The following is a 46,204-nucleotide window of genomic DNA, read 5'->3' on the forward strand; positions in this document are numbered from 1 at the left end:
CGTTGCGAGTGCGGCCGGCGAGGACCTCGGCGACCAGATCGCCCAGCTGCGCGAGCATCCGGTTGCCGGCGGCGGCGCGGAGGGCGGGGAGGAGGGTCGGTGTCATGAGCGTCCTTGGTCGAGCCGACGGCCAGCGGCCGGCTTTTGTCCGACATAACCTGCGTGTGTCCCGATCATGCCCGAAGATCGGCCGGGGCGCGACTCCGGCGATGGCAGGATGACCGCATGCCCGCGCCGACGCCCTCGCTGCACCACTCGGTGCTGGACGAGCTCGGTTCGCAGATCGTGCGCGGCGAGCTCGCGCCGGGCACCACCTTCAGCGCCGACGAGCGTGCGGAGCGGCGCGGGGTCTCCCGCTCGGTGATGCGGGAGGCCGTGCGCGTCCTCGAGACGCTCGGGCTCGTGACGTCCCGCCGCCGCGCGGGGACGCGGGTCCAGCCTCCGGAGTGCTGGAACGCCCTGGACACGCGTGTCGTCGCATGGGGACTGGACGGCCCGGACCGGCGGCGCCAGCTGCACCAGCTCAGCGAGCTCCGACTCGGGGTGGAGCCGCTCGCCGCCCGGCTCGCCGCGGCGAACGCGACCGAGGAGCAGCGGCGGGCGCTCACGGAGGCGGGCGACGCCCTCTCCACCCACTCCCGCGCAGCCGACCAGTCCGCCTACCTCGCCGCCGACACCGCCTTCCACCGCTCCCTCCTGGCCGCGTCCGGCAACCGGATGCTCGCGCAGCTGGGCGATCTGGTCGCCGAGGTCCTCGCCGGCCGCACTCGCAACGCGCTCATGCCGCGCGAGGCCGACTCCACCGCGGTGCGGCTGCACCGGGCGGTGGCCGCCGCCGTCGCCTCGGGCGACGCGGACGCTGCGGAGGCCGCGATGCGGGCGATCGTCGAGGAGTCGGACCGGGCGGTGCAGGAGAGCTGACGGGGTTGCACCCCCGCAGCGCCGCGCGCACAGTGGAGCGCATGGTCGAGGGATACACGTCCGCGCAGGTGCGGGCCGCCGAGGCTCCGCACCTGGCCCGGCGGGAGCCGCTGATGCAGCGCGCCGCCGACGGCCTCGCCCGCGAGCTGCGTCTCGTGCTCGCCAGGCGCTCCGACCGCTCCCGTCCGGGCTCGGTGCTCGTCCTGGTCGGTCCGGGCGACAACGGCGGTGACGCGCTCTACGCGGCCGCCGAGCTCTCCTCCTCCGGGACCGACGTCGTCCTCGTCCTCACGGCCGAGCGGGTGCACCGCCGGGGCCTCGCCGTGGCGCTCGACGAGGGCTGCGGGCAGGTGCCGGCCGACGACGCGCCCGGCCTCGCCGCGGCGGTGGCGCGGGCGGATGTCCTGGTCGACGGGATCCTCGGCATCGGAGCGACGGAGCCCGCGCTGCGGGGGCGGCCGCGCGTCGTCGTCGAGGCGGTGCTCGACGCGCTGGAGCGGCGGGCCGAGCGCCCGGTGGTCGTCGCGGTCGACCTGCCGAGCGGAATCCATCCCGACGACGGGTCGGTCCCCGATCCCACCGTGCTGCGCGCCGATGTGACGGTCGCCTTCGGCGCGATCAAGGCCGGTCTGCTGCTGCCTCCGGGCGACTCCTACGCGGGCCGTCTGCGCCTGGTCGACATCGGCCTCGGCCCGGACCTGGCCGGAGTGGAGCCCGCGGTCCGCGAGTGAGCGAACGGCTCAGGAGGGAGCGAGGAGGTGCGCCTTCTCGGGGTGCTGCTCGAACCACTGCCCGACGTACCAGCACATCGGCACGACGCTCCGCCCGCCGGCGGCCTCGATGTCGTCGACGGCGAAGGAGACCAGCTCCCCTGCGAGCCCGCGGCCGCGGAAGGGCGGAGTCGTGAAGGAGCGGACGAGGGAGACGCTGCCGGGCGCCTCGCGGTAGTCGAGAACGCCCACCAGGGCGCCGTCGAGGTGGAGCTCGTAGCGCGACGCGTCGTCCGCCCGGCGGAAGTCCTTGGCCATGCCTCCAGAGTAGGACGGCCCGGACGGATCAGGCCTCGTCGCCGAGCATCTCGCCGTCGACGTAGAGCCAGCGACCGTCCTCGCGCAGGAAGCGGCTGCGCTCGTGCACGAGGCCGGGGCCGGCGGGCGAGCGGTAGGAGGCGCGGAACTCGACCAGGCCCTCCTCGTCGCCCTCCCCGCCGAACGAGATGTCGACGATCTGGAGCCGGCGCCACTGGACGTCGGGATCGAGGTCGATGCGGCGCGGCCGGGTCGAGGGGTGCCAGCTCGCGAGCAGGTAGGGGGCGCTGCCGAGGACGTTCGCGCTGTAGCGGCTGCGCATCAGGCGCTCCGCCGTCGGCGAGGGCTCCTCGCCGAGGTGGGCGGGGCGGCAGCAGTCGGCGTAGTGGCGGCGGCTTCCGCAGGGGCAGGAGTCGGCGGGATGCATCCGGCCAGTGTGGCAGGCGATGCGGCGCCCCCGGCCCGGCGCGGCTCCGGCGAGCGCCGCGACTCCCCGGGCCGTCCAGGTGTGCATCCCCTCCACATCCGCTCCGCCGCCTTGAGGGTGCCGCCGGATCCCGGCAACGTGGCCCCCTCATCGACCACGGACGGAAGGAACGACCCGATGCTCACGCTCACCGACAACGCCAGCACCGTCGTCAAGACCATCACCGGGCAGACCGAGACCCCCGTCGAGGGAGGCCTGCGCATCAGCGGCACCGATCTCGACGCCCGCAACTTCGCTGTCGCGGTCGCCGCGGCCCCCGAGACGACGGACGCCGTCGTGGAGCAGGACGGCGCGCGCGTGTTCCTCGACGTCGCCGCCTCCGTCGCTCTCGGCGACAAGGTCCTCGACGCGCAGGTGGACGAGGGCGGCTCCGTCAGCTTCGGGATCGCTCCCCAGGACTGACCCCGTCGACATCGGAGGCCGCCCCCACCGCAGTGCGGGAGGGCGGCCTCCGTCGTCCCAGGATCAGGAGAGGATGTCGCGGGTGGTGAAGCGGACGATCGCGAGGGACCCGAACACGGCGACGTAGGCGAGCTGGAGCAGCGCGTTCTCGCCGAAGGAGCTCCACGCGATCGGGTCGCGCAGGAGGTCGGCGAAGTCGAACCACCGGTCGGTCAGCAGGAACGGGTGGAGGGCGTCCAGCTGCGAGAGCGAGCCGACGATCTGCGCCGCGATGGAGACGACGACGGTGGCCGCCATGGCGCCGACCGGCACATCGGTCAGCGTCGAGATGAAGAGGCCGATCGCCGAGAGCCCGACCAGCGAGAGCGCCGCGTACACGGCGATCGCCAGGGCCCGGCCGACCGCGTCGCCGAGCGGGACGGTGCTGCCGGAGAGCAGCGTCACCGGTCCCGCCGGGAAGAGCGCCAGGCCGATCAGGATCCCGACCACCATGACGGTGAGTGCTGCGGCGAGGCAGAAGGCGAGGGAGGCGGCGAACTTCACCGCGAGCAGCCGCACGCGGCCGACGGGGCTGACCAGCAGGTAGCGCAGCGTCCCGAGCGAGGCCTCGCCCGCGATCGCGTCGCCGGCGACGACCCCGACCGTGAGCGGGAGGAACAGCGGGACGGCGACCGTGATGGCCGCGAAGCCGGTGAAGAGGCCGTTGCCGGCGATCGCGCCCACGAAGGACGGCCCGCCTCCGTCGCCGCCCGAGAGCCGCACCGCGACGGCGAGCAGGATCGGGATGGCGGCCAGGGCCGCGAGCAGCGCCCACGTGCGGCGCCGGCGGAAGAGCAGGGCGAGCTCGGAGGCGAGCAGGGACCCGATCCCCGCGCGGCGGACGGTCGCGTCAGCGCTCGACATCGAAGCCCTCCCCGGTCAGCTCGACGAAGCGCTCCTCGAGCGAGGGGCGGCGGACGGCGAATCCGCGGACGCGGACGTCGGCCCGCACGAGGTCGGCGACCAGCGTCTCGGCCTCGAGCCCGGGCGGCAGTGCGGCGACGACCAGCGGCGGATCGGCGGGGTGAGGGCCCGGCGCGGTGCGCGGCTCCAGACCCCGGGTGTGCAGGGCCACGATCGCGCGCTCGCGGTCGGGCGTCAGCAGCTCGACCGAGGCGGCGTCCCCGCGCAGCTCGTCGAGCCCGCCCTGGGCGACGAGGCGCCCGGTGCGCATGACGGCGGCGTGGGTGCAGAGCTGCTCGATCTCGGCGAGGAGGTGGCTGGAGACGAGGACGGTCGTGCCGTCCTGGTTCAGTCCGCGCACGAGAGCGCGGACCTCGCGGGTGCCCTGCGGGTCGAGGCCGTTCGTGGGCTCGTCCAGCACGATCAGGTCGCGCGGCGAGAGCAGGGCGACCGCGATGCCGAGCCGCTGCTTCATGCCCAGGGAGTAGGAGCCGACCTTCTTGCGCGCCGCGGCCGAGAGACCGACGCGGGCGAGGGCCTCCTTCGCACGGGTGTCGCGGGTGCGGGACGAGGTGCCCGCCTCCGCGGCGTCGAAGCGCCGGAGGTTGGCCGCTCCGGAGAGGAACGGGTAGAAGCCCGGCCCCTCGACCAGCGCCCCCACCCGGGGCAGGACCTCGGCCGCGCGCCGGGGCATGGCCTGCCCGAGGACGGTGATGCTGCCCGCGGTCGGCGCGGCGAGGGCGAGCAGCATCCGGATCGTCGTGGTCTTGCCCGAGCCGTTCGGGCCGAGGAAACCGAAGACGGCGCCGCGGGGAACGGCGAGGTCGAGACCGGAGACCGCCTCCTGGCGCCCGAAGCGCTTGGTGAGGCCCCGCGTCTCGACTGCGAGCTCGCCCGCCGTCACCGAGCGGAGGCCGCGTCGCGGAGCGTCTCGGCCGGGACCGCGCCGGCGAGGACGCGTCCGTCGTCGGTGACGAGGACGGTCAGCAGGGCGGAGGAGAGGACGCGGCCGCCGTCGACCGGCGTGGTGACCGCGTCGAGCGAGGAGAGCGCGTCGGCGTCACCGGCGGGCAGCTCGACGACGCTCGTCCAGCCGGCGCCCGTGGTGACGACGTCCGAGTGCCCGGTGGTGTCCGCGGCGGGCGCGTCGGAGGCGTCCGCCGCGTCGTCGACCGGAGCGGCCTGCTCCGTCACCTCGGCGCCGGCCGGGGGCGTGAAGGAGAAGAGGGACGCGTCGGGCGTCGAGAAGTCGATGCTCGTGTACGCGACGCTGAACGCGGGCGCGGTGCCCCCGCGGGCGGTCACGGCCACTCCGAGCGGAAGGCCCGTCTCGCCGTCGACCGAGACGGTCACGGAGCCCACGAGGGTGCCGCCGTCGCGGGGCGTGAGCACGAGCTCGTACGCGTCGCGCCCGGCGACGCTGACGTCCGAGCCGACCGCGACCGTGGTCGTCGGGTCGATCGCGGCGAGCAGCTGCTCGGCGGCGGACGACGGCGTCACGACCTGATCGCCCGGCGAGGCCTCGGGGGCTCCGCCCGCGGGAGGCACGAGGTGGGTGGCGGTGTTCGCGCTCGAGTCGTAGATCCAGACTCCGTCGGTCGTCGAGGCGACGACGTCGCGCTCGGCGAGCCGGTCGAGCACCTGGAGGCGCGCGCCCTTCTCGGCGTCGACGTACACGCGCGCCTGGTGCGAGCCGGTGGCGAGCTCGACGAGGGAGTCGGCGGGGTCGGCGGACGCCGAGCCGGCGGAGCCGTCGAGCGCCGAGAGGTCGGGCAGGCCGAGGTCCGAGGTCTGCTGGATCTCGCCGGAGAACGCCGTGGCGTCGCTCTCGGCGACGAAGGCGAGGAGGTCGGCGGCGGACTTCTCGGGGAGATCCCCCGCGGCGCTCGCCGAGAGGGGGAGGGCGACGGCCGCGGCGACGACGACCGCGGGGACGACGGCGACGGGCGTCCAGCGCTTCCAGTCAATGCTCATGCCGGGAACGCTACGCCTCGAACCTCCGCGGCGGGCCCGGAACGTCCCGGTCCACAGCCTTCCGGAAGGGGGTGCGGGCGGAGACCGCGGCCGGGATGATCAGGGCATGGACCTCCCGTTCGCGCTCCCCCTCGCCCCGATGCTCGCCAAGGCCGTTCCGGCGGTGCCGGAGCAGACCGCCGTCGCGGGCGGATACTCCTACGAGCCGAAGTGGGACGGGTTCCGCGCGATCGTCTCGGTCGCCGGCGGGGAGTGCGAGATCGGGAGCCGCGGCTCCAAGCCGCTGACCCGGTACTTCCCCGAGCTCGTCGAGGCCTTCCTCCGGCTGCTCCCCGACGGCTGCGTGCTCGACGGCGAGATCGTCCTGGCGACCGGCGAGCCGGGAGCGCAGCGGCTCGACTGGGACCTGCTCTCGCAGCGCATCCATCCGGCCGCGAGCCGCGTGAGGATGCTGGCGGAGACCACCCCGGCGATGCTCGTCGCCTTCGACCTGCTCGCCGTGGACGGGCGCAGCATGCTCGAGGAGCCGTACTCGGCGCGGCGGGAGGCGCTCGCCGCGGTGATGGCCGGCGTCCCACATCCGCTGCACCTCGGCCGCGCCACCGACGACGAGGCCCTGGCGCGCGACTGGCTGGAGCGCTTCGAGGGCGCAGGACTGGACGGCGTCGTGGCGAAGCCCCTGGCCGCGCCCTACTCCCCCGGGAAGCGCGCCGTGCTCAAGGTCAAGCACCACCGCACGGCCGACGTGATCGCGATCGGGTACCGCGAGCACGCCTCCAAGCCGGGCGTGGGCTCGATCCTGCTCGGCCTGCACGGCGACGACGGAGAGGTCCGTCAGGTCGGCGGGGCCTCGGCCTTCAGCGACGAGCGACGCGTGCAGCTGCTGGAGGAGCTCGCACCCGCGGTCGAGCGCGACGCGGAGGGAGCACCGGTGCGCGGCGAGGGCGAGCGGAGCCGGTTCTCGAGCGGCCGCGACACCTCCTTCGTGCGCCTGCGTCCCGAGCTCGTGCTCGAGGTCCGCTACGACCAGCGCGAGGGCGACCGCTTCCGGCACACCGTGCAGTTCGAGCGCTGGCGCCCGGACCGCGACGCCGCCTCCTGCACCGTGGAGCAGCTGGAGCAGCCGACCGCGTACGACCTCGGCGACGTCCTCGGCTAGGCCTTCTTCGCGCGGCTGGGCTGCACGCGGGGCGGCTCGCCCGGCATCTTGGGGAAGTCGGGCGGGAACGGCAGCTCGCCGAGGCCGGCGGCGACATCGCGCTCCCACCAGCCGAGCAGGGCGTCGAGGCGGCCGGGGGCGTCGTGCATACGGGCCCACGGATCACCGCGCTCGGCGAGGCGCACCGGGACCGTGCGGATCGTGAAGGCCCGCGGGTCGACGCCGTCGAGCTCGTCCCAGTCCAGCGGAGTGGAGACGGGAGCGTGCGCGAGCGGCCGCGGGCTGTAGGCACCGGCGATCGTGCGGTCACGGTTGGCCTGGTTGAAGTCGACGAAGATCCGCTCGCCGCGCTCCTCCTTCCACCACGCCGTCGTGACCTGCTCGGGCATCCGCCGCTCCAGCTCGCGCGCCGCGGCGATCACCGCGTGGCGGACGTCGAGGAACTCGTGCTCGGCGACGATCGGCGCGAAGACGTGCAGGCCACGGTTGCCGGACGTCTTCACGAACGGGTCGAGGCCGGCCTCCCGCAGGACCTCCCGCAGCGCGTGCGCGGCGACGACCGCGTCGGCGACGTCGGTGCCGGGCTGCGGGTCGAGGTCGATCCGGAGCTGGTCGGGCAGGTCGGGCGCATCGGCGCGGGACGCCCACGGGTGGAAGACGACGGTGTTCATCTGCGCCGCCCAGACGGCGGCCGCGGGCTCGTCGATCACGAGCTGCGGATGCACGCGCCCGCTCGGGTACGTCACCGGGACGGACCGGACGTACTCGGGCGCGCCCTTGGGCGGGTTCTTCGAGAAGAACTGCTCGCCCTCGATCCCGGAGGAGAAGCGCTGCAGCGAGACGGGGCGGCCGCCGTTCGCCGCGACGAACGGCTCGCCGACGGCGATCAGGTACTCCGCGACCTCGCGCTTGGTGATGCCCGGCTCCGGGAAGAGCACTCGCTCAGGGCTCGAGATCCGCACCTCCCGGTCGCCGTGCGGTCCGGGGACGGTGAGGACGACGGCGTCGCTGCTGGGCATCTGCTGAGGCTAGCCCGCGGCGCCGCCCGGCGACAGGGGTCCGCCGGGGCGCCGCCGCAGCCGGATCGGGCCCTTCGCCCGCGAGGGGTCGACGACCTGTCCGCCCTGCACGATGTCGATCTCGCCCCGGTCGACCAGGCGGCGCGCGGCCCGGCGCACGGGCTCCATCAGCGGCCGCCACTCCTCGCCGCCGACCCGGCGCGCGACCTCGGACGGGCACGCCGTCGACGACGCCGCTCGCGCGAGCAGGACGGTGCGGATCTCCTCCTCGAGCCGCGCCTCCTCCGGTCCGACTCCGCGACGGCGGCAGGCGTCCGAGCAGTAGCGGACGTCCTCCCAGTCCCGTGCCCACTTCGCGCGCCACTCGATCTCGCGACCGCAGGAGGCGCAGGTCTTGCTCTCGGGATGCGCGGTGGACGTGCGCTGACGGTGGGCCATGCCCTCGAGTCTGCGCGCAGACCGCGGCCGCGGCGACGGGTTGCGCTGAGGGCGAGCGACGGGCGCGTGGAGGCCGGCGCCGACGACGGGCACCCGATCCGGCGTGATCGGGAACAGGGAGCGGCGGATCGGCGTTCCCCGAGGTGGCGGCGTCATACTCCGCAATGGGGCGGCCCTCCCCCGGCCGGTGCGCCAGTCTGGAGGGGCCGTGCTGCGGCGCGACGGCGGGCCACCACCCCGTGCCGCACCCTCGATCGATCAGGAGTCTCCGATGAGCCGCGAGAACCTCGCCACCACCCCGGACCGCGAGCCGGAGCACCGCGCCTTCGCCGGACTCTCCCCGGAGGACTTCAAGCTCGCGTTCCGCAACCACGCCGCCGGAGTCGCGCTGATCACCGCCGACCCGGGCACCGGCCCGGTCGCCCTGACCGCGACCTCCGTCTTCTCGGTGAGCGCCGAGCCGCCGCTGTTCGTCTTCTCGCTCTCGTCCGCCTCGTCCAGCTCTCCGGCCATCCAGGCGTCCGAGACGCTGGTCGTGCACCTGCTCGGGGCGGAGCAGCTCGACCTGGCGCGTCTGGGCTCGACCAGCGGCATCGACCGCTTCGCCGACACGTCGCTCTGGTCGCGGCTGCCCACGGGCGAGCCGTTCTTCCCGGGCGCCGCCGCCTGGATCCGCGGCACGGTGATCAACCGCATGGAGGCGGGATCGTCCACGATCGTCGCCGTGCACGCCCTCGAGGCCCACGTGCCCGAGGACTCCGAGACCACGGCGCCGCTCGTCTACCACAACCGCACCTGGCACCACCTCGGCGAGCACTCCCGCCTCAGCTGAGCTCCGCGGGCGCTCCGGAGCAGGCGGTTCAGGCCTCCGGGCCGGTCGCCACCGTCCGGCCCGGCGTGCTCGACCACTGCGACCAGGAGCCCGGGTAGAGCGCCGGTGCGAAGCCCGCGAGCGTGAGCGCGACGACGTCGACCGCGGCCGAGACGCCGCTGCCGCAGTACACGCCGACGGGGGCGTCCTCCCGCACGCCGAGCGCCCCGAATCCCGCGCGCAGGTCCGAGGCGGGCCGGAACCGCCCCTCGGAGTCGAGCGCCGCGGACGCCGGAGCGTTCCGAGCGCCGGGGATGTGGCCCGCCCGCGGGTCGATCGGCTCGACCTCGCCGCGGTACCGCTCAGGGGCGCGGGCGTCGAGCAGGACGCCCGCCGAGGGCAGCGCCGCCGCCTCGTCGATGTCCAGCACCGGGAGCCGACCGTAGGCCAGCTCGACGTCGCCCCGCTCGCGCGGGACGTCGCCCGTCTCGAGCTCCCGCCCCGAGCGGATCCAGCCGGCGAGCGACCCGTCGAGCAGGCGGACGTCCTCCACTCCCGTCGCCCGCAGCAGCCACCAGGCCCGCGCGGCCGGGACGCTCTGCGCGTCGTCGTACACGACGACGGACCGGCCTCGGCGGAGCCCCCAGCCGCACGCCGCCTCCTGCAGCACCTCGATCGGAGGCAGCGGGTGGCGCCCCTCCTCCGGCTCGCCGTGGGCGGCCAGCTCGTGATCGAGGTCGACGTGCACCGCGCCGGGCAGGTGGCCCGCGAGGTACTCCGGGCGGCCGTCGGGCCGGTCGAGGCGCCAGCGCACGTCGAGGACGAGCGGCGGCTCTGTGGAGGCCATGAGCTCGGCGAGCTCGTCGGGGGTGACCAGCAGGCTCTCGCGGCTGGAGGGGGTCGTCGGGGTCATGGCGTCCTTCCGATCCGCGTCGTCGGCGGAGTCCTGCCTCAGCATGCCGGGTCGCCCGGCGGCGCGGGAGCTCGGGCGGCAGCGGAGCATCAGTGCGCAAGGCGCCTTGTCGATGGTCGTCCGCCGCGGAGCCTCTCGCGCAGGCGGGCCGTCTTCGCCACTCGATACCCGCGAGCGTGGCCCGGAGGTCTGCAGGGGACCGCTCGGGCCTGAGAGAGGAGGGGGAGGCTCTCGTCGTCGGAGGACGGCCGAAGGCCCGCCCTCCGTCAGGGGCGGGGCGGGCCTTCGCACACGATCGGATGCGATTTCGGAGTGTCAGTACGGGTAGTCCTCGCAGGCGACACCGTTCGGAGGACGGTTCTCGTCGAGTCGGGCGAAGTCGCCGTACCACTGCGCCCAGTACTCCAGGAACGCCTGCGCCTCCTGCTGGCTGCTGAAGTCCCGGCAGTCCCGATCGGCGGGACGCGGGGGCGGATTGCCGCCGGGCGCCGGTGCCGGCGCTGGCGCCGGCGCCTGCGTGCTCGCCCAGAGCGCGCGGCCCTGCGGCGAGTAGATCACCAGGTTGCCGTCGTTCTGCATGACCATCCGGGAGCCCGGGCTGCCCGCCGTGCCGGACTGCCAGCGCGCTCCGCCGGAGCCCGCGTAGACCACGGCGTTGCCGTCGGACTGCATCTCGAGCCGGTTGCCGCCTCCGGATGTGCCGGCCGCCCAGCGGGCCGAGCCGCGCGAGTAGACGACGAGGTTGCCGTCGCCCTGCATGACCGCCTCGCTCCCTCCGTCGGAGGAGCGCAGCAGCTGTCCGGAGGTGAGCCGGCTCCCGGAGGAGAGGGTGTCCCGGACGGCGGGCGCGGGCGGCGCCGGAGGGGTGTCGCTCGCCCACAGCGCGCGGCCCGAGGCGGAGTAGACGACCAGGTTGCCGTCGTTCTGCATCTGCAGGCGGGATCCCGGGTTGCCCGCCGTACCCGAGGCCCAGAGGGGTCGGCCCGAGGCGGAGGTGACCACGGCGTTGCCGTCGGACTGCATCGAGAGCGTCTCGCCCTCGCCCTGGGTGCCGGCGCCCCAACGGACGTCCCCCCGCGAGTAGACCGCGAGATTGCCGTCGCCCTGCAGGGAGGCGCGGGACCGGCCGTCCGGCGAGGTGAGCTGCTGTCCCCGGCTGAGCCGCGAGCCGGAGGAGAGGACGTCGCGGATCTCGGGCGCGCGCGAGGTCGAGCTCGCCCAGAGCGGCCGTCCGGAGGCGGCGGTGATCACCAGGTTGCCGTCGTTCTGCATCCGCATCCGCGCGCCCGGGTTCCCGGGCGTTCCCGCCTGCCAGCGCACGCCGGACCCGGGGGCCGAGACCACCGCGTTCCCGTCGGTCTGCATCGCGAGGCGGTTGCCCGCTCCGGAGGTGACGGAGCTCCAGCGCGGCGATCCGTCCACGTAGACGACGAGATTGCCGTCGCTCTGCATCGCGGCGCGCGAGCGGCCGTCCGAGGCGGTCAGCTGCTGTCCCGGAGCGAGCTCGCGCCCGCTGTCGAGGACGTCGGCGATCGGCTCCGGCTCGGGCTCCTGCTCATCGGCCGAGGACCAGGCCGTGTCCCCGTTCGGGCGGACGAGCACGAGCTGCCCGTCGTCCTGGATGAGGGCGAGCGCGCCGGTCTCTCCCGCGGTCCCGGACGCCCAGACGGGCGTGCCGGAGCCGGTCACGACGACGAGGTTGCCGTCCTCCTGCATCCGCACCGTGGTCGCTCCGGAGCCCTGGGTCCTGGTGCTCCAGACGGGGCGGCGCCCGGCGTCGTAGATCACGGCGTTGCCGTCCGCCTGCATCTCGAAGCTCGCGGAGTCTCCGTTCGAGAAGATGCGCTCCCCCGCGTCGAGCGAGTCGCCGCCGAGGAGGGCGTTCGTGTAGGTCTGCGATCCGCGCGCCTCTGCGGGCGGAGTCTCCCCCGGGACGAAGGCGGTCGGAGTCTCGGCGACGGTCTGCGTCGCGAGGGCAGACGGCGCCAGAGCGGCGGAACCGCCCGCGGCGAGCAGGCAGGCGAGGGCCATCGCCGCGAGGCGATGAGGAGGTCGTGGCACGGAGAGCCCTTTCGGAGGCGGCGGCGGCGGAAGCCGGGGTCGAGCGGAGCCTGGCACGCGCTCGCCACGGCCGTCCATCCGGGCCGCGCGGAACTACTCAGCCGGAGCGGGCGATCCGCGCCGGCTGCGCGGGCGCCGCCTCCGGACCACGGAGCCTCCGGCCGGCTCGCACGCCCCGGTCGGGGTTGTCGGCGATCGACGCGGATCGACGGAGGACGTGCTCCCACGGCCGGAGCGCACCCCGCGCGTGCGGCCGGAGCGCACCCCGCGCGGGCGCCCCGGGAGGCGGCTCGGACCTCCCGCGGCACGGAGGAGGTCCCCGTTCCTCCTAAAATCGGAGGCATGTCGAAAGTGTTGAGCAGTCTGCCCGTGGGCGAGCGTGTCGGAATCGCATTCTCGGGAGGCCTCGACACATCCGTCGCCGTCGCCTGGATGCGCGAGAAGGGCGCGGTGCCCTGCACGTACACGGCCGACATCGGCCAGTACGACGAGCCCGACATCGAGAGCGTCCCGTCCCGCGCGGCCCAGTACGGCGCCGAGATCTCGCGCCTCGTCGACGCGAAGAGCGCGCTGGTCGAGGAGGGACTCGTCGCCCTGCAGTGCGGCGCCTTCCACATCCGCTCCGGCGGCAAGACGTACTTCAACACCACCCCCCTCGGCCGCGCCGTGACCGGCACCCTCCTCGTCCGCGCCATGCGCGAGGACGGCGTCGACATCTGGGGCGACGGCTCGACCTACAAGGGCAACGACATCGAGCGGTTCTACCGCTACGGCCTGCTCGCCAACCCCCGCCTGCGCATCTACAAGCCCTGGCTCGACGTGCAGTTCGTCAACGAGCTCGGCGGCCGCACCGAGATGTCGGAGTGGCTGGTCGCCCGCGGCTTCCCCTACCGCGACGCCACCGAGAAGGCCTACTCGACCGACGCCAACATCTGGGGCGCCACCCACGAGGCCAAGCGCCTCGAGGAGCTCTCCAGCGGCCTCGAGCTCGTCGAGCCGATCATGGGTGTCGCGTCGTGGCGCGACGAGGTCGAGATCGCCTCCGAGGTCGTCTCGGTGCGCTTCGAGGCCGGCCGCCCAGTCGCGCTGAACGGCGTCGAGTTCTCGGACGCCGTCGCGCTCGTGCTCGAGGCGAACGCGATCGGCGGACGCCACGGGCTCGGCGTCTCGGACCAGATCGAGAACCGGATCATCGAGGCCAAGAGCCGCGGCATCTACGAGGCCCCCGGCATGGCGCTGCTGCACATCGCCTACGAGCGCCTGCTGAACGCGATCCACAACGAGGACACCGTCGCCCAGTACCACTCGGAGGGCCGCCGTCTCGGCCGCCTGATGTACGAGGGCCGCTGGCTCGACCCGCAGTCGCTGATGCTGCGCGAGTCCATCCAGCGCTGGGTCGGCTCGGCCGTCTCCGGGGAGGTCACCCTGCGCCTGCGTCGCGGCGACGACTACACGATCCTGGACACGACCGGCCCCGCGCTGAGCTACCACCCCGACAAGCTCTCGATGGAGCGGGTCGGCGACGCCGCCTTCGGCCCCGAGGACCGCATCGGGCAGCTCACGATGCGCAACCTCGACATCGCCGACTCCCGCTCGCGGCTCGAGCAGTACGCGGCCGCCGGCCTCGTCGGCGGTCCGACCGCCGAGCTCGTCGGCGAGCTCGAGATCGGCGAGGCCGACGCGATCACCGAGGGCGGCGGGTCCGCAGCGGCCGATGCGCTCGGACGCGCCACCGACCTGGCCTCGGAGGGTGCGGCGTTCGACGCCGGTACCGACTGACCCCGCCCGCCCGACGCCCCCGCGCGCATCCGTCCCACCGGGACGCGAGGCGCACGGGGGCGTCGTGCCGTGCGGGCCGACCCGGCGCGCCGGGTGCGAGGGCGGGCTGGCGCGAGAGCGGTGCTCCGGCGTTCGTCGCGCCGGCCGTCAGGGCGCGGAGGACCGGACGAGCGCGAGCGCGGCGTCCACGGTGGCGAGCGACTGCGCCGGATCGACGCGGGCCAGCACGAGCGCGGCCACCAGGAGCGACACGAGGACGTCCGCCTGAGCCGACGCCCACGCCTGCGCGTCGGGCCAGCGGGCCAGCGCTCCGGCGCGCAGTGCGCCCAGCAGCTCGGCCCGGTAGTCGGCGATCACCTCGCGCACGGCGTCGTCGCGCGCGATCGGCGCGCCCGCGGCGTTGAGCAGCAGGCAGCCGCTCCTCGCGGAGAGCGTGCGGGAGTCGGCGAGCGCCGCCCGCAGCCCGGCGAAGTACTCCTCGAGCGCCGTCGGCGACGCCCCTCGCGGATCGACGAGCGGGGCGAGCCGGGGCCGCACCACCTCGTCGAGGTAGCTCTGCACGGCAGCGTCGAAGAGCCCGCGCTTGCTGCCGAAGGCGTGGTAGAGGCTGGAGCGGCGCAGTCCGGTCGCGGACTCCAGGTCCGGGAGCGACGCCTCCTCGAAGCCGCTCTCCCAGAAGACGGCGCGGGCGGCGCGGACGACCTGCTCGGTGTCGAAGCCCTGCGTGCGACCCACGGTGCTCCTCCTGAGGGGTGACAGCTGCGGCGCCGCACTGGCGCGGACCGCTCGCTCCAGTATATTGTGGACTGGTCGTTACACAATCGGTGCGGAGCCCTCCGCATCACGACCATCGCCTGGAGGCCCGCCGTGATCGTTCTCGGACTGGTGCTCGCCGCTCTCGCCGCGGCGCTGCACGTCTACATCTTCGTGCTCGAGTCGGTCCTCTGGACGACCTCGCGCGCCCGATCGACGTTCGGCACGACCGCCGGCGAGGCGGAGGCGACGAAGGAGATGGCCTACAACCAGGGCTTCTACAACCTCTTCCTCGCCGTCGTCACCGTGGCGGGCATCGTCGCCGTCGCGATCGGCGCCACCGCCGTCGGCGCGGCCCTCGTGTTCGCCGGCGCCGGATCGATGGTCGCCGCAGCACTCGTCCTGCTCCTCTCCGCTCCGACCAAGCGCCGCGCCGCGCTGACCCAGATGACCCCGGGTCTGCTCGCCCTGATCGCTCTCGCCGTCGGCCTCTCACTCTGATCCCCTCCGCTCCACCACCACGAAAGGTCCTATGAGCACCGTCACCAGCACCCAGATCCAGCTCGTCCGCCGCCCCGACGGCTGGCCCGTCGCCGAGGACTTCCGGACCGCGACCGTCGAGTACGGCGATCCGGCCGCGGGCGAGATCCGCGTCGAGAACGCCTTCCTCTCGGTCGACCCCTACATGCGCGGCCGCATGAACGACGTGAAGAGCTACACCCCGCCGTTCGCCCTCGGCGAGACCATGACCGGCGGTGCCGTCGGCCGGGTGACCGTCTCCGACGACCCCGCGTTCCCCGTCGGCAGCGCGGTCCTGCACCAGCTCGGCTGGCGCGACGTCGTGCAGGCCGAGTCGTCGCAGTTCCGCGTCGTCCCCGAGATCCCCGGAGTGCCGCTCTCGCTCCGCGTCGGCATCCTCGGGATGACCGGACTCACCGCGTACGTCGGGCTCACCGCCATCGCGGGCATGAAGGAGGGCGACACCGTCTTCGTCTCGGGCGCCGCGGGAGCCGTCGGCTCGGCCGCCGGTCAGATCGCGCGCCTCCTCGGAGCCGAGCGGGTCGTCGGATCCGCGGGCTCGGCCGAGAAGGTCGCCCTGCTGACCGAGAAGTACGGCTACGACGCCGCCTTCGACTACCACTCCGGCCCGGTCCGCGAGCAGCTGGCCGAGGCCGCGCCCGACGGGATCGACGTGTACTTCGACAACGTCGGCGGCGACCACCTCGAAGCGGCCCTCGACGCCTTCCGCGACGGCGGCCGCGCGGCGCTCTGCGGAGCGATCGCCGGCTACAACAGCACCGAGAAGACGCCCGGCCCCGACAACATGGCGAACATCATCACCCGCGGTCTCACGCTGCGCGGATTCACGCTGTCCGGCTACCTCGACCACGCGCCGGAGTTCAACCGGCTGATGGCCGGCTGGTTCGCCGACGGAGAGATCGCCTACGACGAGACCGTCGTCGACGGCATCGACCACGCCGTGGACGCGTTCCTCTCGATGATGCGCGGCGGCAACACCGGGAAGATGGTCGTCCGCGTCTAGCGCCGACCCCGGTGCGGCGGGCGCGAGGAGGGGCACCTCCGGACGCCCGCCGCATCCGTCCTCCGCCTCCCTGACCGGGACCTCCGAGAATGCTCGCGGATCCGCGGGGCCGATCGGTCCGGGCGGTGGCAGACTGCGGACATGAGCACGTTCTCGCACCGGACCGGCGCCTCCGCGCTGGCAGCAGCAGCACTCGTCCTCGTCCTCTCCGGCTGCGCGGGCAGCGGCGGAGCCCCGTCCGCGCGGACGCCGCTCCCGACGCCGACCGCGACCGCGACCTCTTCGCCGACTCCCGCTCCGACGCCGACTCCCACCGTGACCGTGACGGTCACGGCGACCCCCGAGCCCTCGTCGACCGGTTCTCCCGCCGCGGATCCGGCGGCGGCGCGCTGCACGGGCTCCGACCTGACGATGGAGTACCGCCCCGACCCCGACGCGTCGGGTGCCGGGAACAGCGCCTTCGACCTCGTGCTCACCAGCACCTCCTCCTCGGACTGCGCTCTCGCGGGCATCCCCGGCGTCTACGCGACCGACGCCGACGGGAACCGGATCAGCGCGGTCGCCGACGCGTCCGGCCCGAACCCCGATGCTCCCGTGATCCTCGTCCCCGGCGCCCGGGCGGACGTCCGGGTCGCCTGGCACTCCCCCGGCGCCTACGGCTGCGCGGTCGGGACCTCCGCGTTCCTCGTCGCCGAGGTCCTCGACGCCCCGGACGGCGCGGTCCGCGCCCCGGCCGAGCTCCAGGTGTGCACCGACGACACCGTGATGATGGACGCCTCCGCCTACGCGCTGCTCTGAGCCCTCCCCGAGCGCGCACGCCTCCCGAGCGGCCCGCTCACCGGGCGCGACCCCTTGACCGGGCGCGGCGCAGCCGGGACCCTCGCACTACACGTCCCCACCCCACCCCGGAGGTCACCATGAAGGTCGGCTCACTCGTTCTCCGTCTCGCCGTCGGCGGGCTCTTCGTCGGACACGGTCTGCAGAAGCTGCGGGGCTCGTTCGACGGCCCCGGCCTCGACGGCACCGAGCAGATGATGTCGAGCCTGGAGATGCACCCGGCCCGGCGCAACGCCGTCGCCGCAGCGGTGACCGAGACGGCCGGAGGCGCCGCTCTCGCCCTCGGCGCCGCGACTCCGCTCGCCGCCGCCGGACTCGTCGCCACGATGGTCACCGCCGTGCGCAAGGTGCACTGGAGCAACGGCCTGTGGAACGCGGGCGGCGGGTGGGAGTACAACGCCGTCCTCGTCGCGGCGACGGCCGCGATCGTCGCGGACGGCCCTGGCGCGCTCTCGTTCGACGCCCTGTTCGGCAAGCGCAAGTGGGGAGCCGGCTGGGCGCTGTTCGCCCTGATCGGCGGAGCGGCTGCGTCGACCGCCCTGATCGAGGCCGGGCGACGCGCCGCGCCGGTCGGAGCGGGCACCTCCGGCTCCGACGACGGCGGGTCGGACGACGACGGCGCCGACTCGACCGCCTCGTAGCCCCGCTCCGCCGCACTGTGCGGGCGCGGTAGCGTCGGAGGCGTGACCGAGACACGCGCCTCCGACCCCGACCGCTCCGAAATCGACGCGCTCGCCCTCTGGCTCGCCGCGGTCGAGCGCCTCGACGCTCAGGACGACCCGGACGGCGTCGTCGAGCGGATGCGCGTCCTCGCAGCCCGCTACCCGGGACACGACGGAGTCGCCGCTTTCGAGCTGGGAGGCGCCCTCGACAGCGCGGGACACGAGGCGGAGGCGGCGGTCGAGTACGAGCGCGCTCTCGCAGACGGTCTGGATGACGAGCGGCGGGCGCGGTTGACGATCCAGTACGCCTCGACACTCCGGAACCTCGGCCGCACCGACGAGGCGATCGACCTCCTCGCCGGCGCCGCTGCGCACCCCGCGGTGGGCTCCGCGCGGGAGGTGTTCCTCGCGCTCGCCCTGCACAGCGCCGGGCGCGTCGACGAGGCCCTGCGGATCGCGCTGGAGGCGCTGGCTCCGGGGCTCCCCCGGTACCAGCGCTCCGTCCGCGCCTACGCCGCCGCCCTCACCGACTCCGAGCAGTAGCGCGGGCGGCTCCTCCACACGGAGGCTCGGCGCGGCGAGCGCTGAGCCTCCATGGGCGCCGACTCAGTCCTCGAGCAGGATCGCGTCGATCTGACACATCGCCTGGCGGAGTCCCTCCTCCATGCCCATCTGGACCATCTGCTCGAGCTGCTCGACCGACTCGAAACGGCTGCTGAGGACCATCCGCGTGCGCCCCGGCCCGATCTCGTCGAGGGTGACCGTGGCCCGGGTGATCCCCAGCGCGTCGACCGGGTCGCCGCGCTCGTCGGCGAAGCCGTCCTCGAACTCGAACCGCGTCGGCTCCTCCACCCGGGTCACGCGCCACCAGCCGCGCGCCTGCTCGCCGTCCGGTCCCGTCATGACGTAGGCGCTCCGTCCGCCCTCGACCGGCTCGTGCCGCTCGAAGGTCGCCGGCCAGGTCGGCGGCCCCCACCAGCGCTCGAGGCGGCGCGGATCCGTCCAGAGGAGCCAGACGCGCTCGATCCCCGCGTCGAACTCGGCGGTCACGGTCAGGGTCAGTTCCTCGATGTCCTTCACGGACTGCAGCACGCTCATCGCACCTCTCCCTCCAGCAGATCCCGCGCGCCGGTCGGCTCGCGGGTGTCACTCCTCGTCGAGGAGGTCCGACATGCGGTCGATCCTCCCCGCCCACAGCTGCTCGTAGGCGTCGAGCAGGCGCGACGCCCGCCGCACTGCGGCGACCTCGCCCTGCACCAGCTGCTCCCGCCCGCTCCTCCGCTTGCGGACGAGTGCCGCCCGCTCGAGGACGGCCACGTGCTTCTGCACCGCCGCGAACGACATCTCGTAGCGCGCCGCGAGTGCGGAGACGGACTGCTCGCCGACCAGCACCCGGGCGACGATGTCGCGGCGGGTGCTGTCGGCCAGCGCCCGGAAGAGCAGGTCGATATCGGCGTCCATACGTACAACCATGTGGTTGCACATTAGGGCCGTCCCCTCCCCCGCGCAAGAGCATCCGTCTCCGGGGCGAGCGCACCGGCCGGCGCCCGACCTCAGGCGCTCGCGGCATCGAGGGCCTCGGCAGCGGCCGCGAGCACCCAGTCCGGCAGGGGGCGGGCCGCGAACAGCGAGGCGTAGAGCCGGGCCATCGAGTCGTCGGGGTCGAGCCGCAGCGCCTCGTCGAGGTGGAGCCCCGCGAGGCTCGAGACTCCCCTCGCCCACCAGCACCACGCGAGAACGGTGAGCACAGAGGAGCGCGCCTCCTCCGGCGCCAGCGCGGCGGCGCGGGCGAGGAGCCCGGTCGCCCGCGCCAGACGGCCGCGCTCCGGAGCACTCCCGCTGCCGAGCAGCAGGGCCGACAGCTCGAGGTCATGGTCGTCGTCCGTTCCGGCGCGGGCGTCGCGCACCGCGCCGGGCGGCACTCCCATTCCCGCCTGCGGGCTCCGCGCGATCTGCACGGTCACCCGGTCTCGGAGGGGCGGCGACTGCAGGGTCCGCACGATCAGTCCTTCGCGGCGGACGTCCCGCGGTCCGCTGAGCCAGCGCTCGACGAGCCGTTCCGTGTCGCCGACCAGGGGCGGCCGGCGAAGCACCTCCGCGACGAGCGCGCGATCCTCCTCGACGACCGGCGGCAGCACGGAGAGCGCGTCGATGTCCAGAGGCTCGTCGGCCACCGCTCGGGCGAGGACGCCGGTCTCGCTCCGCTCGATCTCGAGGAGCGGACGTGGCCTGCGGCACTCCTCGGCGTCCGTGTAGCGCCCCCACCCGTCGGCGGCGATGCAGGCTGCGGCGATGATGTCCAGGCGCGTGCGCTCCAGGCGCCGGAGCACCGCGCGGCCGAGGTCGAGATGCGGGATCCCCCGCTCCTCGGCGTAGCCCGCACGGGTGCAGACCACCACCAGCACACCGGTGGCCCGCGGCATCGTCTCCATCATGGCCGCGCAGCCGCCCGCCAGCGCCTCCGCCTCCATCCCGCGCAACGTCTCCGGGAGCGGGATCCGGAAGCCGCCTCCGGCGCGCGTGCCGAGGAACGGCACCACCACGACGGACTCCTCCGGACGGATGCCGATGATGGAGGGGACGGCCGCCAGGAGGTCCTGGATCGCGCTCGCCCGCAGGACTTCGGGATCGCGGCGGCGGGACGGAGGAGCAGGGGTTCGCTGTGTGGATGTCATGTCCGACACCCTGCTCGCGTCGCCGGCGGCGCGAGATCCCGCCGGCCCGGACCGGGGAGAACCGGAGCGGATCGGCGCCTGTGGAGGAGCGCCCGGGGCCGGCGGCTCAGCCGGCCGCGGGAGCCCGCAGCACCTTCGCCTTCGGCCGTCCCTTCGCGATCTCGTCGATCAGCTTGTCGAGGTACCGGATGCGCTGCATCAGCGGATCCTCGATCGTCTCGACCCGCACGCCGCAGATCACCCCCGTGATCGCCGAGGCCTGCGGAGGCAGGCGCGCCGCCGCGAAGAACTCCTCGAAGGTCGTCCTGCTCTCGAGGTGCCGGGCCAGCTCCTCGTCCGAGAAGCCGGTGAGCCAGCGGACCGCCTCGTCGACCTCCTCCCTCGTCCGGCCCTTGCGCTCCGCCTTCGCCACGTAGAGGGGGTGCACGTCGGCGAACGCCACGGAGAAGATCCTGCTCATGGCCGGGAAGCGTACTCGCGCGACGCCCGGCGCGGCAGAGGCGCCCGCCCCGCTATCCTCCCCAGTGGCCCTCGCGCCTCCACCTCGCAGCCCACAGAGAGAACCACCGTGAGCCTCCTCCGCACCAAGTCCGTCGAGCAGTCGATCGCCGACACCGATGAGCCCGAGTACAAGCTCAAGAAGTCGCTGACCGCGCTCGATCTCACGGTCTTCGGCGTCGGAGTCGTCATCGGCGCCGGCATCTTCACCCTCACCGGCCGCGCCGCCCACGACATCGCCGGACCGGCGATCGTCCTGAGCTTCGTCGTCGCCGCCTTCGCCTGCGCCCTCGCGGCCATGTGCTACGCCGAGTTCGCCTCCACGGTCCCAGTGTCGGGCTCCGCCTACACCTTCTCCTACGCCTCCCTCGGCGAGCTCTTCGCCTGGATCATCGGCTGGGACCTGATCCTCGAGCTGTTCCTCGGAGCGAGCGTGGTCGCGCAGGGGTGGAGCGCGTACCTCGGGTCGCTGCTGCAGCAGCTGGGAGTGACTCTCCCGCCGGCACTCACCTACGGCGGCGTGGTCGACGTGCCGGCGATCCTGCTCGTCCTCGTGCTCGGCGCGCTGATGACCTTCGGGATCAAGGAATCGCTGCGCGTCAACCTGGTGCTCGTCGCGATCAAGCTGTTCATCGTCCTGTTCGTCATCATCGCGGGCCTGCAGTTCGTGAACACCGCCAACTACACCCCGTTCGTCCCCGCCGCCGAGCCCTCGCAGTCCGCGTCCGGTCTGACCCAGCCGCTGCTCCAGTTCCTCTCGGGCATCGAGCCGGCCACGTTCGGGGTCGGCGGCATCATCGCCGGCGCCTCCCTGGTGTTCTTCGCCTACATCGGGTTCGACGTCGTCGCGACGACCGCGGAGGAAACCCGCCGCCCCCAGCGCGACCTGCCCATCGGCATCATCGCCTCGCTGATCATCTGCACGGTCCTGTACTGCGCCGTCGCCCTCGTCGTGACCGGCATGGTCCCCTACCGCGAGCTCGACCCGTCGGCCGCGCTCGCCAACGCGTTCGCCTACCACGGGCAGACCTGGATGGCGACGGTCATCTCGGCCGGCGCCGTCGCCGGTCTGACCACCGTCGTGCTGACGCTGCTGATCGGAGCGACGCGCATCATCTTCGCGATGGCGCGCGACGGACTCCTCCCCCGGCGCCTGGCCACCGTCCACCCGCGCCTGCGCACGCCGTGGTTCACCTCCGTGGTCGTGACGATCGTCGTCGCGCTGCTCGCCGGGCTCACTCCGATCGGCGTCCTCGAGGAGATGGTCAACATCGGAACGCTCTCGGCGTTCGTGCTGGTCTCGGTCGGCGTCGTGGTGCTGCGCCGCAAGCGGCCCGACCTGAAGCGCGGCTTCCGGGTCCCGCTGAACCCGTGGCTCCCGCTGCTCTCGGCCCTGATCTGCACCTACCTGATGCTCAACCTCTCGATCGAGACCTGGCTGCGCTTCCTGATCTGGCTGGCCGTGGGCTTCGCGATCTACTTCGCCTACTCGCGCAGCCACGCGAAGATCGGCACGCAGCCCTAGGGGGCCAGGCCCACCTTCGGCCTGGCCCAGGAGCGTCCGCGCGTGTCCTTGAGGATGTCGTACTCCACCTCGACGTGCGGCTCGATCGCGCTGTACTTGTCGTTCGGGGCGCCGATCACGAGCTGGAAGCCGAGACCGCGCCACGCACCGATCGCCCGCTTGGTGAAGTGAGCGTCGGCCTTGATCAGCGCCTCGTCCATGAAGACCGGCGCGTACCGGGGGCGGTCTGCTCCCGCGTCGCCGAGCTGATAGCGCAGCGCCGCTCCGACGATGAAGGCGATCAGCTCCTGCGACTCCCCGCCGGACTTCTCGCCGATGTGGTCGTACAGCGCCACGTGCGCTCGGGTGACGGCGTCCACGCGCTCGGCGCTGACCCGGACGTGGTTGCGGACGTCGACGAGGTCGCCGAAGTCGGGCGCGGTGCGCCGCAGCCGCTGGATGAGCCGGGACATCCGCCGGTAGACCTGCTCGCGCTCCTCCTCCGCGGACACGGCCTGGATCTGCGCGCGCACCTCGCGGAGCTCGCGGCGGAAGCGACGGCGCACCTCCGACTGGTTCTCGCGCGTCGTGATCTGCAGGCGGTGGCCGTCGTCGTAGAACGGCAGGTCCTGCATGATCACGTTGATCGGCTCGATCCGCTCGCGGATCTCGCGCAGCGAGCGGCCGAGCGTGGAGTCGAAGCTCGTGAGGTCGTTGCCGGAGAGCGTGAGCAGGCTGTCGCGCCACTCGGTCTCGAGCCGGTGCAGGCCGCTGGTCTCGAGGGCGTCGAGCAGCCGCTCGAAGTCGCCCGCGGACGCCTCGGGGTCCGCGAGCAGGTTGGGATTCGGCCAGCGGTCGAGGAAGCCGGCCATGATCCGGCCGGCGCTCTCGCGCTGCTGCTCGTGCGCCTCGGCCGCGGAGCGGCGGTCCTCCGCCAGTCGCTGCGCCGCCGTGGCGAGCGCTGCGTCGAAGCGGACCAGGACGTCCGAGGCGCTGCCGGACGCCGCGGCCTCGGTCAGCGTGAACCGGGCGTCCAGGAAGGCGCGCTGGTCGTCGTCGAGCTCGCGACCTGCGCGCTCCGCCGCATCGAGAACCGCCTGGCTCGCGTCGACGTCGTCGACCACGACGGCCCACTCCGCCTCGATCCGCTCGCGCTCCACACCGGCGCGCGCGATCTCCTGGCGGAGGCGCTCGAGGCGGCCGCGCAGCCCGTCGATCTGCTCCTGCAGGCCGGCGAGCTCGGGGTTCGCCTCCGCCGCCTCGGCGCCGACCGCCTCCCAGCGCTCCTGCTCGGCGAGCAGCGACTCGACGTCGACCGTCTCCCAGCTCACCAGCGCGAGGCGGGCGTGGCGCGTCATCCGGTCGTCGAGCGCATCGAGGGCCTCCTCCGCCGCCGACGCCGCCGAGACGGCCGCCGCGCTGCGGGCCCGGGCCGCCTCGACCAGGGCGCTCAGCTCGCGGAGTCGACGGGAGTTGGAGAAACCGAGGACGTTCGCGGCGCCGTGGCCGCCGTGCGCACCGCGCTGCCCCTGCGAGAGCTGACCGGTGAGGGTCAGGGCGAGCCGGTGGCGTCCGAGCTCCGCAGCGCTGTCGACGCACACGTAGCCGAAGCGGTCCTCGAGCCGGTCCTGCAGCCAGCCGGTGAAGGCGGTGGCGCGGTAGTCGAGGCGCCCGGGCAGCGTCTGCGGGTCGAGGCCCCGCACCTCCTCGAGCCCGGTCTCCACGCCCTCGTAGCGGAGCCGGACCGGGAGCCGGAGAGAGTCGATGCCGCGTCGGAAGCGGTCGAGGTGGGCGGAGTCGATCATCAGCGTCGTCGCGAAGCCGCCGAGGGCGAGCGTGAACGCCTCGCGCCAGGGCTCGAACTCGGAACGCACCTCGACCAGCTCGCCGACGAAGGGCAGGTCGTCGGCGGTGAGGCCGGCTGCCTCCGCGATCCGCTCGCGCGCCTCGTGCAGAGGCCGGGGGATGCTGTCCCGACGGTCCGAGGCCGAGCGCTGCTCCGCCTCGAGCTCGGCGAGCTCGCGCGCCGCGGCCTTCCGCTCGGCGACCGCGTCCGACCAGGCCGCACGGGTGCTGCGCTTGGCGTCGGCCGCGCTCGCCGCCCGGGCGAGCACCGCCTCGAACCGCTCGCGGGTGGTCTCCGGCTCGCCGAGAGCGTGCAGGTCCTCCTCGAGCCGGGCGCGGTTCTCGCGCGCCGCGCCCAGCCGCCGCTCCACCTCGCGGAGCTCGCGCTGGGCCGTCTCGAGGCGGTCGCCGCCGGAGGCCCGCAGCACCTCGGCGAGCCCGTCCCGCTCCGACTCCGCCGCCTCGGCGAGCGCCCGCTTCTCGCGGAGCACGGCGTCGACGGCGCGGGTGCGCTCGCGCAGCTCGGCCTCGACGTCGCGCAGCAGGCCGAGGCGCTGCTCAGCGCGCCACAGGGCCGCCGGCGACACCGGGGCATCGAACTCCCCGAGAGCGTCGATGAGGCGCACGCGCTCCGCGGACGCGGCGATGCGCAGGCGCAGGCCCCGCAACGGCTCGAGCGCGGCGACCTGCTGGCGCGCGGTGAGCATCCGCTGCCGGGTGCTCTCGAGCTCGTCGAAGTGGGCCACGACCGCGTCGGCGGAGGCCAGGGTCTCGGGCTCCTCGAGCACGAGGCGCTTGTAGAGGTCGTCGACGGTCGTGATCTGCTGGCCGGCCTGGATGCGGGCGAGCAGGCTCATCGCCTTCGATCCGGCTCCCGCCGCTCCGATGCCGAGCACCGCGTGCAGACGCGCCGAGAACTCGCGGTCGGTGCCGAGCGGATCCAGGCCCGCCGCGCGCAGCGACGCGTCGGAGAAGCGGTGCGCCGCCACCCGGTCGAGCGCGGCGAGGTCGACCGGGCCCTCGGCGCTCGCGCGGATCCGCACGGTCTCCTCGAGCACCCGGGAGCCGGCCGGGACGTACCAGGCGCGGACCGCGCTGAAGCGCGAGCCGTCGTGGTCGACCCAGGTCATCGCGACGGCGGTCCAGGTGTCGACTCCGTCGCCGCGCAGGACGCGCATGGTCGTGCCCTCGTCCGTGCGCGACTCGTCGAGCTTGCCGCGCGCGTAGGAGAGGATGTTGCGCTGGTCCTCGCCGCGCGGACGGCCCGTCACTCCGCCGTTCGAGGCGCCGTTGAACGGCGTGGTGTGCGGCATCATCAGGGCGATGTAGGCGTCCATCAGCGTGGACTTGCCGGAGCCGGAGCCGCCGCAGAGCAGCGTGGCCCCCGGCGAGAAGCGGACCCGGTGCGCGCCGTCGTAGCCGCCCCAGTTGACCAGCTGCAGGTCCTCGGCGAGCCACTGCTGACCGCGGGAGGCGGCGGGGATCAGGCCGAAGAGGGTGTCGAGCATCGTCATCGGGGGTCGTCCTCCGGGTCGGGGGTGTCGTCGTCGGGGGTGTCGTCCTCGGGGAGGTCGTCCTCGGGGAGGTCGTCCTCGGGGAGGTCGTCGTCGGGGGTGTCGTCGTCGGGGGTGTCGTCGTCGGGACCTTCGTCGTCGGGAAGGTCCGCGTCCGCCGGTTCCCGATCCACGGAGCCGGGCTCCTCGGCGAGCGCCGCTCCCCCGGCCGGAGACGCCTCCTCGCTTCTGCGCCCGCGCAGCCAGTCGCTCAGCTCCCGCAGCTTCGGCGCGCTCAGCACGATCTCCACGATCGGGCTGATCCGGTACCGCCCTGCGGACTCCTCGTCGACGATGCCGTCGCGGCCGAGCCGCTCCAGCGCCTTGCGGACCATGCGCTGCCGGCGGGCGGTGTCGCGCTCGGCGTCGGCGAAGTAGCTGAGCACCGTCTGCTCGACCTCCTCGACGTCCACGCGCGCCGACGCCTCGCCGGCCGCCGACTCCCGCTGATGGACCGTGCGCAGGTGCACCAGCACCAGCGTCTCGGCGCGGGTGTAGGGGAGGTCGCGCAGCAGCACCGGCATCTCCACCTCGTCGGAGCGCACCTGCTGCTTGTAGGCGACCCCGCGCTCGTGGTCGACGACGAGCCGCACGAACAGGTCGTTCAGCCGCGACTCGATCAGCTGCCGGTGCTCCTGGAGCACGGCCCACTGCTCGCGGTGGCGGTCGGCGAGGAGGAAGCGGCGCTGCAGCACGTGCACGAGCACCCGGCGCACCTCGGTGTCGAGGACGCCGCGGTCGCCGGGGAAGAGCTCGTCGGGGTCCTCCTCCATCGACACGGGCGCGATGAACGGATCGGCGGCGGTCCCGTCGGTCGCCAGGGTGTCACTCATCGTCGGTCTCCTCCTCGGTGCGGGCGGTCACGGATCCGAAGGCGAAGCGGCGCACGGTCCCGTCGGGTCGGCGCGTGCTCACGACGGAGTAGCCCTCGCGGTCGACGAGGCCCGTCCGGTGCGCGATCTCGAGCAGCCCGAGCAGGTCGACGGGCCGTCGCGTGTCCTCCGGAGCCGCGCTGAACGCGTCCGCCAGATCGAACTCGTCGCCGAGCTCCGCCACGTAGGCCTCCAGCTCCGCGTACCGGGGACCGCCCCAGGCCCGGCTGTCGTCGCCGACGAACTCGGCGTCGCCGTCGTCTCCGGCCAGGGGCGCAGGCCCGCCGGCCGGGCGCACGTCTCCGAGGGTCTGCCGCAGGTGGCCGATCCCGGCGACGGGCAGGTGCCGCAGCGGCGCGACCGGCGCGTCCGGCGAGATCCCGCCCGTCCACTCCTGGAGTCCCGCCATCACGTCGCGCAGCAGCTCGTCCACCTGGCGGTCGCGAGCCGGGTCGTGGGTGCGGACCTGGCCCGTGATGACGTGGGACGCGCGACGCTGCGCGGTCAGGACCTCCTGCACGCCCAGCTCCACCCGCCGGCCGATCGCGGCCAGCTCCCCGCGCTGGGCGGGGTCCATCAGGCGGGAGAACGGCTGCACGAGCACCGTGTGGAGCTGGTCGGCGAGCGCGTCGATGCGCTCGGGGTCGCCCAGGAGGCGGAGGGCTCCGGCGAACGCACGGCCCTCGCTGGTGGCCTGCATCACGTGCTGACCTCGCTCGAGGTACTCCCGCAGCACCTCGCCGGTCGGACGGACGTCGCGGCGCAGGTCCGCGACCACGTCGCGCTGCATCGCTTTGATCGACTCCGCCACCCGCGCGAAGTCGGCCGGCAGCTCGCGGGCGAGGTGCACCACGTTCTCGGCCTCCTCCAGGAGCTGCTCGTCGTCGGCGGGCTCGAGACCGGCGCCCTCCTCGAGGGCCGCGATCTCGGCGTCCAGGCGCGCCCGCTCCTCGCGGAGCCGCGAGAGCCGGGCCTCCGGGTCGGGATCGACGTCCGCGGCCAGCCGCTCGACCGCTTCCAGCAGGGTGCGCACCCGCGAGTTCGAGACGCGCGTGCGTCCGCCACCGGTGCGCCCGGTGATCTCGAGGGCGCTCACGGCATGGGCGCTCAGCCGGTAGACCTCGGCCTCGCCCTCGATCTGCGGCACGAGCCAGCCGACGCGGACCCAGTAGCGGCACACCTCGCGCGCCGTGCCGCTCGGCAGCGCGCGCTCGCCCTCGTCGTACCCGGCCGAGCGCAGCTCCTCGAGCAGCTCCCCCACCTCGGCGTGCGCGTCGGCGACGGCCACCGCCTGCCTGTCGACCGTGAACACGAGCGACAGGGCGGCGACGACGAACGGCGCGTAGCGGCCGTGGAGGAGATCGAGGGTCGGCGTCCGGAAGGCGCCGAGGGAGCGCAGGTAGGCGGCCTCGGCGCGGGAGTTCGACATCGCCCTCAAGGATAGGCGGCGGGCCGGCATCGCGCGGACGGGGCGCCAGGGCCCCCCGCTCGCGGACCCGACCTCCTCGGCCCGCCCCGATCCTGCGAGCGGCAGGACGACGGCAGCCGCTCCTCGCCGTTCCGCCGGGGTCGCGATCTGATCGACGCGAGATTCGCCCGACGCCGTCACCGGCCGACAGCCGCCACCCCGCCTGCCGAGCTCTGCGGGACCGGTCCGCACCTCCACAGAGAGAACCCCGTGACCGCGGAGGCGTGCTCCCCCGACTCCGTCGCCGCCGGCCCCCACTCCTGCAGCTCAATGCACCCGTCCGCCACTGCGGCCTTCCGCACCGACTCGGTCGGCGGCGCGGAGTTCTTCAGCACCAGCAGGTGGGTGCGCCCCGCCACGATCATCCGGGTGATGTCCTGCTCGGTGAAGACCCGCGCCTGGCCGGAGTAGCCGCCGTCGGTGAGCACGCTCGCGCCGGTCGCCGTGATGATCGGCGCCGAGATCGCCCAGGAGTCGGTGAGGAACAGGGGCGCCCCGTCCACCCCGCCGCCGGCGGCACGAGCGGCGGCGACCAGGCCGGTCTCGTCGGCGGTCATCGAGTCGTGCCCGCCGACCGCGTCCGGCGACGAGACCGCGAACGGAGCCGAGGTCTCGGCCCGCTGCGGGAAGCGCAGGCCGACGAGCGCGTCCCCGCCCGACCCGTCGAGGGACGCGTCGAGCACCTGCAGGCTGAACGCGACCGGCCCGGCCAGGATCACGACCGCTGCCGCGAGCGCGACGGGACGACGCCGGGCCGCTCCCCTACGGCGCCCGACCGCTCGCTCCACCGCACCGCCCCTCCGTCGCCGCGCCGCCACCGCGATCACGACGAGCCCTGCTCCGGCGAGCGCCGCGAACGGCAGGCCCAGCACCGCGGGCAGCTGCCCGCCCACGGCGAGCGCCGCGCTCCACGCCGTCTGCGCGACAAGGAGGAGCGGCAGCACCAGCCGCGCGACGACCCGGGTCGACGCGAGCAGCCGCACCGCTTCCGCCCAGCCCAGCGCCGCGAGGAGCGCCAGCTGCACTCCGATCGCCGCGACGTAGGCGGTGTGCGGCACCGTCGCCACCGAGAGCACCGCCGCCGCCGTCGCCAGCCACACCGCGGCCAGGACCAGGAGGGCGAACGGACCGCGGGTGCTCCCCCGCCGCGGCCACCAGCGCACCGCCCCCAGGATCAGCCCCGCGAGCGCCGCGGGGTACAGCCAGCCCACCTGGGTCGCGTACTGCGCGAGCAGAAGCTTCACCGGCGACGATCCCGCCGCTCCGCCCATCGCCGCGACGTGGGCGGACGCGACGACGGCGCCGGGCACCGCGCCCGAGATCAGCCGATCGAGCCCGTTGAATCCGAACACCATCGCGAACACGTCGTTCCCCGTCGACCCGTCGATGTACGGCCGGTCGCCCGCGGGCACCGCCTGGATCGCGACCGTCCACGCCACGGAGGCGCCCACCGCGACGGCCAGGAGCCCGCCCGCCCAGGCGAGGGCTCGGCGCCACCCGCGCACCCCGACGAGAGTCGCCACCACGAGCGCCGGCAGGACGAACCAGGCCTGCATCATCTTCGCCTGGAAGCCGATCCCGATGGACAGCCCGGTCATCAGCAGCGGCCACCACCGCTCCGTCAGCACCGCGCGCTGCCACCACACCAGCGCCACGGCGAGTGCCGCCGTGAGCAGCCCGTCCTCCATCGGGTGCCCGAACATCGACACGAAGATCGGCGTGCTCGCCGCCGCTGCCGCCGCGACCAGCCCGAGCCCCCGGCCGCCCCACCGGAGCCCGAGGACCGAGCACGCCGCGACCGTGATCAGCCCCTCGATCAGCTGCGGCAGCGCGATCGACGACGTCGACATGCCGAACAGCCGGATGCTCAGCGCCTGCGGCACCGCGAACCCCGCCAGCTTGTCCAGCGTCACCGTGGCAGCGGGATCGAAGGCTCCGAACGCCAGCGCGTGCCACGACTCCGACATCGACCGTGCCGCCGCCTCGTAGAAGACGGCGTCTCCGCCCCGGGCGAGATTCCAGCCGGTGAGGACCGTCGAACCGCACAGGATCGCGAGGAGGGTGAGCCGCGCCCACCGGGGTTCGAGCCACCAGCGGGCGAGCGGAGCGGAGTGGGTCACGTCCACCGACGCTAGGGAGCCGGCCTGCCGCCGCCCTTGCGGGCGGTCGGGGAGACGCCGTGCATGCCGCTCCAGCCTCTCAGTCCGGACGCCGCCGGCACGGCCGACGACCAGGAAGGGTGCCGCGCCGCCCCGGTGACCCTCCAGGGTGCGGACATGCCCCGCTCCATGGCCGACCTCTCCTTCCGCCGCGCCCAGTGGGAGCAGCGCTACTCACCGCACGTGGCTCCCGTGAACCGCTGGGTCGACGAGCTGCGGAACCCTTACGGACGCGGCTGGCTGCCCTACGTCGCTCCCCTGCACGGCGGAGTGGAGGCGCGCGTCCTCAGCGTCCTCCGCGATCCCGGCCCCGCCACCCAGGACGGCGTCGGAAGCGGCTTCCTCTGCACCGAGAACGACGACCCGACGGCCGAGCTCATGGCCGGGCTGATGGACGAGGTGGGCCTCGCCCCCGCCGACCTGCTGCCGTGGAACGCCTACCCCTGGTACATCGCAGCGGCGCCGAACGCCGAGCAGCTCGACGCCGGCGTCGAGACCGTCCTGCATCTGCTCGCGCTCGCCCCCGACGTCGAGGTTGTCCTCCTGCAGGGCGGCGACGCCGATCACGGCTAGCGGCGCCTCCTCAGGCGGCACCCGGCGATCGAGCGCGAGCGCGGCCTCACGGTGATCCGCACGTTCCACCCGTCCCGACAGGCACTCTGGGCACGGGATCCCGCCGAGCGGGAGGCGCGCTCCGCCCGACGTCGCGAGGCCTTCGCCGAGGTCGCCGCAGAGCTCCGGTGAGCGGTCCGCAGCGTCACGACGAGGCCTGGAAACGACGGAAGCCCTGACGACGACCAGTGGTCTCATCAGGGCTTTCCGTCGGGCTGACAGGATTTGAACCTGCGACCCCTTGACCCCCAGTCAAGTGCGCTACCAAGCTGCGCCACAGCCCGTGGCAGACCGGGCCGAGGCCCGGGCAACTCGACTACCTTAGCGGATGCCGACGCCGGAAGTGAAAACGAGCGGGCCCCGTAGACTCGCTGCGCGGAACGCGTCGGCACGGGTCGACGCGCCGTCGGCAGCTCGGGAGGCGTCAGCAGTGGATGCGCGGCAGAAGCGATCACAGGTGGCCCTGCACCGGGCCATCATCGAACTCGCGACCGGCCGCGACGTCGCCACCCTCACCGTCTCCGAGATCACGGATCTCGCCGGCGTGAACCGCTCCACCTTCTACGCCCACGCCTCCTCCGCCGCCGAGCTGCTCTGCGCCGCGCTGCGGGACGAGCTCGATGCGATCCGCGAGGGCTACCTGAAGCAGCTCCGCAGCGGCGCCGCGACCGACGCCAGCATCCGCGAGGGCACGGCGCGCGTCCTCGGCCACCTCGACGGCCACCGTGATCTGTACCTCCGCGCCTTCGACGCCCCCGGCGGGGACTCGGGGCTGCGCGCGATGCTCGCCGGCCACTTCCGCACCGCGGTCTCCGCGACCCTCGACACCGGCGTGCTGGACGTGCCCGCCGCCGACGCCCCGCCCGGGTTCCTCGAGGACGCGACGGCCTCGTACCTCGCGGCGGGCTCCGTCGGTCTGATGGAGCAGTGGCTCCGCCTCCCGGAGCCGCGCGACCCCGACAGCTACCTCGCGGCCTACCGCCGGCTCCTGCCGCCGTGGTGGCCGTTCGCCACCGGCGACTGACCGGCGTACTGCTTCGGAGTCCGCGCCGCGCGGTCACCCGTGAGTCGACTCGGCCAGGGGTCGGACGCCACGGTCGACCGTCACCGAGCTGTCGACGGCTCCGGGCGTCGCGGACGATCGGGTCCCGCCGGAGGGACCGACCTTTCGTGACCAGGCGATCGCTCCGGGGACGCGAACGGCCCGCAGGAGGATCTCCCACGGGCCGGTCACGGTGCGGCTGCGCTCAGCGCGCGCGCTTCTCGCGGACGCGCATGTTGACGTTCACCGGCGAACCCTGGAAGCCGTAGATCTCGCGCAGGCGGCGTGCGATGTAGCGGCGGTAGCCAGGGTCGAGGAACCCGGTCGTGAAGAGGACGAATGTCGGCGGGCGCGACGAGGCCTGCGTGCCGAAGAGCACGCGGGGCTGCTTGCCTCCGCGGAGGGGGTGCGGGTGCGCCGCGGTGAGCTCGGCGAGGAAGGCGTTGAACTTGCCCGTCGGGATGCGGGTGTCCCACGACTCCAGGGCGAGCTCGAGCGCCGGCACGAGCTTCTCGAGGTGGCGGCCGGTGCGGGCCGAGATGTTGACGCGGGGCGCCCACGCCACGTGGGCGAGGTCGGTCTCGATCTCGCGCTCGAGGTAGCGGCGGCGCTCGTCGTCGAGGAGGTCCCACTTGTTGAAGGCGAGCACGAGCGCCCGGCCCGACTCCAGCACCAGGTCGATGATGCGGACGTCCTGCTCCGAGATCGGCTGCGAGACGTCGAGGACGACGACGGCGACCTCGGCCTTCTCGAGCGCGGTCGAGGTGCGCAGCGACGCGTAGAAATCGGCGCCCTGCTGGAGGTGCACGCGGCGGCGGATGCCCGCGGTGTCGACGAAGCGCCAGACCTTGCCGGCGATCTCGACCTGCTCGTCGACCGGGTCGCGGGTGGTGCCGGCGAGCTCGTTGACGACGACCCGCTCCTCCCCCGCCGCCTTGTTGAGCAGGCTGGACTTGCCGACGTTCGGGCGGCCGAGGATCGCGACGCGGCGCGGTCCGCCGACCTCGCGCTTGGCGACGGCCGACTCCAGAGGGAGCTTCTCGAGCACCGCGTCGAGAAGGTCGGCGACGCCGCGGCCGTGGACGGCCGAGACGGGGCGGGGCTCGCCCAGGCCGAGCGACCACAGCGATGCGGCGTTCGGCTCCTGGCGGGCGTCGTCCACCTTGTTGGCGGCGAGGAAGACCGGCTTCTTCGTCTTGCGCAGCAGCTTCACGACGTGCTCGTCGGTCGCGGTCGCGCCCACGTTCGCGTCGACGACGAAGATGACGGCGTCGGCGAGGTCGATGGCGATCTCGGCCTGCATGGCGACGGAGGCGTCGATGCCGCGGGCGTCGGGCTCCCAGCCGCCGGTGTCGACGATGGTGAACGCCCTGTCGATCCACTCCGCCTTGTAGGACACGCGGTCGCGCGTGACGCCCGGGGTGTCCTCGACGACGGCCTCGCGGCGGCCGAGGATGCGGTTCACCAGCGCGGACTTGCCGACGTTGGGGCGGCCCACGATCGCCACGACCGGGAGGGCGGGGAGGTAGCGGACCTCGTCCGAGTCCTCCCCGGCGAACTCGAGGAGGTCGAGGTCCTCCTCGTCGAGGTCGTAGTCCTCGAGTCCGCTGCGGAGCGCCTGCGCGCGTGAGGAGGCGAGCTGCTCGTCGAGGTCGCCGAGGCGCTCGACGAGGTCGTCGTCTCCGAAGTTCAGCTCGTCGTCACCGACGTGCGTGTCCTGTGCCATGACCGGCCCTTGCTCTCGAAGTTCGGACCTCGGCGACGACCGCGTCGACGGTCTGCTCGAAGTCGAGATGAGTGGAGTCGAGAAGAGTGACTCCTTCTGCGGCGTTCATGAAGTCGACCACCTGCGAGTCGGCGCGGTCCCTCGACCGCAGCGCCTGACCCGTCGCCTCGGCGGATTCCGTGGTGACCTCGCGCGAACGCCTGGCCATTCTAGCCTCTTCGCTCGCCGTCAGCAGGATCCGGACCGGAGCGGTCGGTGCGACGACCGTCGTGATGTCGCGGCCCTCGACGATGATGCCCTCCCGGCGCGTCTCGCCGATGATCCTCCGGAACAGCACGGTGATCCTCCGACGGACCTCGGGGACCTTCGCCACGGCCGAGACGCGCGCGGTCACCCGGGGCTCGCGGATGGCGGCGGTCACCTCGGTCGGACCGACCCACACCGAGTACGACTCGGGGTCGGTGCCGATGGAGTAGTCGAAGCCGTCGAGCGCGTCGACGATCGCGTCCTGGTCCTCGAAGTCGAGGCCGCGGTCGAGCCCGTGCCAGGCGAGCGCGCGGTAGGCCGCTCCCGTGTCGAGGAACTCGTAGTCGAGGCGGCGGGCGGCAGCCCTCGACACGCTGGACTTGCCGCTGCCGGCCGGGCCGTCGATGGCGACCACGACAGCCTCGCCGAAGTCGCCCTGCTCGGCGGCCTCGGAGCGCGCCTCGCGCTCGGGAGCCGCGCCCCCGTCCTCCGGGATGCTCTGCTGTGCCCGGCGGGCGGGCGTCATCCTGTTCAGGCCGCCCTCCTGCCTGTTCTGCTCGGTGCTCATCCGGCGATCCTCCAGCCGCGTATGGTCAGTTCTTCGGTCAGCGGCGCGACCGCTTCGGGCACCACCGAGATCTCGGCGAGACCCACTCGGCGCCCCTGCGCGTGCTCGAGGCGCACGTCCTCGAGATTGACGCCCGCCTCGCCGATCTCCACCAGGAGCCGCGCGAGGGTTCCGGGAGAGTCGTCGACGAGGACGATCAGGGTCGAGAAGCGCTGGTCCTGGCCATGCTTGCCGGGCAGGCGCGCCACTCCGGCGTTGCCCGCGGCCAGGTGCTCGGCGAGCACGCGGCGCGAGCCGGGCGCCTCGAGGTCGCGAAGCGCGTCGGCGACCGCGGCGACGTCGTCGCGGAAGGCGTCGAGCACCGCGACGACGTGCTCGCGGTTCGCGGCCAGGATCTGCATCCAGAGCTCGGGGGCCGAGGCCGCCAGGCGCGAGACGTCGCGGACGCCCTGCCCGGCGAGGCGGAGCGCCGCGTTCGGGGCGTCGAGGAGGCGCTGGCCGAGCAGTGACGAGATCACCTGCGGGGCGTGCGAGACGAGGCCGACCGAGAGGTCGTGCTCCTCCGGGTCCATCTCGACGATGGTGCCGCCGAGGTCGAGAGCGAGGCCCTCCACCCGTGCGAGCGCGTCGGGCGCGGTCTCGCCGTCGCGGCAGATCACCCAGGGTCTGCCGACGAAGAGGTCTCCCCGCGCGGCGACCGGTCCGCCGCGCTCGCGGCCGGCCATCGGGTGCGAGCCGATGTAGCGGGCGAGGTCGACGCCGCGGGAGCGCAACTCGCGCAGCGGCTGGGTCTTGACGCTCGCCACGTCGGTGACGACGGCTCCGGGATGCGCCGCGAGCTCGCGCTCGACGACGCTCGCGGTGACGTCAGGGGGGACGCAGACGACGACGACGGAGGGCCGGTCGTCGGCGGAGGCGGCGCGGCCGGCCCCGTAGTCGATGGCGAGGGAGAGGCTCGCGGGCGAGGCGTCGTCGAGGACGACGTCGATCCCGCGGGAGGCGAGGCCGAGGCCGATGGAGGCGCCGAGCAGTCCGGAGCCGACCACCCGCACCGTCCCGGTCGTCCGCATCGCGGGCGGCGCGGGGTGCAGGAGCTCGTTCACCCCGACAGCCTAGCGATCGGCGCGGCGCTGCTTGTCGGCGCCGGACCGGCGCGGAGGACCGTCGCTCCGCCCGCCGCCGGCGGAGGAGCCGCCGCGATCGGACGACCGTCCCGCCGAGCCGCCGCGGTCGGAGGATCGCCCGGCCGAGCCGCGCTCCGCCGGGGCGCCGCGCTCGCCGCTGTCCGGCCGGGGCCGCCGCGCCCCCGCGCTCGCCTTCTTCGAGGGGACCGCGGGAGCGGCCGCCACTGCCTCGCCGCCCTGCCGCGCGATCGTCAGCAGCGCGCCCAGCTCCTCCCGGGTCAGGTCGCGCAGATCGCCCGAGCGCAGGGTGCCCAGGTGCAGCGGCCCGAACTGGCGGCGGACGAGCTCGATGACGGGGTGGCCGACCGCCGCCATCATCCGGCGGACGACCCGGTTGCGCCCGGAGTGCAGGGTGATCTCGACGAGCGAGGCGTTCGAGCGGCCCTCCGGCCGGCCGAGGAGACGCGCCTTGTCGGCGGCCACCGGTCCGTCGTCGAGCTCGATCCCGGAGGTCAGCGTCGCGATCGTCTGCGGGAGGACCTGCCCGTGCACCTTCGCGATGTAGGTCTTCGTCACTCCGAACGACGGGTGCGCGAGGACGTGGGCGAGCTCGCCGTCGTTGGTCAGCACCAGCAGGCCCGAGGTCTCGGCGTCGAGGCGCCCGACGTTGAACAGCCGCTCCTCGAAGTTCTTCGTGTAGAGGCTGAGGTCGGTGCGTCCGTTCTCGTCCGCCAGCGAGCTGACGACGCCGATCGGCTTGTTGAGCATCACGTAGCGGCGCGAGGTGTCCAGCTGCACCGCGACCCCGTCGACCTCGATCCGGTCGGTCGCCGGGTCGATGCGGCGGCCGAGCTCGTCCGCCACCTCGCCGTTGACGCGGATGCGCCGCGCCACGATCATCTCCTCGACCACTCGTCGGGAGGCGACCCCCGCTGCCGCGAGGACCTTCTGCAGTCGTTCGCCGTCGGGGCCGCTGTCAGGCGCGCTCATCGAATCCGTCTCTTCCGTCGCTCAGTAGGGGGGAGATCTTCGGCAGCTCGTCGAGCGAGGTGAGGCCGAGGTGCACGAGCAGCTGCTCGGTGGTGCCGTAGAGGACCGCGCCCGTCTCGGGGTCATGGCCGACCTCCGCGATGAGGCCGCGGCCGAGGAGGGTGCGCGCGACGGAGTCGACGTTGACCGCGCGGATCTGCGCGACCTGACCGCGCGAGACCGGCTGCTTGTAGGCGATCACGGCGAGCGTCTCGAGCGCCGCCTGCGAGAGCCGCGTCGGGTTCTGCGTCAGGACGAAGTCCTTGACCACCGGGTCGTACTCGCGGCGCACGTAGATCCGCCAGCCGGCACCGACCTCGCGCAGCTCGAAGCCCCGGCGGATCGCCCCGTCGGCGCCGTCGTAGTCGGCTACCAGGCGCTCGATCGACTGGCGGACCACGGCGATCGGCCTCGACAGCGCGGTCGCGAGGGAGGCGAGCGGCTGCGGCTCGTCCGCGACCATCAGGATCGCCTCGATCGCCCGGTCGATCTCGAAAGCGACGGTCCCGGGGCCGGCGTCAGGAGTCATAGTCGGCTCCGAGCGCGGCGAGGCTCGCATCGCTCCACTGCTCGGCGACCCAGCGCAGCGTGAGCTCGCCGAGCGGCTCCGGCTGGTCGAACGAGATCGCAGCGTGCCGGTAGAGCTCGAGCACGGCCAGGAAGCGCGCGACGATCACGCCCTTCTCGTCGGCGTCCGCGATCAGCTCGCCGAAGGTGGCCCTCCCGCGGGCGCGCAGCATCGCCACGACGTGGGCGGCCTGCTCCCGGATGCTGATCTGCGGGGCGTGCAGGTGGTCCAGGCCCACCGTCGGCAGCTCGCGCGGAGCGAGGGCGACGGTCGCGAGGGCGGCGAAGTCGGCGGGCGACAGGGTCCAGACTAGCTCCGGCTTCGCGGACCGGTACTCCTCCTCCAGAGGCACGTCCCGCACGTGGCGGGCGGCCTCGATCGCGATGCGCTCGGCCAACCACGACGACACCTGCTTGAAGGCCCGGTACTGCAGGAGCCGGGCGAACAGCAGGTCGCGCGCCTCCAGCAGCGCCGCGTCCTCCGCGTCCACGAGCTCGCCCTGGGGCAGGAGTCCGGCGATCTTCAGGTCGAGGAGCGTCGCGGCGACGACGAGGAACTCCGACGCGCGGTCCAGCCCCTCGAGCGAGTCGATCCCGTGCAGGTACGAGAGGAACTCGTCCGTCACGGCGCTCAGGGCGATCTCGGTGATGTCGACCTGCTGCTTCGCGATGAGGCTCAGCAGGAGGTCGAACGGACCCTCGAAGTTGGTCAGCGCGAGGTGGAACCCGGTGGGAGCGGTGCGCTCCTCGAGGAGGACCTCAGGCGACCGCGCCACGCGAGATCAGCTCCCTGGCGAGCTTGCGGTACGCCTTCGCGGCGTTGTGCTCGGGCGCGAACTGGGTGATCGGGACGCCGGACACGCTGGCGTCCGGGAACTTCACCGTGCGGCCGATCACCGTCTCGAGCACGCTGTCGCCGAAGGCGTCGACCACCCGGTCGAGCACCTCCCGCGAGTGCAGGGTGCGGGAGTCGTACATCGTGGGCAGGATGCCGTCGAGCTCGATCACCGGGTTGAGCCGGTCGCGGACCTTGTCGATCGTCTCGATCAGCAGGGCGACGCCGCGCAGCGCGAAGAACTCGCACTCGAGCGGGATGAGCACGCCGTGGCTCGCGGTGAGCGCGTTGACCGTGAGCAGGCCCAGCGAGGGCTGGCAGTCGATCAGGATGACGTCGTAGTCCGCGCTCACCTTGCGGAGCACGCGGGCGAGGATCTGCTCGCGCGCGACCTCGTTGACGAGGTGGACCTCGGCGGCGGAGAGGTCGATGTTGGCCGGGATGACGTCCAGGCCCGGCACGCGGGTCCTCCGGATCGCCTCGGCCGGGTCCTTCACGGTGCCGAGGAGCAGGTCGTAGATCGTGATGGCGTCGTAGGTGGTGACCCCGAGGCCGGCCGAGAGGGCGCCCTGCGGGTCGAAGTCGATGGCCAGCACACGGCGGCCGTACTCGGCGAGGGTCGCGCCCAGGTTGATGGTCGTCGTCGTCTTGCCGACGCCGCCCTTCTGGTTGCAGAGGGAGATGATCCGAGCGGGGCCGTGACCGGTGAGCTCCACCGGCAGCGGGAAGTCGCGCAGGGGGCGGCCGGTCGGGCCGAGCGTCGGGGCTTCGAGACCGGTGAGCTCGGCCTTGTCGTCCGTCTTGCGTGTCACCTGCGTCGTCCTCGCTTCCGTGGCGGCGTGCGCTCCCGCGCGGCCTCCGACGAGTGTACCGGCGCCCCGCTCCCCGGCCGCCGCGCCCCGCCGCGCGGGTCCGCGGCTCTAGCGCCGCGCTCGCGGGTGCGCGGACGTGTAGACGTCCCGAAGCGTGTCCGCGGTCACCAGCGTGTAGATCTGCGTCGTCGCCACCGAGGCGTGCCCGAGGAGCTCCTGCACCACGCGGACGTCGGCGCCGCCCGCGAGCAGGTGGGTCGCGAAGGAGTGCCGGAAGGTGTGCGGCGAGATCTCCCGGTCCAGCCCGGCCTTCTCGGCGACGGCGCGGATGACCAGCCAGGCGCTCTGCCGCGACAGGCGGCTCCCGCGGACCCCCAGGAAGAGCGCCGGCGTCGCGCGCCCCCTCCGCGAGAGCTCGGGCCGCGCACGCACGAGGTACTCGTCGACCGCCTCGCGGGCGAAGCGGCCGAGCGGCACCATCCGCTGCTTGGACCCCTTGCCCGTCAGCCGCACCACCTCCGCGGCGACCACGTCGTCGACGTTCAGGTCCACCGCCTCCGAGATGCGCGCGCCCGTCGCGTAGAGCAGCTCCAGCAGGGCCCGGTCCCGCAGGTCCGCGAGCTCCTCGCCGCGCGCCGCGTCGAGCAGTGCCGCCATCTGCTCGACCGTGACCGCCTTCGGCAGGGTCATCGGGATCTTCGGCGGCACCACGTCCCGGGCCACGTCGTCCGCGACGACCCCCTCCTCGAGGGCGAAGCGGTGCAGCCCTCGGACGCTCGAGAGGATCCGTGCGCGCGAGCTCGCCGCGAGCGGCCGCTCCGGGCGCGCGGCCAGCCAGGAGGAGAACTCCCCCACGTCGACGCGTCCGAGCTGCGCCAGATCGACGGTCCCGCGCTCCTCGAGCCAGCCGAGGTAGAGCTCCAGGTCGCGCCGGTAGGCCGCGAGCGTGTGCGCCGAGAGCCCGCGCTCCACGCTCGCCTGCCGGAGGTACGCCTCGGCGCAGGCGCGGGGGCTCACCCCCGGGGGTGGCGGACCAGCGGGTGGCGCGTCCACGGCGAAGACGCGTCGCCCAGCCCGTCCCAGTCGCGCGAGCGGAACGCGTGTGCCGCGAGCACCGCGATCGTCAGCGAGGGGTTCTGCACCCGGCGGGCGAGGACCGCCTCGACCGCCTCGTCCAGCGGCACCCACCGCAGCTCCATGTCGGCCTCCTCCGCCTCGCGGTCGAAGGCGGAGCCGGTGGACGAGAGCCCGCGGGCCAGGTAGATCCGGATGACCTCGTCGCTGCCGCCCGGCGAAGTGGCGAACTCCGAGAGCAGGTCCCAGCGCTCGGCCTGCAGGTCCGTCTCCTCGCCCAGCTCCCGCTGAGCGGCGACCAGCGGATCCTCGCCCTCCACGTCGAGCAGGCCGGCCGGGATCTCCCACTCGCGGGTGCGGACCGGGTGCCGGTACTGCTTGATCAGGGCGACGCGGTCCTCGTCGTCGAGGGCCAGCACCGCGACGGCTCCCGTGTGATCGAGGAACTCCCGGCGCAGCTCGCCGCCGCCGTAGCGGAACGTCTCCGCGCGGACGCCCCAGACCATTCCGTCGAAGACGCGCTCACTGGTCAGGACCTCCGGCTTGACGAGCTCGTCCGACAGCGGCTCACTCATCGGCGCCCGCCTCCGATGCCGGGAAGAGGCGCGAGGCCTCCTGGCGCTCGAGGGCGGCGGTCACGAGGCCGCGGAAGAGCGGGTGCGCGGCGTTCGGGCGCGAGCGGAGCTCCGGGTGCGCCTGCGTGCCCACGTAGTAGGGGTGCTTCTCGCGGGGCAGCTCGACGTACTCCACGAGGTGGCCGTCGGGCGAGAGGCCCGAGAACCAGAGCCCCGCCTCGGCGATCCGGTCGCGGTAGCGGTTGTTGACCTCGTAGCGGTGACGGTGGCGCTCGGCAGCCTCAGGTGCGCCGTACACCTCGGCGACGATCGAGCCCTCGGCGAGCTCGGCCGTGTAGAGGCCGAGGCGCATCGTGCCGCCCATGTCCCCGGACGCGAGGATCTCGACCTGCTCGGCCATCGTCGCGATGACGGGGAACTCCGTCTCCGGATCGAACTCCGACGACGAGGCCCCCTCGAGGCCGGCCTCGTTGCGGGCGTACTCGATGACCATGCACTGCAGGCCGAGGCAGAGCCCGAGCGTCGGGATCCCGTTCTCCCGCGCGAAGCGCAGCGCGCCGAGCTTGCCCTCGATGCCGCGGATGCCGAAGCCGCCGGGCACGCAGATGCCGTCGAGCTCGGAGAGCGCCTTGGCCGCAGCCTCGGGGTCCTCGAGCCCGTCGGAGGCGATCCAGCGGATGGCGACCTTCGTCTGCTGCGCGAAGCCCCCGGCTCGCAGAGCCTCCGTCACGGAGAGGTAGGCGTCGGGCAGGTCGATGTACTTCCCGACCAGACCGATGGTGACCTCGTGCTTGGGCTCGTGCACGGCCTCGAGCAGTCGCGACCAGCCGTCCCAGACGACCTCGCCGGCCGGGAGGCCCAGCTGGTCGATGATGTAGGCGTCGAGGCCCTGCTCGTTGAGCATCTGCGGGATCTCGTAGATCGACGCGACGTCCTTGGCGTTGACTACGGCCTGCTCGTCGACGTCGCACATCAGCGCGATCTTGCGCTTGTTCGACTCCGAGACGGGCCGGTCGCTCCGCAGCACCAGGGCGTCCGGCTGGATGCCGATCGAGCGCAGCGCCGCGACGGAGTGCTGGGTGGGCTTGGTCTTCTGCTCGCCGGAGGCGCCCATGAAGGGCACCAGCGAGACGTGCACGAAGAAGACGTTGCGGCGGCCGAGCTCGTGGCGGACCTGGCGGGCCGACTCGATGAACGGCTGGCTCTCGATGTCGCCGACGGTGCCGCCGATCTCGGTGATGATGACGTCCGGCTGCGGGTCGTCCTCCGACTGGAGGCGCATGCGCCGCTTGATCTCGTCCGTGATGTGCGGGATGACCTGGACCGTGTCGCCGAGGTACTCGCCGGCGCGCTCGCGCGCGATGACCCTCGAGTAGATCTGGCCGGTCGTGACGTTCGCGGCCTGGTTCAGGTTGATGTCGAGGAAGCGCTCGTAGTGGCCGATGTCGAGGTCGGTCTCTGCGCCGTCGTCGGTCACGAAGACCTCGCCGTGCTGGAACGGGTTCATCGTCCCCGGGTCCACGTTGAGGTACGGGTCGAGCTTCTGCATGACGACGCGCAGCCCGCGCGCGGTCAGCAGGTTGCCCAGGCTCGCGGCCGTGAGTCCCTTGCCGAGCGAGGAGACGACACCGCCGGTGACGAAGATGTGCTTCGTGATCTTCGAGGGGGCGTCCTGCCCGGCCGTCGAAGCGTTCCGGGTCGAGGACCCGGAGGAGCCCTCGGGATCCGAGGGAGAAGAAGAGGAAAGGCCCGCGTTCGTAAAGTCCACCACGGGGTTCCACCGTAACAGCAGAACGGCGGCGGCGGACCGCCCGGGACGGATCGATGTCGTCCCGGGCCGCTCGCTATCAGCCCCGCCGGCTCGATTCGAGGAGCTCCCGCGCATGAGCGAGAGCATTGGCCGAGTCGGTGAGCCCCGAGAGCAGGCGCGCCATCTCGGACACCCGCTCCTCGGAGTCGAGCTGCGTCACGGCGCTCGAGGTCACCGCGCCGTCCGAGCCCTTCTCGACGCGGAGGTGGTTCGTGGCGAATGCGGCGACCTGCGCCAGGTGGGTCACCACGATGACCTGCGACGTCTCGGCGAGCCGCGCGAGCCGTCGGCCGATCTCGATCGCCGCTGCTCCGCCGACCCCTGCGTCGACCTCGTCGAAGACGAACGTCGGCACGGGGTCGTTGGCGGCGACCACGACCTCGATCGCGAGCATCACCCGCGAGAGCTCGCCGCCCGAGGCTCCGCGGGCGAGGGGCCGGGGTGCGGCCCCGGTGTGCGGCTGGAGCAGCATCTCGACGGAGTCGCGCCCGTGAACGCTCGGCTCCCCCGCGGCCGTCACCTTCACGTGCAGGCGCGCATCCGCCATGGCCAGCGCGGTGAGCTCGTCGCTGACCCGCTCCCCCAGCTCGGCGGCCGCCGCAGTCCGCAGCTCGGTCAGCCGGGTCGCGAGGCGGTCGACGAGGTCCGCGTCGGCCGCGGTGTCGGCCTCGAGAGCCGCGATCCTCTCGTCGTCGCCGTCGAGCTCGAGCAGGCGGAGTCCGGAGGAGTCCACCAGGTCGAGCACGTCGTCCAGCGTCGGTCCGTAGGTGCGGGCGAGCAGAGACAGCTCCGCCCGCCGGTTCTCGATCAGCTCCAGGTCGTGCGCGCCGTCGAGGTCGAGCTCCGCCAGGTACGAGGAGAGCCCGCCGGCGGCGTCGACGAGGAGCACCGCCGCCTCGCCGAGCGTCTGGACCGTCGGCTGCAGCGCGGCGTCGTGCTCGGCCGCCCGCTCCAGCACGCGCCGCGCCGTCTCGAGGAGCCCGAGCGCGTCCCGCCCGTCCAGCTCCTCGGACGAGATCGCCTCGCGGGCCTCGCCGGCGGCGAGCCGCAGCTGCTCGATGCTCCCGAGCCGGGCGGACTGCACCGCGAGCTCGACGTCCTCCCCGCGCTGGGGGGCGACCACCTCGATCTCGGCGAGGGCGGAGCGGAGCCGTTCGGCTTCGCGAGCGCGCGTCTCCCGGGCCTCGGTGAGCGAGTCGAGCTCCTCCCGGTTGGCCCGCCAGCGCTCGAAGGCGCTCGCGTAGTCGCGGAGGGCGTCGGCGAGACCGGGTCCGCCGAACCGGTCGAGCGCCTCGCGCTGCGCCGCGGCGGAGCGGAGGCGGATCTGGTCCGACTGCCCGTGCACGACGACCAGCTGATCGGCGAGCTCGCTCAGCACGCTGACCGGTGCGCTCCGGCCGCCGACGACGGCTCGCCCGCGTCCCTCCGCCGAGACCGAGCGCGCGAGGAGCAGCTCCGGGCCGTCGAGATCGCCGCCGGCGTCGTGGACGCGCTCGGCGACCGGGCCCTGCTCGGGGACCAGCCAGCGCCCCGACACCCAGGCCTGCTTCGCTCCCGAGCGCACCGCGGACGCGTCCGAGCGCGCGCCCAGCACGAGGCCGAGCGCCGTGACCACCATCGTCTTGCCGGCGCCGGTCTCGCCGGTGACCGCGGTGAAGCCCGGTCCGAGCGGGAGCGTCGCCTCGGCGATCACTCCGAGGTCGCGGATCTGCAGCTCTTCGAGCATCGGGCCTTACTCCGTCTCCGCCGACCCCCGCCATCCGCGGATGGGGAGACCGAACTTGTGCACGAGTCGATCGGTGAAGGGGGCGTCGTGCAGGCGTGCGAAGCGCACGGGCACGGGCGAGCGCCGGTAGACGACGCGCGCTCCCGGCGGCAGCTCGTAGGCGCGCCGGCCGTCGGCCCAGAGGACGCCGACGCCGTCGGTCCTCTCCTTGACCTCGACGGCGAGGCTCGACGACGGGCCCACGACGAGGGGCCGCGCGAAGAGCGCATGGGCACTGAGCGGAACGAGGAGCATCGCCTCGACGGTCGGCCACACGACGGGGCCGCCCCCGGAGAAGGCGTAAGCGGTGGAACCGGTCGGAGTGGACACGACGATGCCGTCGCAGCCGAAGCTCGACAGCGGACGTCCGTCGACGCCCACCATGACCTCGAGCATCCGCTCGCGACTGCCCTTCTCGACAGTGGCCTCGTTGAGCGCCCAGGTCTCGTAGACGACGGCCTCGTCGATCTTGACGCGCACCTGCAGGGTCATCCGCTCCTCGACCGCGTAGTCGCCGTCGAGCGCACGGGCGACGGCGTCGTCGAGATCGTCCCGCTCGCTCTCGGCGAGGAACCCGACGTGGCCGAGGTTCACGCCGAGCAGAGGGGCCGTCCCGGACCGGACGATCTCCGCCGCGCGGAGGATGGTCCCGTCCCCGCCGAGCACGAACACGAGCTCGATGGACTCGAGCGGCACGTCGGACCCGAGCACGGCGACGTCGCTCAGATCCGGAGCGACCGCGACGATGTCGCCCTTGTCGTCGGCGCAGAGGACGGGGTGGGCGCCGGAGTTCCGGAGACGCTCGACGACGAGGACCGCCGCATCGAGGGAGTCCGTCCGTCCGGTGTGGGCGACGACGAGGATGTTGCGCTCGTCACGAGGGGACTGCATCGAGGGTGTGTCCTTCTGGTCGGTCGACAGCGGCGGACACGATCGCGTCACCCGGTGGTGAGCGCGGTGACCGCGTCCCTCCATTCTGTCGGAATCGTTCCGCGGTCGCGGTGGAGGTGCGCCAGATACTCGCGATTCCCAGCGCCCCCCGGGAGTGGCGACTCGGCCAGCCCGACGACGCCGAGCCCCAGGTCCCACGCCGACCACAGGACGTCCGAGAGGGCCTCGCGACGCAGCTCCGGATCCCGGACGATCCCCTCCCGCACCCCCAAGCGGCCGACCTCGAACTGCGGCTTCACCAGCACCACGAAGTCGGCGAGCGGATCCACGGAGGCGGCGACGGGAGGCAGAACCATCCGCAGGGAGATGAAGGACACGTCGGACACGACCAGGTCCGGGACGATCTCCGTCCTGGCGGCTTCGGCGAGCCGGGCGGCGGTGAGATCCCGCGCATTGAACCCCTCCACCACGTGGACGCGATCGTCGGACCGGATCCGCGGAGCGAGCTGGGCGTGCCCGACGTCGAGCGCGATCACCGAGACGGCGCCGCGCTCGAGCAGGACCTGCGAGAACCCCCCCGTCGACGCCCCGACGTCGAGAGCGTTCCGGCCGGCGACTCGCACCGTCGCGAAGGTGTCGAGGGCGGCGAGCAGCTTGTGGGCGGCCCGGCTGACGTAGTGGTCGAGGCCGGCGACCGCGACGTCCTGATCGTCGCGGACGCGGGTCGAGGGCTTCAGTGCAGGGACGCCGTCCACCGTCACCAGACCGTCGGCGATCATCCGAGCGGCATGGGTGCGGGACCGGGCGATGCCCCGTTCGGCGAGAGCCGAGTCGAGTCGCGAGTCTTCGGTCATCGGTCGCGGTCCGCGTTCTCGAGTCGGATGCGCAGCTGCTCCTGCAGCTGGACGTATCCGGCTGCCCTCTCGTTGAGCGGAGTCTGCTCGATCCGGAGGAGCTCGTCTGACAGGACGTGTTCCTCTTCGGGGTCGAAGCCGTTCTGGAGCGGCCTCGATTCCGGAGAGGGCGTCGGGTCGTGCTGAGTCATCGCTGCTCCTCGTTCCGGAGTCGGGCGACGACGGTCATCGTCGCTCCAGCCGGCCTGTTCCTCCTCGAACAGAGACCGACCGGTTAAACAGCGATGGCCACCCATTTCTGGGTGGCCATCGTGAATGGTGTCCGGCGGTGTCCTACTCTCCCACAGGGTCCCCCCTGCAGTACCATCGGC

45 protein-coding genes, 1 tRNA gene and 1 pseudogene are annotated in these 46,204 nt (G+C 73.5%); 14 read left to right on the plus strand and 33 right to left on the minus strand.

Annotation, left to right across the window (positions count from 1 at the left end):
- Nucleotides 1-225: 225 nt before the first annotated feature.
- Nucleotides 226-921, plus strand: a complete 696-nt coding sequence (locus C5C59_RS07665) for a FadR/GntR family transcriptional regulator (RefSeq protein WP_104225394.1) — start codon at nt 226-228, stop codon at nt 919-921.
- Nucleotides 922-962: 41 nt separating this feature from the next.
- Nucleotides 963-1,652 carry an NAD(P)H-hydrate epimerase gene (locus C5C59_RS07670; RefSeq protein WP_104238595.1) on the plus strand — a complete coding sequence of 230 codons (690 nt, stop codon included), beginning with the start codon at nt 963-965 and terminating at the stop codon, nt 1,650-1,652.
- A gap of 9 nt (nt 1,653-1,661) precedes the next feature.
- Here the strand turns inward: C5C59_RS07670 and C5C59_RS07675 are convergent, their stop codons facing one another.
- Nucleotides 1,662-1,949: a GNAT family N-acetyltransferase gene (locus C5C59_RS07675; RefSeq protein WP_104222554.1), complete on the minus strand. Its 288-nt coding sequence runs from the start codon at nt 1,947-1,949 to the stop codon at nt 1,662-1,664.
- Between the two features lie 28 nt (nt 1,950-1,977).
- On the minus strand, nt 1,978-2,376 hold the full coding sequence (locus C5C59_RS07680; RefSeq protein WP_104233402.1) for a YchJ family protein: 399 nt from the start codon (nt 2,374-2,376) through the stop codon (nt 1,978-1,980).
- Nucleotides 2,377-2,553: 177 nt separating this feature from the next.
- On the opposite strand from C5C59_RS07680, the gene C5C59_RS07685 reads away from it, so the two are divergent.
- The gene (locus C5C59_RS07685; protein ID WP_104222553.1) at nt 2,554-2,838 is read left to right on the plus strand and encodes a hypothetical protein; all 285 of its coding nucleotides are present in this window, start codon (nt 2,554-2,556) and stop codon (nt 2,836-2,838) included.
- A 63-nt stretch (nt 2,839-2,901) separates the two neighbouring features.
- On the opposite strand, the gene C5C59_RS07690 is transcribed toward C5C59_RS07685, so the two are convergent.
- From C5C59_RS07690 to C5C59_RS07700, 3 genes are read right to left on the minus strand one after another with little or no spacing between them, the layout of a single operon-like run.
- Entirely contained in the window at nt 2,902-3,741 is an 840-nt protein-coding gene (locus tag C5C59_RS07690) for an ABC transporter permease (RefSeq protein WP_104238594.1), read from the minus strand.
- Entirely contained in the window at nt 3,728-4,684 is a 957-nt protein-coding gene (locus C5C59_RS07695) for an ABC transporter ATP-binding protein (RefSeq protein WP_104238593.1), read from the minus strand. Before C5C59_RS07695 ends, C5C59_RS07690 begins: the two co-directional genes overlap by 14 nt.
- A complete protein-coding gene (locus C5C59_RS07700) occupies nt 4,681-5,754 on the minus strand; it encodes a DUF2092 domain-containing protein (RefSeq protein ID WP_104238592.1) in 1,074 nt (357 codons plus the stop codon). The genes C5C59_RS07695 and C5C59_RS07700 overlap by 4 nt, the downstream gene beginning before the upstream one ends.
- A 106-nt stretch (nt 5,755-5,860) precedes the next feature.
- Between C5C59_RS07700 and C5C59_RS07705 the strand changes: the two genes are divergently transcribed.
- Nucleotides 5,861-6,913 (plus strand): ATP-dependent DNA ligase, encoded by a 1,053-nt coding sequence (locus C5C59_RS07705; RefSeq protein WP_104238591.1) that lies wholly within the window; start codon nt 5,861-5,863, stop codon nt 6,911-6,913.
- Here the strand turns inward: C5C59_RS07705 and ligD are convergent.
- Nucleotides 6,910-7,932 (minus strand): non-homologous end-joining DNA ligase, encoded by a 1,023-nt coding sequence (ligD, locus tag C5C59_RS07710; RefSeq protein WP_181067935.1) that lies wholly within the window; start codon nt 7,930-7,932, stop codon nt 6,910-6,912. The genes C5C59_RS07705 and ligD overlap by 4 nt on opposite strands.
- 9 nt (nt 7,933-7,941) lie before the next feature.
- Complete coding sequence (locus tag C5C59_RS07715) at nt 7,942-8,370, minus strand: DUF2256 and DUF3253 domain-containing protein (RefSeq protein WP_104233370.1); 429 nt, start codon at nt 8,368-8,370, stop codon at nt 7,942-7,944.
- 271 nt (nt 8,371-8,641) lie between these two features.
- On the opposite strand from C5C59_RS07715, the gene C5C59_RS07720 reads away from it, so the two are divergent.
- Nucleotides 8,642-9,202 carry a flavin reductase family protein gene (locus C5C59_RS07720; RefSeq protein WP_104222547.1) on the plus strand — a complete coding sequence of 187 codons (561 nt, stop codon included), beginning with the start codon at nt 8,642-8,644 and terminating at the stop codon, nt 9,200-9,202.
- A gap of 28 nt (nt 9,203-9,230) precedes the next feature.
- On the opposite strand, the gene C5C59_RS07725 is transcribed toward C5C59_RS07720, so the two are convergent.
- Nucleotides 9,231-10,094, minus strand: coding sequence for a sulfurtransferase (locus C5C59_RS07725; RefSeq protein WP_104238599.1), 864 nt, complete (start codon nt 10,092-10,094; stop codon nt 9,231-9,233).
- 315 nt (nt 10,095-10,409) lie between these two features.
- Nucleotides 10,410-12,125 (minus strand): hypothetical protein, encoded by a 1,716-nt coding sequence (locus C5C59_RS07730; RefSeq protein WP_181134858.1) that lies wholly within the window; start codon nt 12,123-12,125, stop codon nt 10,410-10,412.
- A 372-nt stretch (nt 12,126-12,497) separates the two neighbouring features.
- Here C5C59_RS07730 and argG point away from each other — a divergent pair, with 372 nt between their 5' ends.
- The gene (gene argG / locus C5C59_RS07735; protein ID WP_104222545.1) at nt 12,498-13,934 is read left to right on the plus strand and encodes an argininosuccinate synthase; all 1,437 of its coding nucleotides are present in this window, start codon (nt 12,498-12,500) and stop codon (nt 13,932-13,934) included.
- Between the two features lie 147 nt (nt 13,935-14,081).
- Here argG and C5C59_RS07740 read toward each other — a convergent pair whose 3' ends face one another.
- Nucleotides 14,082-14,669, minus strand: coding sequence for a TetR/AcrR family transcriptional regulator (locus tag C5C59_RS07740; protein WP_104238589.1), 588 nt, complete (start codon nt 14,667-14,669; stop codon nt 14,082-14,084).
- Between the two features lie 132 nt (nt 14,670-14,801).
- On the opposite strand from C5C59_RS07740, the gene C5C59_RS07745 reads away from it, so the two are divergent.
- The 5 genes from C5C59_RS07745 (at nt 14,802) to C5C59_RS07765 (ending at nt 18,272) form a co-directional block, all read left to right on the plus strand.
- Nucleotides 14,802-15,188, plus strand: a complete 387-nt coding sequence (locus tag C5C59_RS07745) for a DUF1304 domain-containing protein (protein ID WP_104238588.1) — start codon at nt 14,802-14,804, stop codon at nt 15,186-15,188.
- Between the two features lie 31 nt (nt 15,189-15,219).
- Nucleotides 15,220-16,230, plus strand: coding sequence for an NADP-dependent oxidoreductase (locus tag C5C59_RS07750; RefSeq protein ID WP_104238587.1), 1,011 nt, complete (start codon nt 15,220-15,222; stop codon nt 16,228-16,230).
- Between the two features lie 141 nt (nt 16,231-16,371).
- Nucleotides 16,372-17,028, plus strand: coding sequence for a DUF4232 domain-containing protein (locus tag C5C59_RS07755; RefSeq protein WP_104238586.1), 657 nt, complete (start codon nt 16,372-16,374; stop codon nt 17,026-17,028).
- Between the two features lie 119 nt (nt 17,029-17,147).
- Nucleotides 17,148-17,708, plus strand: a complete 561-nt coding sequence (locus C5C59_RS07760; RefSeq protein ID WP_104238585.1) for a DoxX family protein — start codon at nt 17,148-17,150, stop codon at nt 17,706-17,708.
- Between the two features lie 42 nt (nt 17,709-17,750).
- Nucleotides 17,751-18,272 (plus strand): tetratricopeptide repeat protein, encoded by a 522-nt coding sequence (locus C5C59_RS07765; protein WP_258062647.1) that lies wholly within the window; start codon nt 17,751-17,753, stop codon nt 18,270-18,272.
- Nucleotides 18,273-18,335: 63 nt separating this feature from the next.
- Here the strand turns inward: C5C59_RS07765 and C5C59_RS07770 are convergent, their stop codons facing one another.
- The 4 genes from C5C59_RS07770 to C5C59_RS07785 form a co-directional block, all read right to left on the minus strand.
- The gene (locus C5C59_RS07770) at nt 18,336-18,827 is read right to left on the minus strand and encodes an SRPBCC domain-containing protein (protein ID WP_104238584.1); all 492 of its coding nucleotides are present in this window, start codon (nt 18,825-18,827) and stop codon (nt 18,336-18,338) included.
- A gap of 48 nt (nt 18,828-18,875) precedes the next feature.
- Nucleotides 18,876-19,190: an ArsR/SmtB family transcription factor gene (locus C5C59_RS07775; RefSeq protein ID WP_374953892.1), complete on the minus strand. Its 315-nt coding sequence runs from the start codon at nt 19,188-19,190 to the stop codon at nt 18,876-18,878.
- A 92-nt stretch (nt 19,191-19,282) separates the two neighbouring features.
- A complete protein-coding gene (locus C5C59_RS07780) occupies nt 19,283-20,404 on the minus strand; it encodes a DUF4192 family protein (protein WP_104251254.1) in 1,122 nt (373 codons plus the stop codon).
- A 106-nt stretch (nt 20,405-20,510) separates the two neighbouring features.
- A complete protein-coding gene (locus C5C59_RS07785; RefSeq protein WP_104238582.1) occupies nt 20,511-20,864 on the minus strand; it encodes a DUF2200 domain-containing protein in 354 nt (117 codons plus the stop codon).
- Nucleotides 20,865-20,972: 108 nt separating this feature from the next.
- On the opposite strand from C5C59_RS07785, the gene C5C59_RS07790 reads away from it, so the two are divergent.
- A complete protein-coding gene (locus tag C5C59_RS07790; protein ID WP_104225409.1) occupies nt 20,973-22,427 on the plus strand; it encodes an amino acid permease in 1,455 nt (484 codons plus the stop codon).
- Here the strand turns inward: C5C59_RS07790 and C5C59_RS07795 are convergent.
- The 4 genes from C5C59_RS07795 to C5C59_RS07810 all read right to left on the minus strand — a co-directional run bounded on the left by C5C59_RS07795 (nt 22,424) and on the right by C5C59_RS07810 (nt 30,264).
- Entirely contained in the window at nt 22,424-25,765 is a 3,342-nt protein-coding gene (locus C5C59_RS07795; RefSeq protein ID WP_104238581.1) for an ATP-binding protein, read from the minus strand. The two genes, C5C59_RS07790 and C5C59_RS07795, sit on opposite strands and share 4 nt — an antisense overlap.
- Nucleotides 25,762-26,637, minus strand: coding sequence for a DUF4194 domain-containing protein (locus C5C59_RS07800; protein WP_104238580.1), 876 nt, complete (start codon nt 26,635-26,637; stop codon nt 25,762-25,764). The genes C5C59_RS07795 and C5C59_RS07800 overlap by 4 nt, the downstream gene beginning before the upstream one ends.
- Nucleotides 26,630-28,105 carry a DUF3375 domain-containing protein gene (locus tag C5C59_RS07805; RefSeq protein WP_104238579.1) on the minus strand — a complete coding sequence of 492 codons (1,476 nt, stop codon included), beginning with the start codon at nt 28,103-28,105 and terminating at the stop codon, nt 26,630-26,632. The genes C5C59_RS07800 and C5C59_RS07805 overlap by 8 nt, the downstream gene beginning before the upstream one ends.
- A gap of 176 nt (nt 28,106-28,281) precedes the next feature.
- Nucleotides 28,282-30,264 (minus strand): glycosyltransferase family 39 protein, encoded by a 1,983-nt coding sequence (locus C5C59_RS07810; protein WP_104238578.1) that lies wholly within the window; start codon nt 30,262-30,264, stop codon nt 28,282-28,284.
- 63 nt (nt 30,265-30,327) lie between these two features.
- Here C5C59_RS07810 and C5C59_RS07815 point away from each other — a divergent pair, with 63 nt between their 5' ends.
- A complete protein-coding gene (locus tag C5C59_RS07815; protein ID WP_219812450.1) occupies nt 30,328-30,876 on the plus strand; it encodes a uracil-DNA glycosylase in 549 nt (182 codons plus the stop codon).
- Between the two features lie 249 nt (nt 30,877-31,125).
- On the opposite strand, the gene C5C59_RS07820 is transcribed toward C5C59_RS07815, so the two are convergent.
- A tRNA-Pro gene (locus C5C59_RS07820) sits at nt 31,126-31,199 on the minus strand.
- 173 nt (nt 31,200-31,372) lie between these two features.
- Between C5C59_RS07820 and C5C59_RS07825 the strand changes: the two genes are divergently transcribed.
- Nucleotides 31,373-31,939 (plus strand): TetR/AcrR family transcriptional regulator, encoded by a 567-nt coding sequence (locus tag C5C59_RS07825; RefSeq protein WP_104238577.1) that lies wholly within the window; start codon nt 31,373-31,375, stop codon nt 31,937-31,939.
- Between the two features lie 223 nt (nt 31,940-32,162).
- Here the strand turns inward: C5C59_RS07825 and der are convergent, their stop codons facing one another.
- The 14 genes and pseudogenes from der to C5C59_RS07895 all read right to left on the minus strand — a co-directional run bounded on the left by der (nt 32,163) and on the right by C5C59_RS07895 (nt 46,024).
- Nucleotides 32,163-33,683: a ribosome biogenesis GTPase Der gene (der, locus tag C5C59_RS07830; RefSeq protein WP_104222506.1), complete on the minus strand. Its 1,521-nt coding sequence runs from the start codon at nt 33,681-33,683 to the stop codon at nt 32,163-32,165.
- Nucleotides 33,658-34,497, minus strand: coding sequence for a (d)CMP kinase (gene cmk, locus C5C59_RS07835; protein ID WP_258062648.1), 840 nt, complete (start codon nt 34,495-34,497; stop codon nt 33,658-33,660). Before cmk ends, der begins: the two co-directional genes overlap by 26 nt.
- Nucleotides 34,494-35,567 carry a prephenate dehydrogenase gene (locus C5C59_RS07840; protein WP_104222605.1) on the minus strand — a complete coding sequence of 358 codons (1,074 nt, stop codon included), beginning with the start codon at nt 35,565-35,567 and terminating at the stop codon, nt 34,494-34,496. The genes cmk and C5C59_RS07840 overlap by 4 nt, the downstream gene beginning before the upstream one ends.
- 273 nt (nt 35,568-35,840) lie before the next feature.
- Nucleotides 35,841-36,611, minus strand: a pseudogene (locus C5C59_RS07845) (pseudouridine synthase); the annotation flags it as partial.
- On the minus strand, nt 36,598-37,179 hold the full coding sequence (scpB, locus tag C5C59_RS07850; RefSeq protein ID WP_104238575.1) for an SMC-Scp complex subunit ScpB: 582 nt from the start codon (nt 37,177-37,179) through the stop codon (nt 36,598-36,600). The gene scpB and the pseudogene C5C59_RS07845, both read right to left, overlap by 14 nt.
- The gene (locus C5C59_RS07855; protein WP_104238574.1) at nt 37,169-37,993 is read right to left on the minus strand and encodes a ScpA family protein; all 825 of its coding nucleotides are present in this window, start codon (nt 37,991-37,993) and stop codon (nt 37,169-37,171) included. Before C5C59_RS07855 ends, scpB begins: the two co-directional genes overlap by 11 nt.
- Complete coding sequence (locus C5C59_RS07860; protein WP_104222502.1) at nt 37,977-38,864, minus strand: ParA family protein; 888 nt, start codon at nt 38,862-38,864, stop codon at nt 37,977-37,979. The genes C5C59_RS07855 and C5C59_RS07860 overlap by 17 nt, the downstream gene beginning before the upstream one ends.
- Nucleotides 38,865-38,972: 108 nt before the next feature.
- Nucleotides 38,973-39,881 (minus strand): site-specific tyrosine recombinase XerD, encoded by a 909-nt coding sequence (gene xerD / locus C5C59_RS07865; protein ID WP_104238573.1) that lies wholly within the window; start codon nt 39,879-39,881, stop codon nt 38,973-38,975.
- Nucleotides 39,878-40,513, minus strand: a complete 636-nt coding sequence (locus tag C5C59_RS07870; RefSeq protein WP_104238572.1) for an NUDIX hydrolase — start codon at nt 40,511-40,513, stop codon at nt 39,878-39,880. The genes xerD and C5C59_RS07870 overlap by 4 nt, the downstream gene beginning before the upstream one ends.
- Complete coding sequence (locus C5C59_RS07875) at nt 40,506-42,170, minus strand: CTP synthase (RefSeq protein WP_104222604.1); 1,665 nt, start codon at nt 42,168-42,170, stop codon at nt 40,506-40,508. Before C5C59_RS07875 ends, C5C59_RS07870 begins: the two co-directional genes overlap by 8 nt.
- Before the next feature lie 190 nt (nt 42,171-42,360).
- Complete coding sequence (gene recN / locus C5C59_RS07880; RefSeq protein ID WP_104238571.1) at nt 42,361-44,049, minus strand: DNA repair protein RecN; 1,689 nt, start codon at nt 44,047-44,049, stop codon at nt 42,361-42,363.
- 6 nt (nt 44,050-44,055) lie between these two features.
- The gene (locus C5C59_RS07885) at nt 44,056-44,979 is read right to left on the minus strand and encodes an NAD kinase (RefSeq protein WP_104222498.1); all 924 of its coding nucleotides are present in this window, start codon (nt 44,977-44,979) and stop codon (nt 44,056-44,058) included.
- Nucleotides 44,980-45,026: 47 nt separating this feature from the next.
- Nucleotides 45,027-45,833: a TlyA family RNA methyltransferase gene (locus tag C5C59_RS07890; RefSeq protein ID WP_104238570.1), complete on the minus strand. Its 807-nt coding sequence runs from the start codon at nt 45,831-45,833 to the stop codon at nt 45,027-45,029.
- Nucleotides 45,830-46,024 carry a hypothetical protein gene (locus C5C59_RS07895; RefSeq protein ID WP_104238569.1) on the minus strand — a complete coding sequence of 65 codons (195 nt, stop codon included), beginning with the start codon at nt 46,022-46,024 and terminating at the stop codon, nt 45,830-45,832. Before C5C59_RS07895 ends, C5C59_RS07890 begins: the two co-directional genes overlap by 4 nt.
- Nucleotides 46,025-46,204: the final 180 nt, after the last annotated feature.

This window comes from Rathayibacter sp. AY1F4 (genome assembly GCF_002931775.1).
Taxonomy (GTDB): Bacteria; Actinomycetota; Actinomycetes; order Actinomycetales; family Microbacteriaceae; genus Rathayibacter.

What these genes read in the sequence shown, in the direction of transcription:
- C5C59_RS07885 (WP_104222498.1), bottom strand. Translation starts at nt 44,979, where the DNA reads ATGCAGTCCCCTCGTGACGAGCGCAACATCCTCGTCGTCGCCCACACC.
- C5C59_RS07870 (WP_104238572.1), bottom strand. Translation starts at nt 40,513, where the DNA reads ATGAGTGAGCCGCTGTCGGACGAGCTCGTCAAGCCGGAGGTCCTGACC.
- C5C59_RS07715 (WP_104233370.1), bottom strand. Translation starts at nt 8,370, where the DNA reads ATGGCCCACCGTCAGCGCACGTCCACCGCGCATCCCGAGAGCAAGACC.
- C5C59_RS07685 (WP_104222553.1), top strand. Translation starts at nt 2,554, where the DNA reads ATGCTCACGCTCACCGACAACGCCAGCACCGTCGTCAAGACCATCACC.
- cmk (WP_258062648.1), bottom strand. Translation starts at nt 34,497, where the DNA reads ATGAGCACCGAGCAGAACAGGCAGGAGGGCGGCCTGAACAGGATGACG.
- C5C59_RS07780 (WP_104251254.1), bottom strand. Translation starts at nt 20,404, where the DNA reads ATGACATCCACACAGCGAACCCCTGCTCCTCCGTCCCGCCGCCGCGAT.
- C5C59_RS07775 (WP_374953892.1), bottom strand. Translation starts at nt 19,190, where the DNA reads ATGGACGCCGATATCGACCTGCTCTTCCGGGCGCTGGCCGACAGCACC.
- C5C59_RS07760 (WP_104238585.1), top strand. Translation starts at nt 17,148, where the DNA reads ATGAAGGTCGGCTCACTCGTTCTCCGTCTCGCCGTCGGCGGGCTCTTC.
- C5C59_RS07700 (WP_104238592.1), bottom strand. Translation starts at nt 5,754, where the DNA reads ATGAGCATTGACTGGAAGCGCTGGACGCCCGTCGCCGTCGTCCCCGCG.
- C5C59_RS07690 (WP_104238594.1), bottom strand. Translation starts at nt 3,741, where the DNA reads ATGTCGAGCGCTGACGCGACCGTCCGCCGCGCGGGGATCGGGTCCCTG.
- C5C59_RS07730 (WP_181134858.1), bottom strand. Translation starts at nt 12,125, where the DNA reads ATGGCCCTCGCCTGCCTGCTCGCCGCGGGCGGTTCCGCCGCTCTGGCG.
- C5C59_RS07770 (WP_104238584.1), bottom strand. Translation starts at nt 18,827, where the DNA reads ATGAGCGTGCTGCAGTCCGTGAAGGACATCGAGGAACTGACCCTGACC.
- C5C59_RS07755 (WP_104238586.1), top strand. Translation starts at nt 16,372, where the DNA reads ATGAGCACGTTCTCGCACCGGACCGGCGCCTCCGCGCTGGCAGCAGCA.
- C5C59_RS07705 (WP_104238591.1), top strand. Translation starts at nt 5,861, where the DNA reads ATGGACCTCCCGTTCGCGCTCCCCCTCGCCCCGATGCTCGCCAAGGCC.
- C5C59_RS07795 (WP_104238581.1), bottom strand. Translation starts at nt 25,765, where the DNA reads ATGACGATGCTCGACACCCTCTTCGGCCTGATCCCCGCCGCCTCCCGC.
- C5C59_RS07785 (WP_104238582.1), bottom strand. Translation starts at nt 20,864, where the DNA reads ATGAGCAGGATCTTCTCCGTGGCGTTCGCCGACGTGCACCCCCTCTAC.
- C5C59_RS07890 (WP_104238570.1), bottom strand. Translation starts at nt 45,833, where the DNA reads ATGACCGAAGACTCGCGACTCGACTCGGCTCTCGCCGAACGGGGCATC.
- C5C59_RS07720 (WP_104222547.1), top strand. Translation starts at nt 8,642, where the DNA reads ATGAGCCGCGAGAACCTCGCCACCACCCCGGACCGCGAGCCGGAGCAC.
- C5C59_RS07895 (WP_104238569.1), bottom strand. Translation starts at nt 46,024, where the DNA reads ATGACTCAGCACGACCCGACGCCCTCTCCGGAATCGAGGCCGCTCCAG.
- scpB (WP_104238575.1), bottom strand. Translation starts at nt 37,179, where the DNA reads ATGACTCCTGACGCCGGCCCCGGGACCGTCGCTTTCGAGATCGACCGG.
- C5C59_RS07800 (WP_104238580.1), bottom strand. Translation starts at nt 26,637, where the DNA reads ATGAGTGACACCCTGGCGACCGACGGGACCGCCGCCGATCCGTTCATC.
- C5C59_RS07665 (WP_104225394.1), top strand. Translation starts at nt 226, where the DNA reads ATGCCCGCGCCGACGCCCTCGCTGCACCACTCGGTGCTGGACGAGCTC.
- C5C59_RS07840 (WP_104222605.1), bottom strand. Translation starts at nt 35,567, where the DNA reads ATGCGGACGACCGGGACGGTGCGGGTGGTCGGCTCCGGACTGCTCGGC.
- C5C59_RS07815 (WP_219812450.1), top strand. Translation starts at nt 30,328, where the DNA reads ATGCCGCTCCAGCCTCTCAGTCCGGACGCCGCCGGCACGGCCGACGAC.
- C5C59_RS07670 (WP_104238595.1), top strand. Translation starts at nt 963, where the DNA reads ATGGTCGAGGGATACACGTCCGCGCAGGTGCGGGCCGCCGAGGCTCCG.
- der (WP_104222506.1), bottom strand. Translation starts at nt 33,683, where the DNA reads ATGGCACAGGACACGCACGTCGGTGACGACGAGCTGAACTTCGGAGAC.
- C5C59_RS07750 (WP_104238587.1), top strand. Translation starts at nt 15,220, where the DNA reads ATGAGCACCGTCACCAGCACCCAGATCCAGCTCGTCCGCCGCCCCGAC.
- ligD (WP_181067935.1), bottom strand. Translation starts at nt 7,932, where the DNA reads ATGCCCAGCAGCGACGCCGTCGTCCTCACCGTCCCCGGACCGCACGGC.
- C5C59_RS07805 (WP_104238579.1), bottom strand. Translation starts at nt 28,105, where the DNA reads ATGTCGAACTCCCGCGCCGAGGCCGCCTACCTGCGCTCCCTCGGCGCC.
- argG (WP_104222545.1), top strand. Translation starts at nt 12,498, where the DNA reads ATGTCGAAAGTGTTGAGCAGTCTGCCCGTGGGCGAGCGTGTCGGAATC.
- C5C59_RS07680 (WP_104233402.1), bottom strand. Translation starts at nt 2,376, where the DNA reads ATGCATCCCGCCGACTCCTGCCCCTGCGGAAGCCGCCGCCACTACGCC.
- C5C59_RS07725 (WP_104238599.1), bottom strand. Translation starts at nt 10,094, where the DNA reads ATGACCCCGACGACCCCCTCCAGCCGCGAGAGCCTGCTGGTCACCCCC.
- recN (WP_104238571.1), bottom strand. Translation starts at nt 44,049, where the DNA reads ATGCTCGAAGAGCTGCAGATCCGCGACCTCGGAGTGATCGCCGAGGCG.
- C5C59_RS07675 (WP_104222554.1), bottom strand. Translation starts at nt 1,949, where the DNA reads ATGGCCAAGGACTTCCGCCGGGCGGACGACGCGTCGCGCTACGAGCTC.